The 55,714-nt window shown below is 63.5% G+C and carries 52 protein-coding genes, 1 other RNA gene and 2 pseudogenes (1 of these 55 cut by a window edge); 30 read left to right on the forward strand and 25 right to left on the reverse strand.

What is annotated here, in order from left to right; all coding sequences use genetic code 11:
• Positions 1-220 precede the first annotated feature (220 nt).
• Positions 221-1,648: a mechanosensitive ion channel family protein gene (locus EGJ22_RS12540; protein ID WP_029886930.1), complete on the reverse strand. Its 1,428-nt coding sequence runs from the start codon at positions 1,646-1,648 to the stop codon at positions 221-223.
• 289 nt (positions 1,649-1,937) lie between these two features.
• On the opposite strand from EGJ22_RS12540, the gene ycaC (EGJ22_RS12545) reads away from it, so the two are divergent.
• The 4 genes from ycaC (EGJ22_RS12545) to EGJ22_RS12560 all read left to right on the forward strand — a co-directional run bounded on the left by ycaC (EGJ22_RS12545) (position 1,938) and on the right by EGJ22_RS12560 (position 6,003).
• Positions 1,938-2,567, forward strand: a complete 630-nt coding sequence (gene ycaC / locus EGJ22_RS12545; RefSeq protein WP_009681621.1) for an isochorismate family cysteine hydrolase YcaC — start codon at positions 1,938-1,940, stop codon at positions 2,565-2,567.
• A 114-nt stretch (positions 2,568-2,681) separates the two neighbouring features.
• The gene (locus tag EGJ22_RS12550) at positions 2,682-2,990 is read left to right on the forward strand and encodes a hypothetical protein (RefSeq protein WP_029886931.1); all 309 of its coding nucleotides are present in this window, start codon (positions 2,682-2,684) and stop codon (positions 2,988-2,990) included.
• 37 nt (positions 2,991-3,027) lie between these two features.
• Positions 3,028-3,846: an alpha/beta fold hydrolase gene (locus EGJ22_RS12555; RefSeq protein WP_029886932.1), complete on the forward strand. Its 819-nt coding sequence runs from the start codon at positions 3,028-3,030 to the stop codon at positions 3,844-3,846.
• Between the two features lie 315 nt (positions 3,847-4,161).
• The gene (locus EGJ22_RS12560; protein WP_033744724.1) at positions 4,162-6,003 is read left to right on the forward strand and encodes an amidohydrolase; all 1,842 of its coding nucleotides are present in this window, start codon (positions 4,162-4,164) and stop codon (positions 6,001-6,003) included.
• A 177-nt stretch (positions 6,004-6,180) separates the two neighbouring features.
• Here EGJ22_RS12560 and EGJ22_RS12565 read toward each other — a convergent pair whose 3' ends face one another.
• Entirely contained in the window at positions 6,181-7,092 is a 912-nt protein-coding gene (locus EGJ22_RS12565; protein ID WP_029887796.1) for a LysR substrate-binding domain-containing protein, read from the reverse strand.
• A 191-nt stretch (positions 7,093-7,283) separates the two neighbouring features.
• Between EGJ22_RS12565 and ycaC (EGJ22_RS12570) the strand changes: the two genes are divergently transcribed.
• Positions 7,284-7,913 carry an isochorismate family cysteine hydrolase YcaC gene (gene ycaC / locus EGJ22_RS12570; RefSeq protein WP_009681627.1) on the forward strand — a complete coding sequence of 210 codons (630 nt, stop codon included), beginning with the start codon at positions 7,284-7,286 and terminating at the stop codon, positions 7,911-7,913.
• A gap of 195 nt (positions 7,914-8,108) precedes the next feature.
• Here the strand turns inward: ycaC (EGJ22_RS12570) and EGJ22_RS12575 are convergent, their stop codons facing one another.
• Both EGJ22_RS12575 and EGJ22_RS26530 read right to left on the reverse strand, forming a co-directional pair.
• A complete protein-coding gene (locus EGJ22_RS12575) occupies positions 8,109-8,687 on the reverse strand; it encodes a PBECR2 nuclease fold domain-containing protein (RefSeq protein WP_033745187.1) in 579 nt (192 codons plus the stop codon).
• Between the two features lie 375 nt (positions 8,688-9,062).
• Positions 9,063-9,335: pseudogene (locus EGJ22_RS26530) on the reverse strand (hypothetical protein); the annotation flags it as partial.
• A gap of 395 nt (positions 9,336-9,730) precedes the next feature.
• Here EGJ22_RS26530 and EGJ22_RS12585 point away from each other — a divergent pair.
• Positions 9,731-10,009: pseudogene (locus EGJ22_RS12585) on the forward strand (type II toxin-antitoxin system RelE/ParE family toxin).
• Positions 10,010-10,022: 13 nt separating this feature from the next.
• Positions 10,023-10,307 (forward strand): HigA family addiction module antitoxin, encoded by a 285-nt coding sequence (locus EGJ22_RS12590; protein WP_064314327.1) that lies wholly within the window; start codon positions 10,023-10,025, stop codon positions 10,305-10,307.
• Between the two features lie 4 nt (positions 10,308-10,311).
• On the opposite strand, the gene EGJ22_RS12595 is transcribed toward EGJ22_RS12590, so the two are convergent.
• Together EGJ22_RS12595 and EGJ22_RS12600 are read right to left on the reverse strand one after the other, a co-directional pair.
• Entirely contained in the window at positions 10,312-12,099 is a 1,788-nt protein-coding gene (locus EGJ22_RS12595) for a monovalent cation:proton antiporter-2 (CPA2) family protein (protein ID WP_029887799.1), read from the reverse strand.
• Between the two features lie 185 nt (positions 12,100-12,284).
• Entirely contained in the window at positions 12,285-13,259 is a 975-nt protein-coding gene (locus EGJ22_RS12600) for a GlxA family transcriptional regulator (protein ID WP_009681632.1), read from the reverse strand.
• 180 nt (positions 13,260-13,439) lie between these two features.
• On the opposite strand from EGJ22_RS12600, the gene EGJ22_RS12605 reads away from it, so the two are divergent.
• Together EGJ22_RS12605 and ycaC (EGJ22_RS12610) are read left to right on the forward strand one after the other, a co-directional pair.
• Positions 13,440-13,802, forward strand: coding sequence for an AraC family transcriptional regulator (locus tag EGJ22_RS12605; protein WP_029887800.1), 363 nt, complete (start codon positions 13,440-13,442; stop codon positions 13,800-13,802).
• A gap of 72 nt (positions 13,803-13,874) precedes the next feature.
• Positions 13,875-14,498: an isochorismate family cysteine hydrolase YcaC gene (ycaC, locus tag EGJ22_RS12610; protein WP_125920277.1), complete on the forward strand. Its 624-nt coding sequence runs from the start codon at positions 13,875-13,877 to the stop codon at positions 14,496-14,498.
• A 91-nt stretch (positions 14,499-14,589) separates the two neighbouring features.
• On the opposite strand, the gene EGJ22_RS12615 is transcribed toward ycaC (EGJ22_RS12610), so the two are convergent.
• On the reverse strand, positions 14,590-19,638 hold the full coding sequence (locus EGJ22_RS12615; RefSeq protein WP_029887801.1) for an ATP-binding sensor histidine kinase: 5,049 nt from the start codon (positions 19,636-19,638) through the stop codon (positions 14,590-14,592).
• 241 nt (positions 19,639-19,879) lie between these two features.
• Here EGJ22_RS12615 and EGJ22_RS12620 point away from each other — a divergent pair, with 241 nt between their 5' ends.
• Positions 19,880-20,872, forward strand: coding sequence for a response regulator (locus tag EGJ22_RS12620; RefSeq protein ID WP_029887802.1), 993 nt, complete (start codon positions 19,880-19,882; stop codon positions 20,870-20,872).
• Positions 20,869-21,237 (forward strand): response regulator, encoded by a 369-nt coding sequence (locus EGJ22_RS12625; RefSeq protein WP_009681637.1) that lies wholly within the window; start codon positions 20,869-20,871, stop codon positions 21,235-21,237. The genes EGJ22_RS12620 and EGJ22_RS12625 overlap by 4 nt, the downstream gene beginning before the upstream one ends.
• A 45-nt stretch (positions 21,238-21,282) precedes the next feature.
• Here EGJ22_RS12625 and EGJ22_RS12630 read toward each other — a convergent pair whose 3' ends face one another.
• A complete protein-coding gene (locus EGJ22_RS12630) occupies positions 21,283-22,773 on the reverse strand; it encodes a YifB family Mg chelatase-like AAA ATPase (RefSeq protein WP_125920278.1) in 1,491 nt (496 codons plus the stop codon).
• 257 nt (positions 22,774-23,030) lie between these two features.
• On the opposite strand from EGJ22_RS12630, the gene EGJ22_RS12635 reads away from it, so the two are divergent.
• Entirely contained in the window at positions 23,031-25,043 is a 2,013-nt protein-coding gene (locus EGJ22_RS12635) for a DUF4034 domain-containing protein (protein ID WP_033745189.1), read from the forward strand.
• Between the two features lie 23 nt (positions 25,044-25,066).
• Here EGJ22_RS12635 and EGJ22_RS12640 read toward each other — a convergent pair whose 3' ends face one another.
• Entirely contained in the window at positions 25,067-25,333 is a 267-nt protein-coding gene (locus tag EGJ22_RS12640; RefSeq protein ID WP_009681642.1) for an accessory factor UbiK family protein, read from the reverse strand.
• A gap of 384 nt (positions 25,334-25,717) precedes the next feature.
• On the opposite strand from EGJ22_RS12640, the gene glnK reads away from it, so the two are divergent.
• The 3 genes from glnK (at position 25,718) to sutA (ending at position 28,195) form a co-directional block, all read left to right on the forward strand.
• Complete coding sequence (gene glnK, locus EGJ22_RS12645; protein WP_002555808.1) at positions 25,718-26,056, forward strand: P-II family nitrogen regulator; 339 nt, start codon at positions 25,718-25,720, stop codon at positions 26,054-26,056.
• 46 nt (positions 26,057-26,102) lie between these two features.
• Positions 26,103-27,434 (forward strand): ammonium transporter, encoded by a 1,332-nt coding sequence (locus EGJ22_RS12650; protein ID WP_029887805.1) that lies wholly within the window; start codon positions 26,103-26,105, stop codon positions 27,432-27,434.
• Positions 27,435-27,865: 431 nt separating this feature from the next.
• Positions 27,866-28,195, forward strand: coding sequence for a transcriptional regulator SutA (sutA, locus tag EGJ22_RS12655; protein ID WP_009681644.1), 330 nt, complete (start codon positions 27,866-27,868; stop codon positions 28,193-28,195).
• Between the two features lie 163 nt (positions 28,196-28,358).
• Here sutA and EGJ22_RS12660 read toward each other — a convergent pair whose 3' ends face one another.
• The 6 genes from EGJ22_RS12660 to EGJ22_RS12685 are packed head-to-tail and all read right to left on the reverse strand — an operon-like array spanning position 28,359 to position 32,979.
• Complete coding sequence (locus tag EGJ22_RS12660; RefSeq protein ID WP_064314325.1) at positions 28,359-29,054, reverse strand: HAD family hydrolase; 696 nt, start codon at positions 29,052-29,054, stop codon at positions 28,359-28,361.
• Positions 29,051-29,950: a tyrosine recombinase XerC gene (gene xerC / locus EGJ22_RS12665; RefSeq protein WP_029887576.1), complete on the reverse strand. Its 900-nt coding sequence runs from the start codon at positions 29,948-29,950 to the stop codon at positions 29,051-29,053. Before xerC ends, EGJ22_RS12660 begins: the two co-directional genes overlap by 4 nt.
• A complete protein-coding gene (locus tag EGJ22_RS12670) occupies positions 29,950-30,660 on the reverse strand; it encodes a DUF484 family protein (RefSeq protein WP_009681647.1) in 711 nt (236 codons plus the stop codon). The genes xerC and EGJ22_RS12670 overlap by 1 nt, the downstream gene beginning before the upstream one ends.
• Positions 30,661-30,673: 13 nt before the next feature.
• Positions 30,674-31,504: a diaminopimelate epimerase gene (dapF, locus tag EGJ22_RS12675; RefSeq protein ID WP_009681648.1), complete on the reverse strand. Its 831-nt coding sequence runs from the start codon at positions 31,502-31,504 to the stop codon at positions 30,674-30,676.
• Positions 31,505-31,508: 4 nt separating this feature from the next.
• Positions 31,509-32,756: a diaminopimelate decarboxylase gene (gene lysA / locus EGJ22_RS12680; protein ID WP_029887575.1), complete on the reverse strand. Its 1,248-nt coding sequence runs from the start codon at positions 32,754-32,756 to the stop codon at positions 31,509-31,511.
• A gap of 10 nt (positions 32,757-32,766) precedes the next feature.
• Positions 32,767-32,979, reverse strand: coding sequence for a lipoprotein (locus EGJ22_RS12685; RefSeq protein WP_009681650.1), 213 nt, complete (start codon positions 32,977-32,979; stop codon positions 32,767-32,769).
• A gap of 250 nt (positions 32,980-33,229) precedes the next feature.
• On the opposite strand from EGJ22_RS12685, the gene cyaY reads away from it, so the two are divergent.
• The 3 genes from cyaY (at position 33,230) to rnk (ending at position 34,345) form a co-directional block, all read left to right on the forward strand.
• Entirely contained in the window at positions 33,230-33,562 is a 333-nt protein-coding gene (cyaY, locus tag EGJ22_RS12690) for an iron donor protein CyaY (protein WP_029887574.1), read from the forward strand.
• Between the two features lies 1 nt (position 33,563).
• Positions 33,564-33,788, forward strand: coding sequence for a DUF1289 domain-containing protein (locus EGJ22_RS12695; RefSeq protein WP_009681652.1), 225 nt, complete (start codon positions 33,564-33,566; stop codon positions 33,786-33,788).
• 146 nt (positions 33,789-33,934) lie between these two features.
• Positions 33,935-34,345 (forward strand): nucleoside diphosphate kinase regulator, encoded by a 411-nt coding sequence (rnk, locus tag EGJ22_RS12700; RefSeq protein ID WP_029887573.1) that lies wholly within the window; start codon positions 33,935-33,937, stop codon positions 34,343-34,345.
• A 39-nt stretch (positions 34,346-34,384) separates the two neighbouring features.
• Here the strand turns inward: rnk and EGJ22_RS12705 are convergent, their stop codons facing one another.
• Positions 34,385-37,234 (reverse strand): class I adenylate cyclase, encoded by a 2,850-nt coding sequence (locus tag EGJ22_RS12705; RefSeq protein ID WP_029887572.1) that lies wholly within the window; start codon positions 37,232-37,234, stop codon positions 34,385-34,387.
• A 168-nt stretch (positions 37,235-37,402) separates the two neighbouring features.
• Here EGJ22_RS12705 and EGJ22_RS12710 point away from each other — a divergent pair, with 168 nt between their 5' ends.
• The gene (locus EGJ22_RS12710) at positions 37,403-37,855 is read left to right on the forward strand and encodes a YaiI/YqxD family protein (protein WP_064314324.1); all 453 of its coding nucleotides are present in this window, start codon (positions 37,403-37,405) and stop codon (positions 37,853-37,855) included.
• Positions 37,856-38,049: 194 nt separating this feature from the next.
• Here EGJ22_RS12710 and elbB read toward each other — a convergent pair whose 3' ends face one another.
• Positions 38,050-38,709, reverse strand: coding sequence for an isoprenoid biosynthesis glyoxalase ElbB (gene elbB, locus EGJ22_RS12715; protein WP_029886226.1), 660 nt, complete (start codon positions 38,707-38,709; stop codon positions 38,050-38,052).
• A gap of 187 nt (positions 38,710-38,896) precedes the next feature.
• Positions 38,897-39,499 carry a DedA family protein gene (locus EGJ22_RS12720; RefSeq protein WP_009681657.1) on the reverse strand — a complete coding sequence of 201 codons (603 nt, stop codon included), beginning with the start codon at positions 39,497-39,499 and terminating at the stop codon, positions 38,897-38,899.
• Between the two features lie 211 nt (positions 39,500-39,710).
• On the opposite strand from EGJ22_RS12720, the gene ppk1 reads away from it, so the two are divergent.
• Entirely contained in the window at positions 39,711-41,960 is a 2,250-nt protein-coding gene (gene ppk1 / locus EGJ22_RS12725) for a polyphosphate kinase 1 (RefSeq protein WP_029886227.1), read from the forward strand.
• Here the strand turns inward: ppk1 and ppx are convergent.
• Complete coding sequence (gene ppx / locus EGJ22_RS12730) at positions 41,947-43,449, reverse strand: exopolyphosphatase (protein ID WP_029886228.1); 1,503 nt, start codon at positions 43,447-43,449, stop codon at positions 41,947-41,949. The genes ppk1 and ppx overlap by 14 nt on opposite strands.
• Positions 43,450-43,691: 242 nt before the next feature.
• Here ppx and trxA point away from each other — a divergent pair, with 242 nt between their 5' ends.
• The 5 genes from trxA to EGJ22_RS12755 all read left to right on the forward strand — a co-directional run bounded on the left by trxA (position 43,692) and on the right by EGJ22_RS12755 (position 49,043).
• Positions 43,692-44,021 carry a thioredoxin TrxA gene (gene trxA / locus EGJ22_RS12735; RefSeq protein ID WP_009684153.1) on the forward strand — a complete coding sequence of 110 codons (330 nt, stop codon included), beginning with the start codon at positions 43,692-43,694 and terminating at the stop codon, positions 44,019-44,021.
• A 226-nt stretch (positions 44,022-44,247) separates the two neighbouring features.
• Complete coding sequence (gene rho / locus EGJ22_RS12740) at positions 44,248-45,507, forward strand: transcription termination factor Rho (protein ID WP_029886229.1); 1,260 nt, start codon at positions 44,248-44,250, stop codon at positions 45,505-45,507.
• Positions 45,508-45,712: 205 nt separating this feature from the next.
• The gene (gene ubiD, locus EGJ22_RS12745) at positions 45,713-47,179 is read left to right on the forward strand and encodes a 4-hydroxy-3-polyprenylbenzoate decarboxylase (RefSeq protein WP_009684150.1); all 1,467 of its coding nucleotides are present in this window, start codon (positions 45,713-45,715) and stop codon (positions 47,177-47,179) included.
• Positions 47,179-48,147 carry a CDP-6-deoxy-delta-3,4-glucoseen reductase gene (locus EGJ22_RS12750; protein WP_009684149.1) on the forward strand — a complete coding sequence of 323 codons (969 nt, stop codon included), beginning with the start codon at positions 47,179-47,181 and terminating at the stop codon, positions 48,145-48,147. The genes ubiD and EGJ22_RS12750 overlap by 1 nt, the downstream gene beginning before the upstream one ends.
• A 245-nt stretch (positions 48,148-48,392) precedes the next feature.
• Positions 48,393-49,043, forward strand: coding sequence for a gamma-glutamylcyclotransferase (locus EGJ22_RS12755; protein WP_029886230.1), 651 nt, complete (start codon positions 48,393-48,395; stop codon positions 49,041-49,043).
• A 119-nt stretch (positions 49,044-49,162) separates the two neighbouring features.
• Here the strand turns inward: EGJ22_RS12755 and EGJ22_RS12760 are convergent, their stop codons facing one another.
• Positions 49,163-50,140 (reverse strand): NADPH:quinone oxidoreductase family protein, encoded by a 978-nt coding sequence (locus EGJ22_RS12760; protein WP_009684147.1) that lies wholly within the window; start codon positions 50,138-50,140, stop codon positions 49,163-49,165.
• A gap of 169 nt (positions 50,141-50,309) precedes the next feature.
• Here EGJ22_RS12760 and EGJ22_RS12765 point away from each other — a divergent pair, with 169 nt between their 5' ends.
• Positions 50,310-50,714 (forward strand): flagellar basal body-associated protein FliL, encoded by a 405-nt coding sequence (locus tag EGJ22_RS12765; protein ID WP_009684146.1) that lies wholly within the window; start codon positions 50,310-50,312, stop codon positions 50,712-50,714.
• Positions 50,715-50,736: 22 nt separating this feature from the next.
• Here the strand turns inward: EGJ22_RS12765 and EGJ22_RS12770 are convergent, their stop codons facing one another.
• Complete coding sequence (locus EGJ22_RS12770; protein WP_029886231.1) at positions 50,737-51,186, reverse strand: EVE domain-containing protein; 450 nt, start codon at positions 51,184-51,186, stop codon at positions 50,737-50,739.
• A gap of 179 nt (positions 51,187-51,365) precedes the next feature.
• Between EGJ22_RS12770 and EGJ22_RS26145 the strand changes: the two genes are divergently transcribed.
• Positions 51,366-51,518, forward strand: a complete 153-nt coding sequence (locus EGJ22_RS26145; RefSeq protein ID WP_009684144.1) for a hypothetical protein — start codon at positions 51,366-51,368, stop codon at positions 51,516-51,518.
• A gap of 20 nt (positions 51,519-51,538) precedes the next feature.
• Here EGJ22_RS26145 and EGJ22_RS12775 read toward each other — a convergent pair whose 3' ends face one another.
• The 4 genes from EGJ22_RS12775 to EGJ22_RS12790 form a co-directional block, all read right to left on the reverse strand.
• Positions 51,539-52,147 (reverse strand): 5-formyltetrahydrofolate cyclo-ligase, encoded by a 609-nt coding sequence (locus tag EGJ22_RS12775; RefSeq protein ID WP_009684143.1) that lies wholly within the window; start codon positions 52,145-52,147, stop codon positions 51,539-51,541.
• Positions 52,148-52,227: 80 nt separating this feature from the next.
• A non-coding RNA gene (gene ssrS / locus EGJ22_RS12780) (6S RNA) lies at positions 52,228-52,407 on the reverse strand.
• 17 nt (positions 52,408-52,424) lie between these two features.
• Positions 52,425-52,745, reverse strand: a complete 321-nt coding sequence (locus EGJ22_RS12785; protein WP_029886232.1) for a cell division protein ZapA — start codon at positions 52,743-52,745, stop codon at positions 52,425-52,427.
• Entirely contained in the window at positions 52,742-52,924 is a 183-nt protein-coding gene (locus EGJ22_RS12790) for a TIGR02449 family protein (RefSeq protein ID WP_029886233.1), read from the reverse strand. The genes EGJ22_RS12785 and EGJ22_RS12790 overlap by 4 nt, the downstream gene beginning before the upstream one ends.
• Positions 52,925-53,105: 181 nt before the next feature.
• Between EGJ22_RS12790 and EGJ22_RS12795 the strand changes: the two genes are divergently transcribed.
• The 3 genes in view from EGJ22_RS12795 to ubiH are tightly spaced (at most 21 nt apart) and all read left to right on the forward strand, a layout consistent with a single transcriptional unit that may run on beyond the window.
• Positions 53,106-53,660 carry a YecA family protein gene (locus tag EGJ22_RS12795; protein WP_009684141.1) on the forward strand — a complete coding sequence of 185 codons (555 nt, stop codon included), beginning with the start codon at positions 53,106-53,108 and terminating at the stop codon, positions 53,658-53,660.
• Positions 53,661-53,681: 21 nt separating this feature from the next.
• Positions 53,682-55,016, forward strand: coding sequence for a Xaa-Pro aminopeptidase (gene pepP / locus EGJ22_RS12800; RefSeq protein ID WP_009684140.1), 1,335 nt, complete (start codon positions 53,682-53,684; stop codon positions 55,014-55,016).
• Positions 55,013-55,714, forward strand: partial view of a 2-octaprenyl-6-methoxyphenyl hydroxylase gene (gene ubiH, locus EGJ22_RS12805; protein ID WP_029886234.1) — the 5' portion only. 498 nt of this gene lie beyond the right edge of the window; the window shows 702 of its 1,200 coding nt (coding positions 1-702); the start codon lies at positions 55,013-55,015; its stop codon lies beyond the right edge, outside the window. The genes pepP and ubiH overlap by 4 nt, the downstream gene beginning before the upstream one ends.

Raw genomic sequence — 55,714 nt, forward strand, 5'->3', positions numbered from 1 at the left:
CCGCGCGCGCCTGTCACAGGCGTTACTGGCCCGAAACAAACGTAGGAGCGAGCGCAGCTCGCGATTGCGCCGCGCGGTCGGCGCTCGATCTCACAGGCGCTGAAGATGCTCCGGCTACCCTTGCCAGGAACCATAGAATCTCCCACAGGGATTGCATAAGCCCTGAGGCCTGTGCGGTCAATGTGGGAGCTGGCTTGCCGGCGATAGGGCCAGTACAGGCTTACTTGTGCAACCAGCTGAGGAAGCCGCCCTTCTTGATCAGGGCCGGCTTCTGCAGCAACAACGACTCCCGGCTCTGGCGCCGGAACCGCTGCAACTTGCTCAGCGCCGTCTGCACATCGCCACGTTGCGCCAGGCAACTTTTCACCTGCTCTTTGTCGATGCGGTACAGCACGCAGCTGGTCAGTGTACGGAACTCGGCCAGTGACTCGTCTTCGTCGATGATCCCCTCCACCCCCAGCACCTCGCCCGGCCCCATGCGCCCGGCCTCCAGCAGCTTGTCGCCATCGCGCACAGAGGCCGACACCACGCCGCTGCCAATCACCAGCAAATGGTCGGAATGCGCGCCTACCTCCAGGATCACCTGATCCGCCAGGTACTCCACCGCCGTCATGCGCTGGCTCAGTGCGTCACGCTCTTCAGCGCTTAGCGAACGGAACACCCGCACCTCGTCCAGCACTTCGCGCTGGCGGCTGCGTGGCGGCATGGCCAGGTCGACGTTCCACATTACCCCGCTCGCCTCCAGGTGGCGGTGCGCCAGGTCGAACAACTGGTTGCGCGCCGCGGTCTTGCCGCCCATGTCGGCAATGAACCCGTTGGCCTCGTACTCCACCGACTCCAGTGTCGAGGCCTTGACCGACACCTTGGGCGCAGGTGAAGCAAGGATCGCGCTGGTGCCCTGCAGGGCTTTTTCCAGTGCGTCGAACACCCGCCTGGGCCGCACTTTGGCCGGCACTACCACGTTGATCGACACCCCATGCACATCCGCCGGCCTGCTGTGGTTGAGCAGGCGCGCCTTGGCCGCCACCGAATTGGGGATCACTGCCAGGCTACCTGTGCCCGTGAGCAGGCGCGTGGCCCGCCAGTCGATATCCAGCACCTTGCCTTCGGTGCCGTCGATCGCGATCGAATCGCCAATCTGGTAGGGCCGCGTGGTGTTCAGCACGATGCCGCTGAACACGTCAGCCAGCGTGCTCTGCAACGCCAGGCCTATGACGATGGCCATCACGCCCGAGGTGGCCAGCAGGCCCTTGACTGGCAGCTGCAGCACATAGCCTGCGGCCGCGACTACCGCGGCAAGGAAGATCAGCGCCCCCAGCACGTCCTGCAGCAAGCGCCCGCCGTGGCTACCCCGCGCTACCAGCAACAGGCCGAACACCACGGTGACCGTGCGCGCGCCAAACAGCCACCAGCCGATGGCCAATACCGTGGCCATCAGGTTGCGCGGCACATCGTCCGGCCAGGGCGGTGGCTGCAGCGGGCTCATGCCGGCGGCCACCAGCACCGCGCTGAACAACAGGAAAAGCACCAGCCGCATACCGATGCGCCAGGCCCGGTGCTGGAGGGGGATCAACTGCCAGATTACGAGGTCGAGCAGGATCAGGGCAGTACCGAGCAGCAACGGGGACGACTGGATGAACGCCAGCATGGTGGTCTCGGGAGTGAGGGGAGGGCTGTGGGTAGTAATAGAGCAGGTTGGCCGGGCAGGCAATGGGCGCCTGCGTGCGGGTAAACCCGCCCTGAGCGAGATGCGGTCGCTGTGGGAGCGGGCAAGCCCGCGAAGAGGCCAGCAAATCCAGCGCCAATCTATCGTTCCCAAAACAGAACGCTAAAGCCAAAAACCGCTATCTACCGCTCCAAAGGTGACGGTTTTAATCTTCTCCCATCAACGCGAAACACCCAACTTGCTGAACTTCAAACCCTATGGAGCAACGACCATGACCAACTTCAAATACAACCGCCTGAACAAAGACGATGCCGCCGTACTGCTGGTCGACCACCAGGCTGGCCTGCTGTCGCTGGTGCGCGACATCGAGCCGGATGCCTTCAAGAACAACGTACTGGCCCTGGCTGACCTGGCCAAGTTCTTCAACCTGCCGACCATCCTCACCACCAGCTTCGAACAAGGCCCCAACGGCCCGCTGGTCCCGGAACTGAAAGCCCTGTTCCCGGACGCGCCGTACATCGCCCGCCCAGGCCAGATCAACGCCTGGGATAACGAAGACTTCGTGAAGGCGGTGAAGGCCACCGGCAAGAAGCAGCTGATCATCGCCGGCGTGGTCACCGAAGTGTGCGTAGCCTTCCCGGCGCTGGCCGCCCTGGAAGAAGAGTTCGACGTGTTCGTGGTTACCGATGCCTCCGGCACCTTCAACGCCATGACCCGCGACGCCGCGCATGACCGCATGAGCCGCGCTGGCGCCCAGTTGATGACCTGGTTCGGGGTTGCCTGCGAGCTGCACCGCGACTGGCGCAACGACATTGAGGGCCTGGCCGCGCTGTGCTCCAACCATATCCCGGACTACCGCAACCTCATGACCAGCTACAACGCCTTCAACGCCAACAAGTAAGCCGCAGCCGCGGGCACCCTCAGCCGGTGCCCACGCAGGGCAGCACACTTATCCAATCCAGCGCCCGTTGGCCGTTGCACAGTGGCTGTGGGCAAGCTCATCCAAGGAACGCCGATGAACACCGCACTCCAAGACAACCGCGAAGTGGTGACCGTATGCCTGCAGCACCAGGTGCTCGATAGCACGCCGGGTACCTCGGCCGCGCAACCGCCGCGCTGGAAGCAGGCGCTGCTAACCTATCTGGTGATCTGCCCGATGACCATGGTCGTGCCGCAACTGCTGGCGCCGCTGTTTGCCCGCTTCCCGCAACTGGGGGGCGCGATCACCGGCAACCTGATCGTCAACCTGTTCGTCATTCTGCCCATGGTGTTCTACTTCATGCCTTGGGTGACCCGTCGCTGCGCCAACTGGCTGCGCGGCTGAGCCAGCCCCTGACCTCGATAATCCAGGAGATACCGCTATGAGCACGTTCGTTACCCGCGATGGTACTTCGATCTACTTCAAGGACTGGGGCACCGGCAAGCCCGTGCTGTTCAGCCACGGCTGGCCGCTGAATGCCGACATGTGGGACACGCAGATGGAGTTCCTGGCCAGCCGCGGTTACCGCGCCATTGCCTTCGACCGCCGCGGTTTCGGGCGCTCGAGCCAGCCATGGAACGGCTACGACTACGACACCTTCGCTGATGACATCGCCCAGCTGATCGAACACCTCGACCTGCGTGAGGTGACCCTGGTGGGCTTCTCCATGGGCGGCGGTGACGTAAGCCGCTACATCGGTCGCTACGGCACCGAGCGGGTCGCCGGGCTGGTGCTGCTGGGCGCCGTTACGCCGGTGTTCGGCAAGCGTGACGACAACCCCGAGGGTGTCGACCTGTCGGTGTTCGAAGGTATCGTGGCTGGCCTGCGTGCCGACCGGGCGCAGTTCATCGCCGACTTCGCCGCACCGTTCTATGGCATCAACCATGGGCAGCAGGTATCCCAAGGCGTGCAGACGCAGACCTTGAACATAGCGCTGATGGCGTCGCTCAAGGCCACCCTGGATTGTGTGACGGCGTTCTCCGAAACCGACTTCCGGTCGGACATGGCCAAGGTCGATGTACCGACGTTGGTGATTCATGGCGATGACGACCAGATCGTGCCGTTCGAGACTACCGGCAAGCAGGCGGCGGCGCAGATTCGTGGGGCTGAGCTGAAGGTGTACGCCGGCGCGCCGCATGGGTTTGCCGTGACTCATGCGCAGCAGCTGAATGAGGACCTGCTGGCGTTCTTGAGTCGCTGAACAAGCCGGGGCCGCTCTGCGGCCCCAATCGCTGGCAAGCCCAGGCAACACAAAACTTGATCAGGGCTAACCTTCAACAGCCCCACCGCACATCCATCCAAGCCTTGCCCCTGTATCGGGCGGCATGCTCTGCAGTCGCGCCTGCCGCCGCCGCGCCCAGAGACGGAGAACACCATGCCCCAGGACCGCCACGACAAGACTCGTCGCCAGTTCCTCGCCAGCAGCACCGTACTGGGTGCTGCCGGCGCGCTCTGGTCTGCATTGCCCTTCACCGGCGCCGCCGGTTCCGCTCACGCATCCACCCAAGGAGGTTCCATGACCGCCGACCTGATTCTGTTCAACGGCAAGCTGCACACCGTTGACCGCGAAAAGCCCACTGCCACCGCCGTCGCCATCAAGGACGGCCGTTTCATCGCCGTGGGCAACGACGCCGAGGCCATGGCCCACAAGGGCGCCAGCACGCAAATCGTCGACCTCAAGCAGCGTACGGTCATCCCCGGCCTGAACGACTCGCACCTGCACCTGATCCGCGGCGGCCTGAACTACAACCTGGAGCTGCGCTGGGAAGGCGTGCCGTCGGTGGCCGATGCCCTGCGCATGCTCAAGGACCAGGCTGCGCGCACGCCTACCCCGCAGTGGGTGCGTGTGGTGGGTGGCTGGAACGAGTTCCAGTTCGCTGAAAAACGCATGCCGACCCTGGAAGAAATCAACCAGGCTGCACCCGATACGCCGGTGTTCCTGTTGCACCTCTACGACCGCGCATTGCTCAACCGTGCCGCACTCAAGGCCGTCGGTTACGACAAGAGCACCCCGAACCCGCCGGGTGGCGAAATCCAGCGTGACAAGTTCGGCAACCCGACGGGCATGCTGATTGCCCGCCCGAACGCGATGATCCTCTACGCCACCCTGGCCAAAGGGCCGAAGCTGCCGCTGGAGTATCAGGTCAACTCGACCCGCCAGTTCATGCGTGAGCTGAACCGCCTGGGCCTGACCAGTGCCATCGACGCTGGCGGCGGCTACCAGAACTTCCCCGACGACTACTCGGTGATCCAGGAGCTGGCCGACAACAACCAGCTGACAGTGCGCATTGCCTACAACCTGTTCACCCAGAAGCCCAAGGAAGAACTGGACGACTTCAGGAAGTGGACATCCAGCGTCAAGCTGCACAGCGGTACCGACTTCCTGCGCCACAACGGCGCTGGCGAAATGCTGGTGTTCTCCGCCGCCGACTTCGAGGACTTCCTCGAGCCGCGCCCGGACCTGCCGCAGACCATGGAAGAAGAGCTGGAGCCGGTGGTGCGCCACCTGGTCGAGCAGCGCTGGCCGTTCCGCCTGCATGCCACCTACAACGAATCGATCACGCGCATGCTCGACGTGTTCGAGAAGGTCAACCGCGATATCCCGTTCAATGGCCTGCCGTGGTTCTTCGACCACGCCGAAACCATCACCCCGCAGAACATCGAGCGCGTGCGTGCGCTGGGCGGCGGCATCGCCATCCAGGACCGCATGGCCTTCCAGGGTGAGTACTTCGTCGACCGCTATGGCGCCAAGGCTGCCGAGCAGACCCCGCCGATCAAACGCATGCTGGAGATGGGCGTGCCGGTCGGCGCGGGCACCGACGCTACCCGCGTGTCCAGCTACAACCCCTGGACCTCGCTGTACTGGCTGGTCAGCGGCAAGACCGTTGGCGGCATGGAGCTGTACAAGGAAGGCCTGGACCGCGAGACCGCGCTGCAGCTGTTCACCCAGGGCAGTGCTTGGTTCTCCAGCGAACAGGGCAAGAAGGGCCAGATCAAGGTAGGCCAACTGGCCGACCTGGCGGCACTGTCGTTGGACTTCTTCAGCGTTGATGAAGAAGCGATCAAGGGCATCGAATCGGTGCTGACCATTGTCGATGGCAAGGTTGTATACGGTGCCGGCGAATTCGACCGCCTCGGCCCACCGCAGGTGCCAGTGCTTCCAGAGTGGTCTCCAGTAGCCAAGGTGCCGGGGCACTGGCGCGTGGGTACGCCGTCGCTGGCGGCAGCCGTGCACCAGTGTTCGGGGCCGTGCGGGGTGCATGCGCACAGCCATGACAAGGCGCGCAAATCGAGTGTGCCGGTCAATGACTTCCAGGGGTTCTGGGGGGCGCTGGGCTGTTCGTGCTTTGCTTTCTAAGCTGATGTGATGTCGAGAAGAAGGGGCCGCGCGGGTAATGCCTGTCAGTTAAGCGTTACTGGGGCTGCTTTGCAGCCCTTCGCGGGCACGCCCGCTCCCACACGTTAGGCGCTGAACTCAAGAAATGCGCGATACCCTGTGGGAGCGGGCGTGCCCGCGAAGAAGCCAGCTCAAGACTCAAGCCATGTCGCTGACCGCAAACTCTTCGGCCAAGTGATCGATCAACGCCCGTACCGAAGGCAGCAACCCACGCCGCGACGGGAATATGGCATGCACGATGCCACAGCGCGGGTGCCAGTCCGGAATCAGCTCCACCAGCCGCCCCGCCGCCAGGTCCTCGCGCACCGCCACCCTTGGCAAGTGCGCAATGCCGACCCCGGCCACCACGAAATGGCGCAAGGCAAACAGGTCGTCGGTGACCATGCGTGGTTTGTGCGGGATGACGATGCTGCGGCTGCTGTCTTCACCCCGAAACAGCTCCCACTGGTACTCGCGCTGGGCGCTGCCCCAGTGCAGGCTGGGCAGCGTGCTGAGCAACTGCGGGTCGAAACCTTTGGGCAACTGCTCCAGGTATTGAGGTTGGCCGACCAGGCACTGGGTGCTGTTGCTCAGCACCTTCATCACCATGTCGGTGTTTTCCAACGGTGGAAAGCGCACCCGCAAAGCGACGTCGAAGCCCTCGTGCAGCAGGTCGACGCGGCGGTTGGTGCTTTCGATGAACAGCTCCACCTGCGGGTACTTGAGCATGTAGCGGGTCAGCATCGGCCCGACCCAGGAGTTGAGCAGGGTGGTCGGGCAACTGATGCGCACCAGCCCGCGCGGTTCGCTGCGGTTGCGCTCGATGATCTCCGCCGCACCCTCGGCCTCCACGCGCATGGCCAGGCAGCGGTTGTAGTAGGCCTGGCCGATCTCGGTGAGCGAGCAATGGCGGCTGGTGCGGTGCAGCAGGCGCACGCCCAGGCGCTCCTCCAGGTCGGCGATGCGCCGGCTGAGCTTCGACTTGGGCATGTCCAGCGCCCGGCCTGCCGGGGCGAAACCACCGTGCTCGACTACCTGGGTGAAGTAGTAGAGGGAGTTGAGGTCTTCCAATGGTCGGTCTCCGGGTTTGGCTTGCCGGCGATAAGGCCAGCACAGCCCCTACACAGCCATCGTTCACGAAACGGAACGCTAAAGCCAGATTCTGCTGACTACCGCCACAAAGGTGATGATTTTAATCTGTGCCCATCAACGCGAAACACCCCGAATAGCTGAAAAATTCATAAACCTTTGGAGCACAGACCATGAGCAAATTCACTTACAACCGCCTGAACAAAGACGACGCCGCTGTACTGCTGGTAGACCACCAGGCTGGCCTGCTGTCGCTGGTGCGTGACATCGAACCGGACAAGTTCAAGAACAACGTGCTGGCGCTGGCCGACCTGGCCAAGTTCTTCAACCTGCCTACCATCCTCACCACCAGCTTCGAACAAGGCCCCAACGGCCCGCTGGTACCCGAGCTGAAGGAACTGTTCCCGGACGCGCCGTACATCGCTCGCCCCGGCCAGATCAACGCCTGGGACAACGAAGACTTCGTCAAGGCGGTGAAGGCGACTGGCAAGAAGCAACTGATCATTGCGGGTGTGGTGACCGAGGTGTGCGTGGCGTTCCCGGCGCTGTCGGCGCTGGAAGAGGCGTTTGACGTGTTCGTGGTGACTGATGCTTCCGGCACCTTCAACGAAATGACCCGCGATGCGGCGCATGACCGCATGAGCCAGGCCGGTGCGCAGATGATGACCTGGTTTGGCGTGGCCTGTGAGCTGCACCGTGACTGGCGCAATGATGTGGAAGGGCTGGCGGCGCTGTGCTCCAACCACATTCCGGATTATCGGAACCTGATGACCAGCTATAACGCGTTGACTGCAGGGAAGTAACACCAAGTAACCTGATGGTTGAGTTCCACTAAGAGCGATCGTTGACTTGATACAAGAGTGTTGATAGCGTTTCAGTTGAGCGCGAAACCAGCTGCCATTCAGCGGCAACAGTTGGCGTAGGAACCCCGCCGATGGCTGAATCATCAGCGTCGGGTGAGACCTCCACACCCTGGCTTGAGGGTGTGCATATGAATATCAAGCACGCTTGCAGGGCCACTGGCGACAGTGGCCCTTTTCTTTGCCTGACAGGAATGTGTACCGCTTGTACAGCAGCTTGCCGTGGCGATGTTTGTTCAGCGCTTTCGCATCGCATTGCCTGAAATTCCACAGCATTTTGCCTTTGTTGAGGACTACGACCACCAGCATCTGCCGCTTGGTTTCATACACGCCTATGAAGGCCAGCCTGTTTGTGTCATTGGTATATGCCACCTGCCACACTTCAAATGGTCCGATCAGGGTATCGAGGGCGACTTTGACATAGCGCTCCCGGGCATCCTGTCGCTTCTCGACGATGTGATGGATGCAGCTACGCTGAATCAGGATGTCACCCATCGGGCTCCTGATGACTACCCGGCAGGCATCTTTTATCCCTAAGCCCAAGTGTTGCGCAGCAAGTTCGACTGCGGCGTCATGTGACTCGGCAGCTGCTAGTAATTCGATAGCCTGGGCGCGTAGTTCGCGCGCAAGCGTTTTGAGGTCGGGCAGCTTTTCGTCAACCCAATTCTTCTGGCGCTTGCTCTCGGCGACTTTCGCGGTTGGGTGGTTCGGGCTCAATGAGATACCTGGCTGCGATAGGTGCCGCTGACGCGGTGACGGCGAAGTGAGCCTAGAGAGAAGGGTTGCGGCGAACAATCAGACGCGGGGTGACGCGCCGTGTAGGGTGTTTCCTATATTGAGGCTGAGCAGGCCAGGCACCTCGGCCTGCTCATGGCGGCTGTGATGCCCTTCAACTTGCGGGCTGCGACTCGATACCCTCCAGCAATGCTTTCAACCAACCCTCCTGCCATTTCAATTGCATTCAGGTTGCCCCAGAACAGGCTGTTGCCGGTTTCGCCCAGGTGTTCCAGGGCTTTGTAGCCACAGCTGTAAGCGCCCGCAGGTACCGGCCCTTTCGCGGGCTCGCCCGCTCCCACAGGTGTCGCGCAAGCTTCAAACCCAGTGCAGAACCTGTGGGAGCGGGCATGCCCGCGAAGAGGCCGGTACCGGCAATCTCAATTCACTGACTGCATTCAGGTTGCACCAGAATAGGCTCTTGCCGGTTTCGCCCAGGTGTTCCAAGGCTTCGTAGCCACAGCAGTAAGCGCCCCGCGGGTACTAGGCGACATGCACCAGGGCGTCATGGGCGCAGATGCCCGGGTTTACGGTGAACAAGTGTGGGTGGCCAGCATCGCAGCGGTTGAAGGCGCGTTGGGCTGTGTCGGGCTGAACTGTAACGACCCATTTCCCCGCAGAAGGCGGAAGCTGTACGCGGGGTGGAAAACCGGTGGGCAGGCAAGCCGGTTGGCCAAACGGCTACACGCGCACAACTGCCATTACGGCAGCCCTTTATCACATCCGGGTTTCCATACCCGATCGCTGAACCGACAGCGACCCGGTGATCGTCAGGAGACAGGATGAGGGCGTTCAGAGCCCCCAGATTGGCGAGTGCCCCATTCCGCTTTGGGCAATTTCTGACAGTGAAAAAGGATGGCATGACGGCGCCATTGAGGAACGTCGAGAGCAAACTGGGCAACCCGGAAATCCTTCAGGCGTAACCCCATGTTCCGCTCCACTGCCAGCTTGAAAGGTGTAAGGCATGACCTTACACTAACCCTTCAATGATCAGAAGTTTCAGGCACAAGGGCCTGAGGCTGCTCCATCAGCAACGTGACACATCTGGGGTGCGTGCGGATCATGTCAATCGCTTGCGGCGTTTGCTTGCTTCCCTTGACGTAGCAAAAACGGCTTCAGATATGAATCGCCCTGGTTATCGTCTTCATCCCCTGCATGGAAAGCTGGAAAGCTTTTGGGCGGTGAATGTTTCGGATAACTGACCCCTCGTGTTTCGCTTCATTGGTACCGATGTGGAGCTTGTTGACTATCTCGATTACCACTAAGGAGGCCTCAGCCATGCCTATGTTTGATCCTCCCCATCCCGGGGAATCATTGCGAGAGGATGTGTTGCCCGCAATTGGAATGAACGTCTCTGAGTTAGCTCGTCACCTGGGCTACTCACGGGGGCAGTTATCCACGGTGCTCAATGGGCGTGCCGCAATATCTGCCGATCTTGCTTATCGACTTGAATTGGCTGGCCTCGGTCCTGCCCGGCAGTACCTTGCCGAACAGGCGGCCTACGATCTTTGGCAAGCGGCCCACCGTGAGCACCCTAAGATAGAGCGGTTGATATATGCCTGATTGTTCAGTCCGCATCCGAATCAAACAACCGCTCCAACTCAACCCGCGCCTCCTTGGCCGTCTGCATCACCTTGGCCCGGTCATCGCGGACTTGCCCCTGGGCCACTAGCACTTCTTCGTCATGCTGGGTGAACCGTGCAATCCGGTCCGCCGCCTGCTCATCGCTCAAACCCAGCCCCACCAGCGCGCGGCGGGTCATCTCCAGGCTGGAATAGAACGTCTCGCGGATTGGCTCGGCACCGACATCCGCCAACTTGTGCACATGCTGGCGGTTGCGCGCACGGGCCAGCACTTTCAGGTGCGGGTACAGGCGCTTCACCCGCTCAGCTGTGTGAATGGCAGCTTCAGGGTCATCGATGGTGATGATGAAGTACTCCGCTTCACCCACCTTGGCGGCATGCAGCACTTCCGGGCGCAGCGGGTCGCCGTAGAACACCGGCACCTGCTCGAACATACGAGTCATCTCGATGGCATCGACCGAGGTTTCCAGGGCAATGAACGGGATCTTCTGCGCGCGCAGGATGCGTGCAACGATCTGACCCATACGCCCCATGCCGACGATTACCGCCCGAGGCGTATCCGCCTGTATCTGCTTGTATTGCTCAGGCACTTCACGCGCAGGTTGCGGCCGCTTGAGGGCGCGGGCGCAGGCAATCATCAGCAGCGGGGTAATGGCCATCGACAGGGTGATGGTCATCAGCAGCAGGTCGTAGGTCTGGGTGTCGAACAGGCCCTGGTCCTTGCCCAGCTTGAACACCACGAACGCGAACTCGCCGCCGGCCGCCAGCACCATGCCCAGGCGTAGCGCGCTGGCGCCGCTCAGGCCACCGGCCAGGCGGCCAACGCCAACCAGCAGCACCAGCTTCACAGCCACCAGCAGCAGGGTCAGGCCCAGCACCACCAGCGGCATTTCCAGCAGCAGCCGCAGGTTGGCACCCATGCCGACACTGATGAAGAACAAACCCAGCAGCAGGCCCTTGAAAGGCTCGATCTGAGATTCCAGCTCGTGGCGGTACTCCGAGTCCGCCAGCAACAAGCCGGCGAGGAAGGCACCCAGCGCCATGGAAATGCCGGCTTCCTCCATCAACCAGGCGGTACCGATCACCACCAGCAGCGCAGTGGCGGTAGACACCTCTGGCAGGCCGGTGCGGGCCACCGTGCGGAACACCGGGCGCAGCAGGTAGCGGCCGCCGACGATCACCACGGCGATGCTGGCGAAGATCTGCAAGCCGTGTTGCAGGCTGTCGCCGTGGCTGGTGTCCGGCCCGCTGGCGGCCAGCAGCGGCACCAGGGCGATCAGCGGTATGGCGGCGATGTCCTGGAACAGCAGGATGGCGAAGGCCAGGCGGCCGTGCGGGGCATTGAGTTGCTTGCTTTCGGCCAGGCTTTGCAGGCCGAGGGCGGTGGATGACAGCGCCAGGCCAAGGCCGAGCACGATGGCAGCAGGTAGCGCCTGACCGAAACCGAACAGGGCAATGGCGCCGATCAGCACGCCGGTCAGCACCACTTGGGCGGTACCGACGCCGAACACTGCCTTGCGCATCAGCCACAGGCGTTTGGGTGACAATTCCAGGCCGATGATGAACAACAGCAGCACCACGCCCAGCTCGGAAATGTGCGCCACGCTTTCGGTATCGCGGATCAAACCCAATGCCTGCGGGCCAATGACCACACCGGCCAGCAGGTAGCCAAGCACGGCACCTAGTTGCAGGCGCTTGGCCAAGGGCACGGCAAGGACGGCAGCGAGCAGAAAGATCACCGCGGTTTGTAGAAGGCTGCCTTCATGTGGCATGGGCTCGTACTCCATGAGCTGCCGGGGCAGCGTTCGAACAGGTTGGCGGACAATTCTGAGGGCCGGGGTGGCGTTAGACAATCTGCCATCGGGGAGAAAGATTGTCCTGAAAAATGAGACAACCGGTGCAGCCCCTGTGGGCGCGGGTTTCCCCGCGAAGCGGCCCGCACAGGAAACACACTGACTCAGGCCCCACCAAACTGTGCCCGATACTGCGCCGGCGTCATGCCAATCCGTTCGCAGAACACCTTGCGCATGTGCCGGTCACTGCCAAACCCGCACTGCGCCGCCACCACCTTCAATGGCAGGTCGCCGCATTCGAGCAACTGGCGGGCGCGGTCGATGCGCGCATTCTGCAGGTATTGCAGTGGCGTAATCCCCACCTCGCGCTGAAACGTGCGGGCAAAGTTGCGCCCGCTCATGGCCACCAGGTCGGCCATTTTCTGCACGGTGAAGGCCTGCTCGATATGATCGACGATGTATGCCTGCACCCTCGCCACTGGCGAGTCGTCGCGTGGCACTGCCGCCAGCAGCGGCCCATACGGCGTTTGCCCTCCTTGCCGGTGGCGCGCCACCAGCAGCACCTTGGCCACTTCCAGGGCCAGTGCCTTGCCGTGGTCTTCGGCGATAACTGCCAGTGCCAGGTCAATGCCCGCCGTGATGCCGCCAGACGTGATCAGGCAGCGATCGATGACATAGATCTGCTCGGTTTCCACCTTGGCCGCGGGAAACGCCTGCGCCAGGCGCTCCACGTAGTTCCAGTGGGTGGTGCAACGGTAGCCGTCCAGCAGCCCGGCCCGGCCCAGCAAAAATACCCCGGTACAAATCGCCCCGAACCGCTTGGCACTGCGCACGGCCTGGGGTAGCCAGCGCTCGAGCACTGGCAGCGCGATGTTGTAGGCGCCAGGGCCACCGGGCACCAGCAGCAGATCCACGGCGGCAGGCAGGTCTTCCAGGCGTAGGTCGGCCACCACCTTCAGCCCGCACGAGCCACGCACCGCCGCCTGCCCCTCGGCCAGGGTGAGCAACTGGTAGCGCCGCTCGGCCGGCAGGAAACGGTTGGCGATGGCGAATGCATCCATAGGCCCCGTCACGTCCAGCAACAGCACATCGTTGAACAGCACCATGGCTACGGTGCGGTGGGCGGTTTTTTCCTGCATTGCTTTTCTACCTTGAATCCTGGGTGCGGCTGACGGCCTGTAACTGAATATGAAACGCATCTTATGGTAGCGGCAAACCCGCCAGGGCCAGCACCGCACAATTAAGAACAATTCAGCTTTGGCTCAGGACTTTGTCATGTGCCGGGGGTGAGACTTTCCCTACTGAACAGGAGAGTCGCCATGCACGACGGGACGCCTCAAATGCCGCTGCAACCCCCTGGGGCCCTGACGCCTGCGCGGTTGCGCCTGGCCAAGGAACTGATGCTGCGCAGCTCGCTGTCGATCATCGAGATCGCCGGCCTGTGCAACCTCACACGCAGCCATTTCTCCCGAGCTTTCAAGGTCAATACCGGGCTTTCGCCCCAGGCCTGGCGCCTGCTGGCACGCATGGAAAAGGCCAAGCGCCTGCTTGCCACCGAGGCGCCCATTACCCACGTGAGCCTGGAATGCGGGTTCTGTGACCAAGCCCACTTCACCCGTGCCTTCAGCCGCCTGGTCGGCCAGCCGCCGAATGCGTGGCGCCAGGCCCAGGCCTATTCTTAAGCCGGAGCTATTCACGGGTATAGCCCCCTGCGGGTAGTACCGCGCCGCTTTTCCAACCGAGGAGTCACCCCCATGAGCCAACCCGATTACAAGCGCCTGAACAAAGACGACGCCGTGGTACTGCTGGTGGACCACCAGACCGGCCTGATCTCGCTGGTGCAGGACTTCGCCCCCAACGAGTTCAAGAACAACGTGCTGGCCCTGGGTGACCTGGCCAAGTTCTTCGGCCTGCCGACCATCCTCACCACCAGTTTCGAGCAAGGCCCGAACGGCCCGCTGGTGCCGGAGCTCAAGGCCATGTTCCCGGACGCGCCCTACATTGCCCGCCCAGGCCAGATCAATGCCTGGGACAACGAGGATTTCGTCAAGGCGATCAAGGCGACCGGGCGCAAGCAACTGATCATTGCCGGCGTGGTCACCGACGTGTGCGTGGCCTTCCCGACCCTGTCGGCGCTGGCGGAAGGTTTCGAGGTGTTCGTGGTCACCGATGCCTCGGGCACCTTCAACCCAACCGTGCAGCAGGCAGCGTGGGTGCGCATGACCCAGGCGGGCGCGCAGATGATGAACTGGTTCTCGGTGGCCTGTGAGCTGCACCGCGACTGGCGCAACGACATCGAAGGGCTGGGCCTGCTGTCGCAGCGCATACCCAACTATCGCAACCTGATGAACAGCTATGCGGCGCTGACGTCGCGCTGATTCAGCCCTGAACCGGCCTTGCAGCGGGTACACCCGTTCCTGCCGCGTGGTATGCGCAGGTGCGGGTGCACCGTGAACAGGCCGGCACAGGCTAGAGGTCACTGACCGGCAGGGTGAAGCGAATCCGGCAGCCGCCCAGCTCCGACACCAGCGCCTGCAACTGGCCGCCGTGGGCCTGCACCACCGAATTGCAGATCGCCAGCCCCATGCCCATGCCGCTGCCCTTGGTGGTGTAGAACGCATCGAACACGCGCTCGCGTTCTTCAACCGCAATGCCCGGCCCGTTGTCGTCCACACAGATCTCTACCTGCCCCGCAACTACCGCCGAGGCAATGCGCAGCACGCCATCGGCACGGTACCCCGCCAGTGCCTCCAGGCCATTGGTGATCAGGTTGAACATCAGCTGTTGCAACTGCACCGGGTCGGCCACCACGCTGACCCCCGCGTGCAAGTGGGTTTGCACCTGCACTGCACCCTTGGCGGCATCGGTCGAGGTCAGGCGCACCACCTCGCGGATCACCGCGTCCAGCTTCACCGCCTGGCGCTGCAGCGGTGCCTGCTTGGCCAGCGAGCGCAACGCCCGCAGGATGTTGGCAGCACGCTCGCTGTCGTTGCGGATGTCCTCCAGCCCGGCCATCGCTTCTTCCAGGTCGGGCTTTGCACGCTTCAGCCAGCGCAGGCTGGCGGCGGCATTGGCAGCGATACCCAGCAACGGCTGGCTTATTTCGTGGGCAATCGAGGCCGACAGTTCGTTCATGACTTGCAGGTGGGCAGTGCGCGCAAGCTCTGCGCGAGAATGACGCCGTTCCGCCTCTATCTGCGCCCGGCTCTGGTTGTCTTCGGCCAGGCGCGTGTAGAACTTGGCCGTTTGCAGTGACACCGCGGCCTGCGCCGCCAGGATCTCCAGCATGGCCAGGCGCTGGCTGCCGAACAGGCCGGGTACCAGGCGGTTTTCCAAGTACACCAGGCCGATCAGCACCCCCTGGATCACCAGGGGCAGGCACAGTACCGAGCGGGCGCCACGTGCCTGCAGGTCCTGGCGAAAGGCTTCGGGGCAATCGCTTTGCGCATCACTCAGCACCAGCGGCTTGCGCGTACGCATGGTGGTGTTGATGACCGACAACGGCGCCTGGGTCATGAATTTCTGGCAATTGTCCATGTTCACGTGCAGCCCGGCATCGTCGATGTAGGCGAGGGCGGCCATCTGGAATTCGGCACCGCTGACGATCAGCAGCGCACCGTGGTCGGCGCCGGAGTGCTCGGTCAGGTGGCCCATCAGGGTTTCGATCAGGCCTTCCAGCAGCACCTCCTCGGACAGCGCTCGCGCCGCTTCGATACCGGCCTCAAGGTCCAGCCTGGCCTGCTGCGTGGCACGCTGGGTTTCCTGGATCGGCTGGGTGCGCAGGAACGGATGCAGGGTCTCGAGTTGCTGCACCTTGCCGGTTGCGCCCCAGATGTGGAAACAATCGCGAGCGACGCGCAGGTGCAGGTTGGCACCGGAAATCAGGCCGCTGGGGATGCACACTTCCGCCAGTTGCTCATGGGCCAGCGCCTGTTCGTGGATGAAGCCGGCAGCGGTGGCGGCGATCTGGGCCTGGTCGAAGCAACGAATGGCGGCCAACCCGTCGCCCTCCAGCTTGGCGATCACCCCTTCGATCAGCAGCAATTTGTTGCGGAACGTGGCCGGGTTGAAGCCTGCCCAGTGAGCGAAGCGCTCACGCAATGCCTGTAGTGCGTGCAGCTTGTCGGCAAGGCGGCCGGGGGCCTCCGGGCTGCCCAGGAGCAAGCCACGGAACAGGTGATAGTCGGCCAGGTTGATGTGGGCCGGCGCGGCCCAGGCGTAGTCGCCGGCCCGCGCCAGGTTGGCCATGGCCTGCGTATGGTTGCCCAGGTAGAAGGCGCTCATGCCGGCGAACAGGTACTCGAAGAACCGTGTAATGGGCGAGTTCGAGGGTGCGGTTGCGGTCGTGCCGGTGGTGCCGCTGAGGGCGGCGACGAACGCTTGCTGGGCCAGCAGGGTCTGCGCCACCTCCAGGTAGCCATGCCGGCGCGCAGTGGCCAGGCCCTGGGCGACTTCCTCGGCCACTTCCGGCAGGTAGCGGCCCATGATCAGCGAGTCGGAAACCAAGTGGTTGCAGGCATGGCAGCTCATGGCCAGGTCGCCGCTCAGGTGCGCCGAATCGACGGCCTCCACGGCGGTGCGGCGGGCCAGCTCCATGGGCGACGTCCAGGCACTGAGCTGGTCCAGAGCGAGCAGCGCGCTGCTCAGGTCGGCCTCCAGGCCGTGGCGCTCGATCAGCTTGAGCGCCGCCAGGCAGCAACCATGGCCATCGTGATAAGCACCAAAACGCTCGGCGCACATCACCCCGTACCAGGCCAGGCCGTAGGTGCTCCCTGGCGCCACGCCATGCAGCAACGCCAGCTCCGTGAGCTTGGCCAGGTGCAGGAAACACAGGTCGTCCTGCACCAGGAAGGATGACGACAGGGTCGCCAGCAAACCCACTGCCAGTACCACCTCTTGCGAGTCGGTGCGTGGCAGCGACTCCAGGCAGTGGAGGCCTTTCTGCTCGATCAGGCTTTGCACACGGGCATGGCTGGCTTGCACCTGGTGTGGGTCAAGGCCTGGCGCGAGTTCGATACCCAGCATCCGCAGGCCGCCAAGCGCGCTGGCGATGGCAGCCTGGCAGTTACCCTGCAAGGTCTCCAGGCGTGCCTGCAACTGGCACACCCTGGCCCGCTCCAGCGTCGAGCCGGCACGCTGGCGGCATTCAGCCAGGCGGGCCTGGGCGGCGACCGTGCGCGACAGTTGCAAGTCGCACTCCGTTGCCATGCTGGCAATGGCAAAGCCAAGCGTGGCGCGGCTTTCCAGCGTACTGCAGGCTTCGAGCAGCTGTTGTGCCGTGTGCAGGTAGCCGGCGGCCTGCTCATAGGCGCGGCTGTCACGCGCCCGCTGTGCCGCTTCGTACGTAAGCTGCAGGAAGGTTGCGCAGTCATTTGCGGCAAACCCGCACGGGCTGGCGCGTTGCAGCTGATGGGCAATCTCGAACAGCAGCGCCTGCAAGCGGTCTGGCCAAGCCCCGAGCATGGCCAGGGCAATGCGCGCATGCAGCGCTTCGCGCTCGTGCCCTGGCGTGAGTTGATACGCCGCTTCCTGCACGCGGTCATGCACGAAGCCCAGGCCGCTCTGGCTCGACAGCAGGAAGCCCGCGGCAATCAGGGCCTGCACCGCAGTGCCTGGCGCCCGCCCCAGCACCCGCTGCAATACGCCATTGTCGCAGCGGCTGCCTGCGGCGCTGGCGATGCGCAGTACGTCGCGCTGTGGCGCGGGCAGGCGCGCCAGGCGGTGGATCATCAGCTCGGCGACATTGTCGGCGTAACGGTGCCGGGCCACGGCCTGTGGGCACCACGACCAACGCATGGCCTGGGTATCGAAGAAGAACAACTGGTCTTCGACCATGGCGCGCAGGATCTGGTGGATGAAGAACGGGTTGCCTGCGGTCTTCTCATGTACCTGTGCAGCCAGTGCCAAGGCGGCTTCGGCATCCACGTGGTAGCGCTCGGCGATCAACTCGGCCACCGCGCCAACGGCCAGCGGGCGCAGGTTCAGGGTGGTGCTGCGCAGTGTGTGGGGGACGCTGGCCGGGCCTTGGGTAGTGCCGGTGTCGCTGCGTTGGGCAAAGATCAGCAGCAGGTTGCCGGGCGCGTTTGCCAGCAGTTGCGCCAGGAGCTGGCGCGAGGCGTCATCGACCCACTGGAGGTCGTCGATGAACAGCACCAGTGGCAGGCCGGGGCGGCTGAATACTGCAAGGAATTCGACCACGGCCCGCAGCTCCTTCTGCAGCGCCATGGGGGTAAGTTTGCCTGGCAGTGGCGGCAACGCGCCAAGCACTAGCTGCAGGTCTGGCGCCAGCTTGCCCAGCAGCCGGCCGTGGCCTTGGATGCGGCGCAGGATGTCGTGGCGCAGAGCGTCGAGTTCGTGGCTGTCCTTGGCCAGCAACTGGGTGGTCAGGGCGCCGAGGATTTCCACCCAAGGCGCGTAGGGCGCAGCCTGCGACACGCTGTTGCACTTGCCGACCGCCCAGTACCCTTGAGCATTGGCCTTGAGTGCAGCGGCCACCAGGCTCGACTTGCCCATGCCTGCGGCGCCTTGAATATGCAGCACTTGCGGCGTGCTGTCGCGGCGCAACCCCTTGAGCAGCAGCGCAATGGCCTGCTGTTCGGCATCGCGGCCATACAGGCGGCTGCCATGGGCGGCGACCGGGTCGGCGCAACCTGGTTCGAAGGCCGCCATGTGTTTGCTGGCAGCCCATTGCCGGTGGCAGTAGCCCAGGTCCACGGCCAGGGCGTGTGCGCTCTGGTAGCGTGCGTCCGGTTCCTTGGCCAGGGCCTTGGCCAGCACGCTGCTCAGCGGCTGCGGCACGCGGTTGTCGACTTCGCAGGCGGTCTTGGGTTGTACCCCGGCATGCAGCTGACGCCAGTGCTGGGTATCGCGCCCGGTCAGTGGCAATTCACCGAGCAGTAGTTGGTACAGGATCGCCCCCAGGGCATAGATGTCACTGCGCAGGTCGTTGTTGCTGCCGTGCGGGCAGACTTGCTCGGGCGCCAGGTAGGTCCAGTTGCCGAGCGGCATGCCTTGCTCGCCGAGCGGATGCGCAGGTGTTGCACGGAACCCGCCCAGCCGCACCTGCAAGTTGTCCTGCACATGCACATGGGCTGGCTGCAGGGCGCCGTGCAGTACATGGCTTTGGTGGGCCTGGGCCAAGGCAGTGGCGGCGTTCAGCGCAATCTCCAGGAACGGCTCCAGCGCCAACCGGCCTTCGCTGAGCAGGTCGGCGATGGAGTGACCGGCCGGGTACACCAGCAGTGGGCCTTCGGGGGAACGCACGAACGCGCACGGCACCACTGCCCACTGTGGGTCCAGTTTCAGCCGGTAGTCGCGCTCCAGGCGCTGACAGGCGGCGGGCGCTTCGAGCGGTGCTCGCATGGCGAGCCAGGCTTGCCCGCTGGTGGGGTCGCACAGGCGGAAGCAACTGAGCTCGCCATCCTGGCCCAACGCTGTGATGTCGCAGTTGTTGAGCCAGCTTTCGTCGACTGTCTGGTCGTAATCGATGGGCCTGTGAGCAAGGCGTTCATCGCGCATGAAACACCCCCCTGCTGGCGACATCCCGAGATGTGAGTATACGCAGCCAGGCCATGGGGAATGCGGGTTGCAGCCCGCTTGGCAGGAACGGGCACGCTGTTGTCCGTTATCGTCCCCTGGCCTTTTCCGGGCGCTTGTATAGTGCCTTGAACACCCTATCCCTCGGGATAATTGTTCCACCGCATCCGCTGGCCTACGCTGTTCGTGGCTGCGCGAATGCCCGTGCCCGTGCGAGGAAGCCATGATCCGAATAGGCAATGCCCTGGTGTCCCTGGAGCGCCGCGAAGTGTTGCTCGACGGTAAGCCCATGCTGCTGGGCGGGCGCGCGTTCGAGGTGCTGGCCACACTGATCAGGGCCAAGGGCCGGGTGGTCGACAAGGAAGAATTGTTCAGCCAGGTGTGGGCCGGCACCGTGGTCGAGGACAACAACCTGCAGGTCCAAGTGTCGTTGCTGCGCAAGGCATTTGGCGACCGTGGGCTGATTCAGACCGTACCTCGGCGTGGCTACCGGTTGGCGGCCGAAATCAGCTTCGCGGCCCCAGGCCGGGCATTGGGGGCTTTGCCGTTGTGCGCAGGCGCCGACACCCTGGAGCCATCCGGCGAAAGTGCGGATGTGCGAGTGCTGGTGGTTGATGACGACCCATCGGTACGCACGGCGCTCGGCCGGCTGCTGCGCTCGCAGGGCATACCCCATCATCTGTTCGCCAGTGCCGAGGCGCTGTTTGAAGCCCGGCTGGAAACCCCTTACGCCTGCCTGTTGCTCGACATGCACCTGCCCGATATCACCGGCTTGCAAGTGCAGGAAACGCTGCGCCAGCTGGCGCTGCCCTGGCCGGTCGTGTTCATGACCGGCTTTGGCACCATTGCGATGACCGTGCAGGCGATGCGCGCAGGTGCCGTGGAGTTCCTCACCAAGCCTTTTGACGAGGAGCAGTTGCTGGCCCTGCTGGGTACGCTGCGCGTGCGTGCCGTGGCCGAAGGGCGCAAGTGGCGCCATGCCCGGCTCGTGGCGGAAAAGTACCAGCGCCTGACCCCGCGTGAGCGCCAAGTGTTCTCGCTGGTGGTCGACGGCCTGTCGCACAAGCAGATCGCCAGGCAGATCGGCACCAGTGAGGTGACCACCAAGGTGCACAAGAAGAGCATCATGAACAAGATGCAGTCGCGCTCATTGGTGGAGTTGGTGGCCATGCACAACGTGCTCGGCACACAGCAGGAGGGCATGGGCGGCGCATGAGCAGATGGGTATGCATCGTCGATGACGATGCTTCGGTGCGCAAGAGCCTGGCCAACCTGCTGCGTTCAGCCGGGTTCGAGACCCTGACCTTCGCCGGCGGTGCCCCGTTCCTGGCGTCTGAACGGGCAGGGCAGGCCGGTTGCGTGCTGCTCGATCTGAAGATGCCCGGCATGAGCGGGCTGCACGTGCAGCGTGAGCTGGCGCTTCGGCAATGGCCGATAGTGGTGATCTGCATGTCGGCGCATTGGGATGATGCCGCAATGCACGCGGCGACGCGGCTGGGGGCGCTGGAGTGCCTGGGCAAGCCGTTTTCTGAAGAGGTATTGCTGGCGGTGGTTGAACGGGCATTGGCTGGCCGCCAGTAAACCAAGGGGTGGTGCAGGCCCTTGCCTGCAAGGCCACTGCGCAACCTAACTGCTCCCCGGCCGATACTGCAGGGCCTCGGCCAGATGCGCCCGGCCAATGGTCTCGCACCCCTCCAGGTCCGCCAGCGTTCGCGCTACCTTCAACAACCGGTGTGCCGCGCGCAGCGATAACGTCAGCCGCTCGCAGGCATTTTCAAGCCAGACCTGGTCGGCGGCTTTCAAGGCACAATGCCGGCGTAAACCTTCGAGATCGAGGAAGGCATTCGCGCAGGCCTGACGCCCGTGTTGCAGCGCTCGGGCCTGTGCCACTTTCACAGCCACAGCGGCACTGGTTTCACCGCTAGGCTGGTTGTTCAGCGTGGTGCTTTCGCGGGCCACGGTCAGGTGCAGGTCGATGCGGTCCAGCAGTGGCCCGGACAGTTTGTTGCGGTAGCGGGCGATCTGCTCGGTGCTGCAGCGGCAACGGCCGGTTGGGTCGCCGAGATAGCCGCACGGGCAGGGGTTCATGGCCGCCACCAGCTGAAAGCGCGCGGGAAAGCGTACCTTGTCGCGGGCCCGGGCAATCACGATTTCACCGGACTCCAATGGCTCGCGTAACACCTCCAGCACGCGGCGCTCGAATTCCGGTAGCTCGTCAAGGAACAGCACACCGTGGTGGGCGAGGGTGATTTCGCCAGGTTGCGGCCGGCTGCTGCCCCCCACCAGTGCCGGGCCAGAGGCGGAGTGGTGCGGGTGGCGAAAGGGGCGCTGCGGCCAGTTGCTCAGCGGTGCATGGCCGCTGACCGACTGGATCGCCGCCACTTCCAGCGCCTCGTGCTCGTCCAGCGGCGGCAGCAGCCCGGGCAGCCGGCTGGCGAGCAAGGTCTTGCCGGTGCCGGGCGGGCCGGTGAACAACAGGTTGTGCGCCCCGGCGGCTGCCAGCAGCAAGGCGCGCTTGGCTGCCAGTTGCCCTTGCACCTCGCTCAGGTCCGGGTACGGCCGTTGCTGCAGGATAAAACCTTTGGCCGCATAGGGCGCCAGGGGCACCTGGCCGTTGAGGTGGGCAACCAGCTCCAGCAAGTGCCCCACGGCATACACCGCCAGGCCGCTGGCCAGGCTTGCCTCCTCGGCGTTTTCCCGTGGCACCACCAGCGCCCGGCCTGCTTCGCGGGCCGCCAGTGCCGCCGGCAATACCCCCTGCACCGGGCGCAACGTGCCAGACAGTGCCAGTTCGCCCAGGCATTCAAGCTCGGCAAGGGCCGCGGTTGGCAGTTGACCGTCGGCGGCGAGGATGCCCAAGGCAATGGCCAGGTCGTAGCGCCCGCCATCCTTGGGCAGGTCGGCGGGGGCCAGGTTCTGGGTGATGCGCCGTTGTGGGTAGTTCAACCCGGAATTGACGATGGCGCTGCGTACCCGGTCTTTGCTTTCCTTGACGGTGGTTTCCGGTAGGCCGACCAGGGTGAGGTGCGGCAAGCCATTGGTCAGGTGCGTTTCGACGCTGACCGCCGGTGCCTGTACGCCCACCTGGGCGCGGCTATGGACGAGGGCTAGGGACATGGACGCTCCGTTGTCGCGGGTGAAGGCCGCTTCCTGCGGTAGCGCACAGGATAGCCAGCGCTCCTACTGCCGGCGCAAGAAGTGTGCGTCGTGGTTTTTCCGGGCAGGGATTTATCGCGGATTTTTACACCTCTGAGCAAAAGGTGGATCCAATATTCTTTGCGCAGGGGCCGGGTATGGCTTAGTGTTGTTGGGCAACTGCAGTTGCTATGGAATGGCACTGTCCCTTCTTCCAAATGGACTTGAGGAATTGCTCCGTGCAAACGCTCACCCACACTCACCAGGTAATCCGCGAACTGGTGCAGGCCCGCGCATTCGTTGAACTTACCCGTTTTTTCGACCGCCTCGAGGCGCAGTGGTATCAGGCGCCGCCCGGCGAGTTTCCGGCCTACCTGGCGGCCCTGGAAGGCCACATGTTCGCCGACCTCGACAACCAGGGCGACAAAGCCCCGAGCCAGGTGCTCAAAGCCTGGGTCGATGCCTGCCCCAAGGCTTACCACCCGCACGTGGTAATGGGCATGCACTGCTTCCACCGCGCTTGCCGGGTACAGGCTGATGGCCAACCCAACGCTGCGCGTGTGCTGGCCGTAGGGCAGATATGCGAAACCGCGACTGCGCACCTGCTGCAGGCCCTGGAGCGTTCGGCGCAACCGCTGGCAGCGGCCATCGGCATGCTGCGCGTCAGTGCGCAGTTGCGCGAGCCTGGCTGGTTGGCCGAGTTGTTCAACGGGCGGCCTGCGCGCTATCGGCCCAGTGCCCATGCCGACGTGGAGGTGCAGGAAGCCGCCGCGCCGCTGTTGGTCAGGCATGGGGTGCAACCGCTGGCGGAACTGCCAAGCAGCTTGCCCGCCTGCCTGGCCAAGCGGACCTACCAGGACACCCAGGACCCGCGTTACTACTGGCTCCGCCACGCACTGGACCTGCGCCCCGGTTGCTTCGAAGCCATCCAGGCCCTGGCTATCTACCGGTTGCCGCGGTCGGGCGCCGGTGCCGATGCGCTTGAACTGTTGGCCAGCGGCCCGTTGTGCGCCAGTTGGGACGAGCGCCTGCGTAACGCCTTGCGCTGGATGGCCGTCGAAGAACAGCTACTGTTGCCGGCTGCCGACCAGTTGCAGGCCGTGGCCACCTGGCAGCAGTTGTTCGACGCCTGGGCACAGCGCCCGCTGAGGCCAAGGGAGCGCGCAGTACTGCTGGCCTGGCGGGGGGCGTTGCGCTGTACTGCATTGCACGATCAGGCCGGCGCGATTGGCGACTTTGCCGCAAGCCTGGCATGCAATGCCGATCATGGAGCGATCGGGGCCATGGGCGAGCCGTTCCGTTGCCTGGCCGAGCTGATACTGCGCGACGGCCTGGCGGATGAGCAGCAGTTGCTGCGCCGCGCCCTCGTGCGCCTGTGCGACGGGCGCTGCCATGCGGGCGCCTGTGCCTTGCGCGCCGCAGGGCACTGCTTTGGTCTGTGGGGGCTGCCACGCTCGGCCGAGCAGGCCCGGGCATGGTCGCAGCGGGCGGTGAAACGCCAGCTGGCAGGCCATGCGCCGGGGTTCACGGTGCTTGCGGCGGCGCGCCTGCTGTTGGCTGCCAAACGCCATGAAGTGGCCGTCTACCTGTATGAGCGTTGTGCCGAACTGAACCTGCCGGGGGCAGCCCTTGGCTTGTATGACTTGTACTGTGGTGGCCAGGCGAATACCCCGCAGGAGTACATTGATCGCCAGGCCGCTGAACATTGGCTACGGCGCGCAGTGGCAGCGGGCAGCCGCCGGGCCAAATACAAGCTGGCGTGCCTGCGCATGAAGGGTGGCGAGGACCTCAGCGAGCGCAGCGCCATGCTGGCCGTCAGGCACCTGCTGGTGGACGCGCTGGGCGATGCCCAAACCAATGCCCGCGCGCGTTTGCATCTGGGCATCCTGTTGCGCCAGTTCGGCAACTCTCGGGAGCGGGCCGAGGCTGTGGCGTACCTGTTGAGCCTGGTCGAGCACCCTGACCTGGGAGTTGCCGCACGCGCCAGTGTCGAGCTGGGGCTGGCCTGGATGCAGGGGCGCGGCACCCGCAAGCAAAGCCGCTTTGCCGCCATCGAATGGGCCAACCGTGCGGCCAGCTTGCAGCCGGCAGACGCCACCATCGCGCGTATCCAGGCCCAGATACTCAACTCGCACAACCGGGTGAAAACACTGTTCACCCAATGTGGTGCAGCGCTGTTGCGCGGCACCCTGCATGCCAGTGAGCTACCGCCCAGGCCGCCTAAGCTGAACGCCCTGCGGGTTTCCGCCTGACGTGTGGCAGCAGCAGGGCTGGTTCAGTCCTGCTGGGCAGTAGGGGCCAGCCGCGCTTCCAGCTCTGCTACCTGTTGCTCCAGGGCCTCAAGGCGTGCACGGGTGCGCGCCAGCACGACCATCTGGCTGTCGAATTCGTCACGGCTGACCAGGTCCAGTTTGCTGAACGCCCCTTGCATCAGCACTTTGAACTGGCTTTCCAGTTCGGCGCGAGGCTGTGCGGTATCGCTGCTGAACAGGCGCGAGGCCTGGTCGCTCAGGGCATCGAGAAGGGCTTTGGGCGCGAGCATGGGGCTTTCCATTGAAACCGAGAAATGGCCAGCAGTGTAGCACGCACGCACATGGGCCTTTCTTTCACAGACGCTCGCGCGGTATTGCACGTTTTTCGAGCAGCAGCCCCCGCCTGCGCGCACCGAAACTGTGCATGATCTGCATGCTGGCGACTGGCCAATCCTGACTAAATCACATAACTCGCTGTTTTTCGTGGCTTTGGCGGAACTGGCAAGGTTTCTGCAAAGACCAGTTCGAGCCATGCACTGATGCAGTTCCTTGTGACCAGGCAGTGCGCACGCGGAGCCGGATGCCGACGACGCGTTACAAAGCTAACCGCTGCGCTTAGACTTGAGACGGGTTTGTTTTCCTGGGGCAAGTCCACCAAATCGGGAGAGAGTTTCATGAAGCTAGTCACAGCCATCATCAAGCCGTTCAAGCTGGACGACGTGCGCGAGTCACTGTCGGAAATCGGCGTGCAGGGTATCACCGTCACCGAAGTCAAAGGTTTCGGTCGCCAGAAGGGCCACACCGAGCTGTACCGCGGTGCTGAGTATGTGGTCGATTTCCTGCCCAAGGTGAAGATCGATGTCGCCATCGATGACAAGGACCTTGATCGGGTAATCGAAGCCATCACCAAGGCAGCCAACACCGGCAAGATCGGTGACGGCAAGATTTTCGTGGTGAATCTGGAGCAGGCGATCCGTATCCGTACCGGCGAAACCGATACCGACGCGATCTAAGCAACAACAAAGCCTCACCAAACCCAAAGCCCCAGGAGAAAACAACATGACTCTGCGTAAGATCGCAGGGCTAGGAGCCCTATTGTCCCTCGTAACCCCCGGGCTCGCCCTGGCAGAGGAAGCTGCCCCAGCGCTGAACTCCGGCGACACCGCCTGGATGCTGACCGCGACGGCGCTGGTGCTGTTCATGACCATTCCGGGCCTGGCCCTGTTCTATGGCGGCATGGTGCGTTCCAAGAACGTGCTGTCGGTGATGATGCAGTGCTTTGCAATCACCGGCCTGATGAGCATTCTCTGGGTCGTCTACGGCTATAGCATGGCCTTCGATACCGCCGGTATGGAAAAAGGCGTACTCAATTTCAATTCGTTCGTTGGCGGCTTCTCCAAGGCCTTCCTCAGCGGTGTCACGCCCGAGAGCCTGACTTCGGCCACTGCGCTGTTCCCTGAAGCGGTGTTCATCACCTTCCAGATGACCTTCGCCATCATCACCCCGGCGCTGATCGTCGGTGCCTTCGCCGAGCGCATGAAGTTCTCCGCGATGCTGGTGTTCATGGGTATCTGGTTCACCCTGGTATACGCGCCAATCGCGCACATGGTGTGGAGCGGTGACGGTGCACTGATGTGGGACTGGGGCGTACTGGACTTCGCTGGCGGCACCGTGGTGCACATCAACGCAGGTATCGCCGGCCTGGTCTGCTGCCTGGTACTGGGCAAGCGCAAAGGCTACCCGACCACCCCGATGGCGCCCCACAATCTGGGCTACACCCTGATGGGCGCGGCCATGCTGTGGATCGGCTGGTTCGGCTTCAACGCAGGTTCTGCTGCAGCGGCCAACGGCACCGCCGGCATGGCCATGCTGGTGACCCAGATCGCCACCGCCGCTGCGGCACTGGGCTGGATGTTCGCCGAGTGGATCGGCCACGGCAAGCCGAGCGCCCTGGGCATCGCTTCGGGTGTGGTTGCCGGCCTGGTCGCCATCACCCCGGCCGCGGGTACCGTGGGCCCCATGGGTGCCCTGGTAATCGGCCTGGCTTCGGGTGTGATCTGCTACTTCTGCGCCACCACCCTCAAGCGCAAGCTGGGCTATGACGACTCGCTGGACGCCTTCGGTGTTCACGGTGTGGGCGGCATCATCGGTGCCATCCTCACCGGCGTGTTCGCAGCCCCGGCACTGGGCGGCTTCGGTACTGTCACCGACATTGGCATGCAGGTCTGGGTACAGGCCAAAGGCGTGATCTTTACCGTGGTCTACACCGCCATCGTCACCTACGTGATTCTCAAGGTGCTGGACCTGGTGATGGGCCTGCGGGTCAACGAAGAAGAAGAGTCGGTCGGTCTCGACCTGGCTCAGCACAACGAGCGCGGCTACAACCTGTAACTGCGACGCGGTAAAAACTTGCCCGGCTTGCCGGGCATTTTTTTGCCAGATTTTTAACATTTCCCGCTCGGCAAACGGTTTATTCGGCACGTTCGCGACGTAGGCAAAAAACTTACAAGTCGTAGGGCATTTATGGTGCTTTGCTTTTTCTACCGGCGCGCTAGAATGCGCGCCGAAGGGTGTTTGACGAGCAGTCCGCGCACTTCAACCAGCCTTTGCTAGGCTTGCCAATAGCGAGTGGCCAGCAGGGGCTAATGGATTTGTCAGGTTCTGCCAGGAGCAGGGCCTGCTGGGTACCGCCTCCCATCAGGAGCGCCGGCCCCAAGGGCAGTGGCCTAACCCACGGCCAGTTGAATTTTCACTGGTAGCTGCCGGTCTACGGCTGCACTGGTCTATAACTAACCTGCTTTTCGCAAGTCATGAGGTAGAACATGAGCGACGACGATCTGGAAAATGATGACCTCGAAGTAGGTGACGAAGACGAGGGCGATGAAGGCCTCGAAGCGGCGGCTGATGACGGCGTCGAAGACGCTGGTGATGACGACAGCAGCCCGGCACCCGCTGCCAAGGGCAAATCCAAGGCGGCAGTCTCGGTAGACGAGATGCCGAGCATGGAAGCCAAGCAGAAAGAGCGTGATGCACTGGCCAAGGCGATGGAAGAATTTCTGTCGCGCGGTGGCAAGGTGCAGGAAGTCGAGGCCAACGTGGTCGCCGACCCGCCCAAGAAGCCGGACAACAAGTACGGCAGCCGCCCTATCTGAGTGGCTGATCGTCAAGAAGCCCGCCGTCGCTGCGGGCTTTTTTGTGCCTGTGCCGGCCGCTTCGCGGGCACGCCCGCGCCCACAGGTTCACCACAGGTCTTGGGACCTGCACGGTCCCTGTGGGAGCGGGCGTGCCCGCGAATGGGCCGCAAAGCGGCCCCTGTCAGCGCCAGCGCGCGAGCACGTCGGGCAGCTGCGACAGGCGCCGGATCTCGGCATCCGGGGCCTGCTCGCCCGCCCAAGCCTTGCCCTGCGGGTTGAACCACACCGCGCGCAGCCCGGCGCGCTGGGCACCGGCAATGTCGTCAGCCGGGTGATCACCAATGTGCACCGCCGCACCGGCGTCCACCTCGCCACGCCGCAAGGCCTCCAAAAACGGCGCCGGGTCCGGCTTGCCAATGCCCAGGTCCTCGGCACACAGGGCGAAGCGGAAGTAATCCGCCAGCCCCAGCCGGCTGACGTCGGCATTGCCATTGGTGACAACGCCCAGGGTGTACTGATGCCGCAGGATCTCCAGCACTGGCTGCACCTCGGGGAAGATCTGCACCTGGTGGCGAGCATGCAGGAACACCTCGAAGCCTTCATTGGCCAGGTCCTGTGCGTGTTTCTCGCTGTAGCCGACTTCTTCCAGGGCATGGAACAGTACCCGCCGGCGCAGGGCACTGATGCGGTGCTTCAGGCCGGGCTCGGCCTGCACCAGGCGTTCGCGGATGGCGAACAGGTGTTCCACCGGCACCCCGCCCAGGAGGGGGGCGTTGGCTTCGAGCCAGTCGCGCAGCACGACTTCCGCACTGGCAATCACTGGCGCGGTGTCCCACAGGGTGTCGTCGAGGTCGAAGGTGATCAGCTTGATGCTCATGAGTCTGTGCCTTTGCTGCGTTTGGCCCGGGGGTGGGCGCTGTCGTACACCGCCGCCAGGTGCTGGAAGTCCAGATGGGTATAGATTTGCGTGGTGCTGATGTCGGCATGGCCGAGCATCTCTTGCACTGCGCGCAGGTCCTGGGACGATTCCAGCACATGGCTGGCGAAGGAATGGCGGAGCATGTGCGGGTGCAGGTGTTGGCCCAGTTCACGTTCACCCACGGCCTTGACCCGCTGCTGTACGGTACGGGGGCTGATGCGGTTGCCCTGGCGGGTAATGAACACGGCGCGGTCGCGCGGGTTGCCGATGCCGCGCAAACGGTACCATTCCTTCAGCGCTTCGCGGGCCTTGCGGCCGACCGGTAGCACCCGCGCCTTGCCGCCTTTGCCCAGTACCTGCACCAGGCCGGCGGCAAGGTCCAGGTGATCCAGGTCGAGGTTGGTCAGCTCAGACAGGCGCAGGCCCGAGGAATAGAACAGCTCCATCATGGCCTGGTCACGGCGGGCAATGAAGTCGTCGTCCACGCCGCCATCGAGTAGCTGCAGCGCACGGTCGGTGTCCAGCACCTTGGGTAGCTTGCGCTCGCCCTTGGGGGCACTCAAGCCGGCGGCAGGGTCGTGCTGGCACAGGCCTTCGCGGTTCAGGTAACGGTACAGGCCGCGTACAGCGGACAGCAGCCGCGCCAGGCTGCGCGAGGCCTGACCATGGTGATGCAGGCGGGCGACCAGCTGACGCAACTGCTGAATCTGCAGCGCTTGCCAGTCGGCAATACCGTGCTCCTTGCAATAGGCAATGACCTTGTCCAGGTCGCGACGGTAGCCCAGCAAGGTGTGCTCCGACACCTGGCGCTCACTGCGCAGGTGTGCGCAATAAGCCTCCAGCTGGCGTTCCATCAGCGTACCGAACGCAGGGTCTGGGTCACCCGTGGCACGACACGGCCGAGCACTTCGGCGATGTAGCCGAGGAACAACGTGCCGACGCTGCTCTTGTAGTGTTGCGGGTCTCGGCTACCGATTGCCAGCACCCCATGCAACCCCTGGTACTCCAGCGCGGCCACGGCGCTGGAGCCGACCTCGCGGCGCTGTTCCTCGCCGAACAGGAAGGCCAGTTCATGTTCGCGCAGGTTGCCGCTGACCGTCTTGCCACCGCCCAACAGGGCACCGATGGCCTGTTGGGCCTCGGCATTGCTGACCCAGCGCCCCACGGGGGCAACGTTGTCACCGAACAGGATCAGGCTGACAAAGGGCACCTGAAACTCCTGGCGCAGGCTGTCTTCGACGGCCATGACCACTTCTTCCAGGCTACCGGCATCAAGCAGGTCGAGGATCAGCCGGCGCGTCTTGTCGAACAGCCGGTCGTTGTCACGGGCCACGTCCATCAGTTGTGACAGGCGGTGGCGCATCTCGATGTTGCGGTCGCGCAGCAGCTTGAGCTGGCGCTCGACCAGCGACACGCTGTCGCCACGCTGGTGCGGAATACGCTGTTCGATCAGCAACTCGTCGTGCTCGCTGAAGAAGGTAGGGTGGGCGCGCAGGTAGGCGACCACCGCCTCGGCATCGAGCTCGGCGGACTGCTGGGGTACAACCTTGGGCTGATCGGTCATGGCGGTTACTCGCTTAGAGACGAACCTGTCCTTCGTAGACGCGTACGGCCGGGCCGGTCATCACCACGGGCTTGCCGGGGCCGGCCCATTCGATGTGCAGGCGGCCACCTGGCAGGTCGAGGGATACCGGGGAGTCCATCCAGCCCTGGCTGATCGCCGCCACGGCGGCGGCGCAGGCGCCGGTGCCGCAGGCCTGGGTTTCGCCCGCGCCGCGTTCCCACACGCGCAGGTTGGCCCGGTGGCGGTCGATGACCTGAAGGAAGCCAGCATTCACCCGTTGGGGGAAGCGTGGGTGGTTTTCGATCTTCGGGCCCAGTTCATGCACGGGGGCAGTACGCACGTCGTCGACACGCAGCACGGCATGCGGGTTACCCATGGACACGGCGGCAATCGAATGCAATTGGCCGTCGACTTCCAGTGGGTAGTTCAGCGCCTGCGCGTCGGCGACGAAGGGGATTTCGGCAGGGGTGAAGCGCGGTGGGCCCATGTCGACACTCACCTGGCCGTCGTTTTGCACGTCCAGCACGATGATGCCGCTCTTGGTTTCCACGCGAATGCGTTTTTTCGCGGTCAGGCGCTTGTCCAGCACGAAACGGGCGAAGCAGCGCGCACCGTTGCCGCACTGCTCCACTTCGGAGCCGTCGGCATTGAAGATACGGTAGCGGAAGTCCACTTCCGGGTTGTTCGGCGCCTCGACGATCAGCAACTGGTCGAAGCCGATGCCGGTGTGACGGTCACCCCATTGCTTGGCGTGCTTGGGCTGGATGTGGGCGTGCTGGCTGACCAGGTCCAGGACCATGAAGTCGTTGCCCAGCCCATGCATCTTGGTAAAACGCAGTAGCATGGGCTTACTCCGGCAGCAGGCTTTCGCCAGCGTACAGTTCGGCGATGGTCTCGCGGCGGCGTACTTCGAACGCCTGGTCACCGTCAACCAGGATTTCGGCGCATCTACCACGGGTGTTGTAGTTGGAACTCATGACAAAACCATAGGCGCCCGCCGACTCGACAGCCAGCAAATCACCTTCGGCCAGGTCGAGGACGCGGTCCTTGCCGAGGAAGTCGCCGGTCTCGCAGATCGGCCCGACCAGGTCATAGGCACGGCCTTCACCGCCACGCGGCTTGACCGCACTGACGCCCATCCAGGCCTGGTACAAGGCCGGGCGGATCAGGTCGTTCATCGCCGCATCGATGATGGCGAAGTCCTTGTGCTCGGTGTGCTTGAGGTATTCCACGCGGGTCAGCAACACGCCGGCATTGGCCACGATATAGCGGCCAGGCTCGAACACCAGGGCCAGGTCGCGGTCGCCAACGCGCTCGCGGATGGCCTTGATGTACTCGGCCACCAACGGCGGCTGTTCGTCACGGTAGCGGACCCCGACCCCGCCGCCCAGGTCCAGATGGCGCAGGTGAATGCCGCACTCGGCCAGGCGGTCGACCAGCACCAGCAGGCGGTCGAGCGCGTCGAGGAACGGGTCGATGGTGATCAGCTGGGAGCCGATGTGGCAGTCGACACCGACCACTTCAAGGTTCGGCAACTGCGCCGCACGCACGTAGATGGCTTCGGCGTCGGCAATGGCGATGCCGAACTTGTTTTCTTTAAGGCCAGTGGAGATGTAAGGGTGGGTACCGGCGTCCACGTCCGGGTTGACCCGCAGCGATACCGGGGCAACCTTGCCCATTTCGGCGGCCACCACCTGCAGGCGCTCCAGCTCGTCAGTGGACTCCACGTTGAAGCAGTGCACACCCACTTCCAGGGCGCGGCGCATGTCTTCGCGGGTTTTCCCCACGCCGGAGAACACCACGCGGTCGGCGCGGCCACCGGCCGCCAGCACACGCTCCAGCTCGCCGCCGGAGACAATGTCGAAACCTGCACCCAGGCGTGCCAGCACGTTCAGCACGCCGAGGTTGGAGTTGGCCTTGACCGCAAAGCACACCAGGTGCTCGGCGCCTTGCAGGGCGTCGGTGTAGCTGCGGTACTGGGCCTCGATGTGAGCGCGCGAGTACACGTAGGTAGGCGTGCCATGGCGTTCGGCGATGGCCGACAGGGCTACACCCTCCGCGAACAGCTCGCCGTCGCGGTAGTTGAAAGCGTTCATCTGGTTTCCTTTACTGCGCAGGCGACTGCTCGGGCTCGGACTCGGGCGCTGGCGGCTGCTCCTGGACCGCGGTCGGCTTGGCTTTCGACGAGTGCTGGTGCGACTTGTGCGCTTTAGCGTTATCGCCGTCGTCCGGCAGATACAGCGGGCCTTTCTGGCCGCAGGCCGAAACGAGGCAGGCAACAGCGACCAGCGCCGCGAAGGAGGAAATCAGGCGCTTCATGGGTGAAATCCTTAGAAAATGCAGTATTGCGCCCGAGTATACCGAGCGACCGGCGGCTTGCCTATGCAAGGGCCGGTCCGCCGGGCGGGCAGCAGACGCGGCAAGCTTCAAGCTTCAAGCGGCAAGAAAAAGCGATCGGGTGTAGGCTGGGCTTTTTCTTGCGGCTTGTAGCTAGCAGCTTGCGGCTGGCGCGTTGCGCCCGTATCTTCCCCGGCTTGCCTGTAATGCCGCCAATTTCGAGGTTCCTGCAATGAGTTTGAGTGAAGCGCGTTTCCACGATCTGGTCGACGCGACCCAACAGGCCCTGGAAGACCTGTTCGACGAGAGCGGCCTGGACCTGGACATGGAGAATTCCGCTGGCGTGCTCACCGTCAAGTTCGAAGGCGGCGCTCAGCTGATCTTCAGCCGTCAGGAGCCGCTGCGCCAACTGTGGCTGGCTGACCGTTCCGGTGGTTTCCACTTCGACTACGACGAAGAGAGTAATAAGTGGGTCTGCGAAAAGAGCGAAGAGCTGCTGGGCGAAATGCTCGAGCGCATCGTCTGGGAGCGGGCTGGCGAGAAGCTGGACTTCGACGAGATCTGACATGAGCAGCGCCCAGCCACGGCCACCCAAGCCGTTGTACAGCAACGTCAGCCCCGCGGTGCCATCACCCTGCATCAGCGTCTGCCGGCTCGACGAGCAGCGTGTCTGCACCGGTTGCCACCGGCATGTCGAGCATATTCGCGAGTGGCGCTCGGCCGATGACGAGCGGCGCCGGCAGATCTGCCGCGAGGCACAGGTCCTGCGTGCGCAGGCAAAGGCACACTGACCGCAGGGGCTTGAGTATTTGCCCGTCTGTGGTAGTGTCGGGTTCTGCGTCGATGACGCCAAAGCCTTTTCAAACCCCGCCCTTGGGCGGGGTTTTGCTTTATCTGTGCATTGAAAATTGCCTGTTCAAAGGAGTCTGACTGGATCATGAGCACCAAGCCTTCCCTTATCCTCACCCGATTGGACGTACAGCGTCTGGAGCGTCTGATCGAGAGCCTCGACGAGAGTACGCCGGGTGTGTTCGCCCTGCAGGAGGAGTTGGACCGTGCCGCACAGGTCGTCGGTCATGAGGAAGTACCCGCAGGCGTGGTGACCATGAACTCGCGCATGCACTGCCGTGAGGAAGCCAGCGGCAAGGACTACCACCTGACCCTGGTGTACCCGAAGGATGCCGGGGCGGAAGGCAAGGTTTCGGTGCTGGCGCCAATTGGCTGCGCTTTGCTGGGGTTGTCGGTGGGTGAACAGATCGACTGGCCGGCGCCGGGGGGCAAAACCCTCAAGCTGAAACTGCTGGAAGTCGAGTACCAGCCTGAAGCGGCGGGTGATTTCGACCTCTGAGGCCTGGGCCGCCATGCGGCCCATGTTGGAGCAGCCCGGTCATTGGCACAGCACCTGCTCCAACCCCTCGTTCAATGCCTGCTCCAGCACCCGCTTGTAGCTCAGGTAAACCTGCGTTGCCCCCAGCCGGTCATCCAGCAGCTCGGACAAGTCCAGGTCGGTGATATAGCACCGGTACTTCCCGGCCCCGCGCCGCTGGCCAATGATCTGCCGCGCCACTACCGCATACAGCTGCGGCCCATGCTCCAGCTCGGAAAACTCCTGCTGGTCGCAGTACAGTGTCACATGCGCAGCACCCCCTACACCGGCCTGGATGATGGCCTGCACTTCATAGTAAGGCTGGTCACTGCCCTCCTGCGGCGCCACGCGCGGTTCGATGCTGCGGGCCTTGCCCGGGCCGCCAGGCAGTAGCTGCGCGTACTGGATATCCAGGGCCGCCTGCCCAAGGTCATCCAGCGGCAGGCGAGCCTCGCGGCGCATCACCACCGAGCGCAAAAAGCGCTGCAGCGGCAACAGCAGGTGCGCCTCGTCATGCAGCGGCAGGCGTTGTTGCCATAACGCGTTGCATTCATCCAGCACATACAGCTCGGCCCATTCGTCCTGCAGGCGGTAGAACACCTGAATGCACGCCGGTCGACCCTGCTCCAGCACCAGGCGCAGGTCGTGATCTTGCAGGGCGTTGGCGTCCAGGTACAACGGGCTGTAGACGCTGCGTTCTTCGCCCAGGTAGGCCAGCAGGGCATCGTGCTCGGCCAGGGTGCTCAGGCTGACATGCCCCGGTTGCAGTTCCAGCACATGGGTGTGCTGGGCAACCTGTAGCAGGTAGCGGTGCTGCAGGCCCTGGGCTTGCAACAGCTGCACGGTGTCGAAGATCTCTTCCACCCGTTGGCTGATGGCCTGTGCGCGGCTCGGGCAGAAGCAATGCACCCGTACCCGCGGCCGGTGGCCATGCGCCACTGGGCTGTTGAGAAAGTCACGCAGGCAGCGCACCAGCGCGTGTTCGCCGTCAAAGCGCTGAACCAGCACTTCGTTCCAGCTGTTCAGGGTGACCTGGTCCAAGGTCAGTACCAGGTTCTCCCGCACCCCGGCATAGCTCAGTGAGTCGGTGCGCTCGGTGGTCATCAGGATGTTCAGGTCGCGGTGATGGCGCAGTGGGTCGATGGCCACGTTGACCAGTAGCAGCACTTCATCGGCAACGCTGGGTTGCAGCAGGCGCACCTCACTCACGGTCGGCAAGGGCAGGGGGATGCATTGCTGCAGGCAACCGAGCAGGTTGGCCAGCTCGAACTCGCTCAGGTCACTGACACCCGGGTGCAGCGCCAAGCGCGTGCCGCTGTCGATGACCCCGTTGCGATGGGCCCAGGCCAGCAGCTCCAGCAGCTCGCGGCAGCGTTTTATCGGGTTGAAGTACTCGACGTCGTGAGAGTTCAGGTTGCCGCTGTACAGTTCCCAGTGGTAGTTACCTGGTTCCTTGCGGTTAGGTAACTGAACCAGGGTGAGGGTGTCTTCGGCGAGGTCCGGGGCGATACCCGGGTTGATCACCTCGACCTTGCCGGCACGGCGCTCGAAGGCTGCATACAGGCGCCTGCCCAGCACGTTGAGGTCGCGTTGGTCGGCGCGGCTGCTGGCGTTTCGCGTGCGTGCGAACTGGCCAAGGAAGCGATAGCTGTGGTTCAGCTCGGCCACCAGTTCGCGGCGCTCCACGGCAACCTGCTGGACTTTCCATTGGCTGCGGCTGTCCAGTATCGCCAGCTGCCGCTCATCCCACCCCCACTGGTCAGCCAGGCGCTGAAGCAAACGGCGCTGCCAGCCATTGCTACGGTTCTGGTCGCTGAGCTTCTTGTTCACCTTCAGGTACAGGCTGCGCCGTACCCGTTCCAGGCGCACAGGCTCGCCCTTTTGCAGCAGGTAGCGTTCGATGCGCCGGTAGACCATGACATACGGGTCCAGCTCGTCCAGGTCCAGCTGGTTGGCGAACACTGCCTGCTTGTAGTCCAGGCTCAGGCAGCGCACGCCAGGGTATTCACTGGCGTAGGCCTCGGTCAGCAGCAGTTTGAGCAGCGACTTGTAGGGTGAGTCGATGCCTTTGAACAGTTGCCACAGGCCGGCACCAATGAACTCGCCGGGCGGAATGTGCGCCAGGTTGCCCAGGTCGAGCACATCCTGGCTGCGGATAAAACGCTTGGCCAGCAGGGTCTGGGTATAGGCCTGGTAATTGCCTTCTTCGTACACCGGCACCAGCCACCACAGCGGCGTACGCCCGGCCAGCCACACGGTTGTGCGGTAGAACTCGTCCAGCAGCAGGTAATGCTGGGTAGTCCCGCAATTGTCTGAGCCAAGCTGACCATCACGCTGGCCCTGGGCAAACCCTTGGGTGTCGATCAGGAAAAAGTGTGCCTCTGCGCCCAGGCTGGCCGCCCAGGTTTCCAGCAGTTGGCACTTGCGGCGCAGCTCTTCGAGCAACGGCTCGGGCAAGCCGGGGGCGTGGCATACCCATACGTCCATGTCGCTGTGCTCGGCCTGCGCCAGCGAGCCCAGGCTGCCCATCAGGAACAGGCCGTGTATCGGCCGTGGCGGGTTGCCGTGCTGGGCCTTGTAGGTGAATGAGCGGGCCAGGCGCTGGGCTTCTGCGACCAGCTCGCTACCGGGCTCATAGCCCGAGACGCCTGCGGGGGTGCTGCCCGAGACGTAACCCGGCAATAGCGGGTGGTTCACGTGAAACAGCAAGGGCAACAGCAGCAGCACTTGTTGCTGACGTGTCGACAGGCCCTCCATTGCCCGCTGCAGCCGAGCCTGGTTCAAGTGCAGGAAACGCGCGCGCAGTGTCGCCAGGACTTTGCGGTCGATGCCTTGGTCCAGGTCGGGGCGGATTTCGTGGGGGTGGTTCATTGCGCGCTCGGGCAGGCCAGTGAAGCTGTGGCGAGTTTAGCCTGAGTAACAGGGGCGGATAAGCGCTAATTGGAATATTGGCGCCATTTTTCCAGCGCGCCGGCCGGTTCCGGCTTTTGCCGTGCATGAGGCATCATGAGCACATTGAGCTGATGAAGAGATTATCCGATGCGTGTATGGATCGATGCCGATGCCTGCCCCAAGGCAGCCAAGGATCTGATCGTCAAGTTCGCCCTCAAGCGCAAGTTCGAGGTGGTGATGGTGGCGGGCCAGGCAGTGGCCAGGCCTGCGTTTGCGATCGTGCGGTTGATCGTGGTGCCCAGTGGCATGGATGCGGCCGACGATTATCTGGTCGAGCATGCCGTGCCGGGCGAGCTGGTGATCTGTAGTGACGTGCCGTTGGCCGACCGCCTGGTCAGGAAGGGCGTGGCGGTACTGGACCCACGCGGGCGCGAGTTCGACGAGCGCAACATGGGTGATCGGCTGGCCGCGCGCAACCTGTTTACCGATTTGCGCGAGCAGGGCCAGGTCGGGGGAGGGCAGGCGGCTTATGGGGAGCGCGACAAGCAGGCGTTCGCCAATGCGCTGGACCGGATCATTTCGCGACTATCGAGGGCCTGAAGTGTAACGCGGCCCTTTTGTGGGAGCGGCCTTGTGTCGCGAAAGGGGCGCGAAGCGGCCCCGGCAATTTAGGCGGCGAAGCTCAAATCCTGGGGCCGCTTCGCGCCCCTTTCGCGACACAAGGCCGCTCCCACATTGATCGGCGTACGCAGGCCTTTGACCGCGCCGGATTCTGGGCTGCGCGTAGGCGGGCCTTACTCGTGGGTCAGCTCCAGCACCCGGTCCACCAGCTTGTAGATGCCACCAGCCGCCTCGCTGATCGACTTGGCCTCCATGTAAGCCGGGGTCGTCACCAGCTTGCGTTGGGTATCTTCGACAATGTCGTGCACGTCGCATTCTTCATGGGTGCCGCCCATCTTCACCACTGCCGCCGCAGTATCCGCGTCGCTGCCAATGGTGCAGACCACCCCCGGCCCGTAGATCTTCGCCGCCAGTGCCGGCGAAATGCAGATCAGGCCAACCGGCTTGCAGGCAGCGGCAAAGGCTTCGGCCAGGGCCAGCACGTCTGGGTTGACGCTGCAGTTGGCGCCTTCCACGGCGAAGTTGGACAGGTTCTTCGCCGCCCCAAAGCCACCCGGCACGATCAGCGCATCGTAGTCTTGGGCCTTGGCCTCGCGGATGTCCTTGACCTCGCCCCGGGCAATGCGCGCCGATTCCACCAGCACGTTGCGCGACTCGGGCATCTCCTCGCCGGTCAGGTGGTTGATCACATGCATCTGCGCAATGTTCGGCGCGAAGCACTGCACTTGCGCGCCGCGCTGGTCCAGGCGCAGCAGGGTGATCACGCTTTCGTGAATTTCGGCGCCGTCGTACACGCCACAGCCGGAAAGAACCACCGCTACTTTTTTAGTCATCTTTGAAGCTCCAGTGTTGTGTCGCGCCTGGGAGATCGAGCGCTGCCTGCGCGGCGCATCGCGAGCTGGCGCTCGCCGGGTTGGTTTTCAGGGCCAGTCATGCTTGTGACAGGCGCGCGGCTGCCTTGTTCGTCCGGCAACCCGACACGCTGTGTGCAACCCGATGCGCCGCACTGGCGCCTCGGGGTCACTGCTGGTCGCGCTGTTCGCCCGCCGCCTGGGCGGCGGCCTTGCGCTCTGCGCGCAGGGCACGGAAGCGACGGCGCAGCCACAACAGCACGCCCAGCCCCAGCAGGGCGGCCAACACCCATAGTTCGTACCGCTTGACGTTGCCCAGCAGGCCTTCGAGGATGGCGCCGAAGTGATAGGCCGCCGCACCCAGGGCAATGGCCCAGATCGCTGCGCCAATGCCGTTCAGCAGCAGGTAGCGGCGTGGCGGATAGCCCGACAGGCCAATGGCCACGGGCATGACCGTGCGCAGGCCGTAGACGAAGCGGAAACTCAGTACCCAGATGTCGGGGTGGCGGCGAATGTGGGCCAGCGCCCGGTCGCCCATCGCCTGCCAGCGCGGCTTGCGGGCCAGAATCTTGCGGCCGTGGCGCCGGCCCATGAAATACCACAACTGGTCGCCGGCATAGCTGCCGAAGAACGCCACCAGGCACACCAGGTTGATGTCCATGTAACCGCGGAATGCAAGGAATCCTGCAAGCACCAGGATGGTCTCGCCTTCGAAGAAGGTGCCTAGAAAAAGGGCAAAGTAGCCGAAATCCTGCAGGAATTGTTGAAGCATTTTCTGAGGTGCTGGCGAAATGAACGCGCAGCCTACCCCTTCGCGGGCATTCGGGAAAGTGTCCAAATGTGTCTCCACATGAACAATTCCTACACCACATTGCCATACCCACGCGTCATGGCTTGCCCTGCCATGTCACACAGGCGTCATAATGGGCGCTTATCTTGCCGCTCAATCGATGATAGGGCGTTAACGTCCTCAGGAACGTCAGATGAATAATGAAGTGCTTAGCCCTGTCGCGATCAAGGATGCCCAGGAGCTCCCCGAAGAGATGCTGCAGACCCCGCCAGACCTGCCGCCGGCCACCGCGCCGGAAGCCGGGCAGGCGGCCGAGCCTGCCGCCCCGGTGCCTGCGCCGCCGCCGGCCCCGGCAATCGTGGTGCCTGGCCTGGACGACAGCAGCCTGTACATTCATCGCGAACTCTCGCAGTTGCAGTTCAATATTCGTGTGCTGGAGCAGGCGCTGGACGAGAGCTACCCACTGCTGGAGCGGCTCAAGTTCCTGCTGATCTTCTCCAGCAACCTTGACGAGTTCTTTGAAATCCGGGTGGCCGGCCTCAAGAAGCAGATCAATTTTGCCCGCGAACTGGCCGGCGCCGACGGCCTGCAGCCGCACCAGGCACTGGCGCGCATCAGCGAGCTGGTGCACCTGGAAGTCGACCGGCAATACGCCATTCTCAACGACGTGCTGCTGCCGGAGCTGGAAAAACACCAGATCCGCTTCATTCGCCGCCGTTACTGGACACCCAAGCTCAAGACCTGGGTGCGCCGCTACTTCCGCGACGAAATCGCCCCGATCATCACCCCCATCGGCCTCGACCCGACCCACCCGTTCCCGCTGCTGGTGAACAAGAGCCTGAACTTCATCGTCGAGCTGGAAGGGGTGGACGCGTTCGGCCGTGATTCGGGCCTGGCGATCATCCCTGCCCCCCGCCTGCTGCCGCGGGTGATTCGCGTGCCGGAAGAAGTCGGTGGCCCGGGTGCCAACTATGTGTTCCTGTCGTCGATGATCCACGCGCATGCCGACGACCTGTTCCAGGGCATGAAGGTCAAGGGTTGCTACCAGTTCCGCCTTACCCGTAACGCCGACCTGGCACTGGACTCCGAAGAGGTTGACGACCTGGCCCGCGCCTTGCGCGGCGAGCTGTTCTCGCGCCGCTACGGCGATGCCGTGCGCCTGGAGGTCGCCGACACGTGCCCGAAACACCTGTCGGACTACCTGCTCAAGCAGTTCAGCCTCAGCGAAAGCGAGCTGTACCAGGTCAATGGCCCGGTCAACCTCACGCGCCTGTTCAGCATCACCGGCCTGGACAGCCACCCGGAGCTGCAATACACGCCGTTCACGCCGGCGATCCCCAAGCTGCTGCAGAACGCCGACAACATCTTCAGCGTGATCGGCAAGCAGGACATCCTGCTGATGCACCCATTCGAGTCCTTCACCCCGGTGATCGACCTGCTGCGCCAGGCCGCCAAAGACCCGCACGTGCTCGCCGTGCGCCAGACCCTTTACCGCTCCGGGGCCAACTCGGAAATCGTCGATGCCCTGGTGGATGCAGCGCGAAACGGCAAGGAGGTCACCGCGGTGATCGAACTGCGTGCGCGTTTCGACGAAGAGTCCAACCTGCAGATGGCCAGCCGCCTGCAAGCGGCAGGTGCGGTGGTGATCTACGGTGTGGTCGGTTTCAAGACCCACGCCAAGATGATGCTGATCCTGCGCCGCGAGCACGGCGAGATCGTGCGCTACGCCCACCTGGGTACCGGCAACTACCACGCCGGTAACGCTCGCCTGTACACCGACTACAGCCTGCTGACCTCAGACGACGCCCTCACCGAGGACGTTGGCAAGCTGTTCAGCCAGCTGATCGGCATGGGCAAGACCCTGCGCATGAAAAAGCTGCTGCACGCGCCGTTTACCCTGAAGAAGGGCATGCTCGACATGATCGCGCGGGAAACCCAGTTCGCCCTCGACGGCAAGCCGGCGCACATCATCGCCAAGTTCAACTCGCTGACCGACGCCAAGGTGATCAAGGCGCTGTACAAGGCCAGCCAGTCTGGCGTGAAGATCGACCTGGTGGTGCGTGGCATGTGCTGCCTGCGCCCAGGTATTCCGGGGGTTTCGCACAATATCCAGGTGCGCTCGATCATCGGTCGCTTCCTGGAGCACACGCGGGTGTTCTACTTCCTCAATGGCGGCGAAGAGCAAATCTACCTGTCCAGCGCCGACTGGATGGAGCGCAACCTCGACAAGCGTGTCGAGACCTGCTTCCCGGTTGAAGGCAAGAAGCTGTTGCTGCGGGTGAAGAAAGAGCTGGAAGGCTACCTGACCGACAACACCCATGCCTGGACCTTGCAGCCCGACGGGCGCTACGTGCGCAGCACCCCAACCGGTAACCAGAACCCGCGCAGCGTTCAGGCGACCCTGCTGGAGCGCCTGAGCAACCCGGTCCTCAACGTACGCTGAGGACGAAGCCGACCCGGGTCAGCCACTCCGCCTCGTTGGCGAAGTCGGCCTGGGTCAGTTGGTTCTGTTCCAGCCAGCCTTCAGGGAAAGCGATGTCGAGGCTTTCACCGGCAGCCTTGAGCTGGACCTTCGGCATCTGCTGGTTGCCACGGATGTGGTGGAACAGGATGGCGAAGCGCAGCAGCACGCACAGGCGCAGCAGTTTCACGCCTTCCTCGCCCAGTTCGGCAAACTTGTCCTTGGGAATGTTGCGGCGGTGGCCGCGTACCAGCAGGGCCATCATCTGCTGGTCTTCGCGCGAGAAGCCCGCCAGGTCGGAGTGTTCGATCAGGTAGGCGCCATGCTTGTGATAGTGGTAGTGGGCGATATCCAGGCCGATTTCATGCACTTTGGCTGCCCAGCCGAGCAGATCGCGCCAATTTCCATCCTTCAACCCCCATGCATCCGCGACCTGGTCGAAGGCGTGCAACGCCTTGCGCTCGACGCGCGCTGCCTGGCCCTGGTCGACGTGGTAACGCTCCATCAGTGAGTTCAGGGTGCGTTCGCGCACATCTTCATGGTGGTGGCGGCCCAGCAGGTCGAACAGCACGCCTTCGCGCAGCGCGCCGTCGCAATGGTCCATGCGCTGCAGTTCCAGGGCATCGAAGATGGCTTCCAGAATCGCCAGGCCGGCAGGGAAGATGGTACGGCGGTCCGGCTTGATGCCTTCGAAGTCGATCTTGTCGACGTCGCCCAGCTTGAACAGCTTGCGCTTGACCCAGGCCAGGCCCTCGGCGTTGACCTCGCCGTTGCCCAGGCCGCCGTCCTTGATGGCGGCAGCGATGGCGCGGATGGTTCCGGACGAACCGATGGCCTCGTCCCAGGTCAGGCGGTGCAGGGCGTTTTCGATGCTCATCAGCTCCAGGCGCGCGGCGGTGTAGGCCTGGGCGTAGCGGGCCGGGGTGATCTTGCCGTCGCGGAAGTAGCGCTGGGTGAAGCTGACGCAACCCATTTGCAGGCTTTCGCGCAGCAGCGGCTCGAAGCGCTGGCCAATGATGAACTCGGTGCTGCCGCCGCCGATGTCGGCGACCAGGCGCTTGCCGGGGGTGTCGGCCAAGGTGTGGGACACACCCAGGTAGATCAGGCGCGCCTCTTCGCGGCCGGAGATGACCTCGACCGGGTGCCCGAGGATGGCTTCGGCACGCTGGATGAATTCGTTGCGGTTGCGCGCTTCGCGCAGGGCATTGGTACCGACGATGCGCACCGAGCCAGCCGGCATGCCGTGGATCAGTTGGGAAAAGCGCTTGAGGCAGTCCAGGCCCCGCTCCATCGCCTCTTCACTGAGCTTGCGCTCTTCGTCGATGCCGGCGGCAAGCTGAACCTTCTCGCCGAGCCGCTCGAGGATGCGGATTTCGGTATGGTGGGCCTTGGCCACGACCATGTGGAAACTGTTGGAGCCAAGGTCGATGGCGGCGATCAGAGACAGGTTCTTCGCGATGTTGTGCGGCATGCTGTGTGTTCTCGGTCGTTAACCCGGCAATCGTGCCACGATAGCAGGCTGTCGCCAACGCGTGCCACGCCAGGCCTTGATGCAAGGCAATGTGCCATTCGATGCTATGACACGCAGATGACAGTTTCGATTCGTGGCGTCTTGCCCAACTATAGTTACACTCAATCGACCGCAGCTTCCTGTAGAGCGTGGGTGCGGCTATCATGGGCCACGTTTTTTTGCTTACGACCCTGGAGATATCCATGAGCAGCGATCTGATCAAACATGTCACCGATGCCACCTTCGAAGCCGAAGTCCTGCAGGCTCAAGGCCCGGTGCTGGTCGACTACTGGGCTGAATGGTGCGGCCCGTGCAAGATGATCGCGCCGGTACTGGACGACATCGCCTCCACCTACGAGGGCAAGCTGACCGTCGCCAAGCTGAACATCGACGATAACCAGGAAACCCCGGCCAAGCATGGCGTGCGTGGCATCCCGACGCTGATGCTGTTCAAGAACGGCAACGTCGAGGCCACCAAGGTGGGCGCGCTGTCCAAATCCCAGCTGGCCGCGTTCCTCGACGCCCACCTGTGATGTGAAAAGGCCCCGCGAATGCGGGGCTTTTCTTTTTCAGAGCACTAGACGCAGAAAAAAGCAAGTGTTACATTCGGCCTCGCACTGCTTCTCCAGTGCCTTCTACATGCCGTCGCCGAAGCATCCCCAATTCGAATCAGTACGCGATCCTGTCGCCATCTAGCGGCGCGGCTTCATTAAGCCAAAGCTTAATTCTCCCTTCTTACATGATTACGTCATTCCCCTTATGAACCTGACTGAACTCAAGCAAAAGCCGATTACCGATCTTTTGGAAATGGCCGAACAGATGGGCATCGAAAACATGGCCCGTTCGCGCAAACAGGACGTGATTTTCGCCCTGCTGAAAAAGCACGCGAAAAGCGGCGAAGAGATCTCCGGTGATGGCGTGCTGGAGATTCTCCAGGATGGTTTCGGTTTTCTGCGTTCGGCTGATGCGTCCTACCTGGCCGGCCCTGACGATATCTACGTCTCGCCCAGCCAGATCCGCCGTTTCAACCTGCGCACCGGCGACACCATCGTCGGCAAGATCCGCCCACCGAAAGAAGGGGAGCGTTACTTCGCGCTGCTGAAGGTCGACACCATCAACTTCGACCGCCCGGAAAACGCCAAGAACAAGATCCTGTTCGAAAACCTGACGCCGCTGTTCCCGAACAAGCGCCTGAAGATGGAAGCCGGCAACGGTTCCACCGAGGACTTGACCGGCCGCGTCATCGACTTGTGCGCCCCGATCGGCAAGGGCCAGCGCGGCCTGATCGTTGCTCCGCCAAAAGCGGGCAAGACCATCATGCTGCAGAACATCGCGGCGAACATCACCCGTAATAACCCTGAGTGCCACCTGATCGTCCTGCTGATCGACGAGCGCCCGGAAGAAGTGACCGAAATGCAGCGTACCGTGCGCGGCGAAGTGGTTGCCTCTACCTTCGACGAGCCGCCAGCGCGCCACGTGCAGGTTGCCGAAATGGTGATCGAGAAGGCCAAGCGCCTGGTCGAGCACAAGAAAGACGTGGTGATCCTGCTGGACTCCATCACCCGCCTGGCGCGTGCCTACAACACCGTGATCCCGAGCTCTGGCAAGGTACTGACCGGTGGTGTCGACGCCCACGCCCTGGAAAAGCCGAAGCGCTTCTTCGGTGCGGCACGTAACATCGAGGAAGGCGGTTCGCTGACCATCATCGCCACCGCGCTGGTCGAAACCGGCTCGAAGATGGACGAAGTGATCTACGAAGAGTTCAAGGGCACCGGCAACATGGAGCTGCCGCTGGACCGCCGCATCGCCGAGAAGCGCGTGTTCCCGGCCATCAACATCAACCGCTCCGGTACCCGCCGCGAAGAGCTGCTGACCGCCGACGACGAATTGCAGCGCATGTGGATCCTGCGCAAGCTGCTGCACCCGATGGATGAAATCGCCGCCATCGAATTCCTGGTCGACAAGCTCAAGCAGACGAAGACCAACGACGAGTTCTTCCTGTCGATGAAGCGCAAGTAAGCGTTTCCAGACCGGAACTGAATGGGGCCGCTTCGTGCCCCTTCGCGGGCACGCCCGCTGCCACAGGTTCAGTGTGATCCATGTGGGAGCGGGCGTGCCCGCGAAGGGGCGCGAAGCGGCCCCACTGCATTTTTGCCCCCAAACAAACCCCGAACGGCGCTACACTCTGCACCCCCGACCGATACGGCCAATACGAGGCTCCCGCATGCAGTATCGCGACTTGCGCGACTTCATCCGTGGCCTGGAACAGCGCGGCGAGCTCAAGCGCATCCAGGTTCCGATCTCCCCCGTCCTGGAAATGACCGAGGTCTGCGACCGCACCCTGCGTGCCAAAGGCCCGGCGTTATTGTTCGAAAACCCCACAGGCTTCGACATCCCGGTGCTCGGCAACCTGTTTGGCACCCCGGAGCGCGTGGCCATGGGCATGGGCGCCGAGTCGGTCGATGAACTGCGGGAAATCGGCAAATTGCTGGCGTTTCTCAAGGAGCCCGAGCCGCCGAAGGGCCTGAAGGACGCCTGGTCGAAGCTGCCGATCTTCAAGAAAGTCGTATCGATGGCGCCGAAAGTGGTCAAGGACGCGGTCTGCCAGGAAGTGCTGGTCGAGGGTGACGACGTCGACCTGGGCGCGCTGCCTATCCAGCACTGCTGGCCTGGCGACGTGGCGCCGCTGATCACCTGGGGCCTTACCGTGACCCGCGGGCCGAACAAGGACCGCCAGAACCTGGGTATCTACCGGCAGCAGGTGATCGGCCGCAACAAGGTCATCATGCGTTGGCTCAGCCACCGGGGCGGTGCGCTCGACTACCGCGAATGGTGCGAGAAGAACCCGGGCCAGCCTTTCCCGGTTGCGGTCGCCCTGGGCGCAGACCCGGCAACCATCCTGGGCGCCGTGACGCCGGTACCGGACACCCTCTCCGAATATGCCTTCGCCGGCCTGCTGCGCGGCAACCGCACGGAACTGGTGAAGTGCCGTGGCAGCAACCTGCAGGTGCCGGCCACCGCCGAAATCATCCTGGAAGGCGTGATTCACCCTGGCGAAATGGCCCCCGAGGGCCCGTATGGTGACCATACCGGCTACTACAACGAAGTGGACAGCTTCCCGGTGTTCACCGTCGAGCGCATCACCCACCGGCTCAAGCCGATCTACCACAGCACCTACACCGGTCGCCCGCCTGATGAGCCGGCCATTCTCGGTGTCGCGCTGAACGAAGTGTTCGTGCCGATCCTGCAAAAGCAGTTCCCGGAGATCACCGACTTCTACCTGCCGCCGGAAGGTTGCTCGTACCGCATGGCGGTGGTGACCATGAAGAAGCAGTACCCCGGCCATGCCAAGCGCGTGATGTTGGGTGTATGGTCGTTCCTGCGACAGTTCATGTACACCAAGTTCGTTATTGTCACCGATGACGATATCAACGCCCGGGACTGGAACGATGTGATCTGGGCAATCACCACACGCATGGACCCCAAGCGTGATACGGTGATGATCGACAACACCCCGATCGACTACCTCGACTTCGCGTCGCCGGTTTCGGGGTTGGGGTCGAAGATGGGCCTGGATGCCACGCACAAGTGGCCAGGCGAGACTACACGCGAATGGGGGCGGGTCATCGTCAAGGACGAAGCCGTCACCCGGCGTATCGATGAGCTGTGGGATCAGTTGGGAATAGATTGATGCAGGTAACGTTGCAGCCGTCCGGGGCGGTGCTGGCGCTCGAACCCGGGGAACGGATCCTGGATGGAGCGCGGCGGCTGGGCTATGACTGCCCGAACAGCTGCCGCAATGGCAATTGCCATGTCTGCGCCGCGTTGTTGGTCGAGGGCCGGGTCCGTCAGGACGGCGAAATCCGCGACCATGGCGAGTTGTTCACCTGCATTGCAGAACCGCTGGAGGACTGCGTGTTGCTCTGGGACGGTGTGCTCGCCCTGGGCGAGTTGCCTGTGCGCAAGCTGGCGTGCAGCGTGAGTGAATGCGTTGACGTCGGTGGCGACGTGTGGCGGGTGCGCTTGCGTGCACCGGCGGGCAAACCCCCGCGTTACCACGCCGGGCAGTACCTGATGATCGAGCGTGAGGGCGGCAAGCAGGCGGCCTTCTCGCTGGCGTCTGCGCCGCACGGCGGGCGTGAACTGGAGCTGCACGTACTGGCGCGCGAGCCCAGTGCCCAGCAACTGATCGAGCAGCTCAGGCGCGACGGCCTGGCGCGTATCGAAATGCCGTTTGGCGACACCCACCTGGCCGAGTTGCCCGAGGGCCCGTTGGTATTGATTGCCGCCGGCACCGGCATGGGCCAGATGCACAGCCTGGTCGAGCATTGCCGCGCCAAGGGTTTCCAGTACCCGGTGCACCTGTACTGGGGGGTGCGTCGGCCTGAAGATTTTTACCAGATCGAGCACTGGGACGAATGGCAGCGCCTGCCCAACCTGTACCTGCACCAGGTGGTCAGCGATCTGTGCGGCTGGGAAGGGCGGTGCGGCATGTTGCATGAAGCCGTTTGCGAGGACATTGCCGACCTCAATACTGTGCATGTGTATGCCAGTGGCTCGCCAAACATGATCTACGCCACACTCGACGCCTTGGTCGAAGCCGGCATGGATGCGCACCGCATGCGTGCCGATGTATTTGCCTATGCCCCACGTGGCTAATAACCCAAGTTGGCAAGTCAGGTTATAAGGCGGTAACTGTTACCGCCTTGATTAATAACTTTCCCTGTTGTTGAAACAATCATTTCCAGTCGTCGGCTGCGCGCATGAAACCTGGCTACGAGGGCTTGAGTATTCCTGCGGTTCTGACCTATGGTTAGTGCAAGCGCCTTGGTATAGAGGCCTTGGCGCTTAACCTCATCGAATTTCGCTACATCCGTAGTTCACAGGAATCCTGGCGGCAGCTTATGTCGGCACTTGAAAGCATGTCGTGGAAAGTTTCATATCCACCGACACTCGACTTTGGTCAGCAACATACGCACGAACAGTTGTTCAACTCCATGAAGACGACCATGTCTCGGCACCCGGGTGGGCCGGTGTGGCTGTTTGCCTATGGCTCGTTGATCTGGCGCCCCGAGTGCAATTCGGTGGAGCGCCAGCGCGCACGCGTACATGGTTATCACCGGGGGCTCTACTTGTGGTCGCATGAGCATCGCGGCACCCCGGAAACCCCCGGGCTGGTATTCGGCCTGGACCGTGGCGGGTCCTGCAGTGGCTTTGCCTACCGGCTGGATGAAAGCAACCTGGACGACTCGCTCATGGCCCTGTGGCAACGTGAGATGCCTTACCCGGCCTATCGGCCGCATTGGCTCAACTGCCGGCTGGGCGATGGCACCAAGGTGCAGGCGCTGGGCTTTGTGCTGGAGCGGCATTTACCCTGCTATGCCGGCGATCTGCCGGATACCTTGCTCAGCCATATCCTGGCCAGCGCCAAAGGGCGCTATGGCACCACCCGCGACTATGTCGAACAGACCTTGCAGGCCCTGCGCAGCCACCAGATGCCTGATCGCAACCTGGAGGCGCGGTTCCGCCGTTGCCATCACCTGCGAGAGGTTTGATCAGCCTGTGCCGGCTGTTTCGCGGGCACGCCCGCTCCCACAGGAATCCATGCTTTTTGAACCTGTGGGAGTGGGCGCGGCCGCGAAAAGGCCGGAACGGCAGATGAAGATCTAAAGCCTTACCTGGCCAGCACCACCAACTTACCCACAGCCTGCCGCTGCCCCAGTTTCTCAATGGCAGCCCCGGCCTCGGCCAGTGGATAAGTCTGCGACACCAGCGGCTTCAACTTGCCTTGGGCATGCCAGGCAAACAGCTGCTGGAAGTTGGCCGCATTGTCCTGCGGCTGGCGCTGGGCAAACGCACCCCAGAACACCCCAAGCACCGCCGCGCCTTTGAGCAGCACCAGGTTGGCTGCCAGCTGTGGAATGGTGCCACTGGCGAACCCCACCACCAGCAACCGGCCATTCCAGGCCAGCCCGCGTACCGCCTGCTCGAACAGCTCGCCACCGACCGGGTCATAGATCACGTCGACCCCCTGGCCGTTGGTCAGGCGCTTGATTTCCTCGCGCAGGCTGGCCTGGCTGTAGTCGATCAGTTCATCTGCCCCGGCTGCCTTGGCCACCGCCAGTTTGTCGGCACTGCTGGCGGCCGCGATTACCCGTGCCCCCATGGCCTTGCCGATCTCCACCGCTGCCAGGCCGACGCCACCGGACGCACCCAGCACCAGCAAGGTCTCACCCGCTTGCAACTGGCCGCGCTGGCGCAGGGCATGCATCGAGGTGCCATAGGTCATGCCAAACGCCGCTGCCGTGGTGAAGTCCATGCTCGCCGGGATCGGCAGCACGTTGTAGAACGGCACTGCCACCTGCTCGGCAAACGCCCCCCAGCCGGTCAGCGCCATGACCCGGTCACCGACCTTGAAGGCGCCGGCCTTTTCCCCGACCGCGGCTACCACACCGGCCGCCTCACCACCGGGGGAGAACGGCAGCGGTGGCTGAAACTGGTACTTGCCTTCGATGATCAGCGTGTCAGGAAAGTTGACCCCGGCAGCCTGCACGTCCAGCAGGATTTCGTTGTTCTTCGGCAGTGGGCTGGCGACTTCTTCCAGCACCAGGTTGCCCGCCGGGCCAAGGGTTTTGCACAACACAGCTTTCATTGGGGCTATTCCTTTGCGGGTCGTGGCCGATAAGTGTAGGAGGGCGGTGTACCGGGTCAACGAGCATGGCCCGCCCTGATGGGCAGGCATAAGCGGCGGCGTGAGCCTGGGCTTGGGTTTGCGCGCAGTGCTGGGTAAGCTGGCGCCAATTGGAATGAGGAGCGAATTCGTGAAAGCGTGGATCTTGATGGTACTGGCGCTGTTGCTGCCAACTGCGGCCATGGCCGAAGAAGCCAAGGAGGGTGCCCCCAAGGTTGCCTACATCACCCTGAGCCCGCCCTTTGTCGGCAACTATGCCCTGGATGGCGGCCCCCGCCTGCGGGTGTACAAGGCCGATGTGGCCCTGCGTGTGACCGGTGATGAAGCCGCCAAGGCCGTTCAGCACCACGAACCGCTGATCCGTAACCAGCTGGTGGCGCTGTTCACCCAACAGACTGTCGACAGCATGAGCAATGTCGAGGCCAAGGAGCACCTGCGCCAGGAGGCACTGAAACAGGTGCAGCAGGTGATGGAAGCCGAAGAGGGCAAGCCGATCGTTGAGGACCTGCTGTTCAACAACCTGATCGTGCAGTAAACGGCGCCGCTGGCGCGCGGTTTCAGCGCAACGCGACAATCACCGCCCATTGCTCGGCGGTTACCGGCATGACCGACAGGCGGCTGCCCTTCTGCACCAGCGGCAGTTCGGCCAGGCCGGCCTGCTGCTTCAGCTGGCCCAGCTCCAGTACCCGTGGCAGGGTTTGCACATGCGCCACATCCACTGCGGTCCATGGGTTCTTCTCGGCTGTGGCCTTGGCATCATGGTAAGGGCTTTGCGGGTCCAGGGCAGTCGGGTCGGGGTAAGCCGCACGAATGATTTCGCCAATACCGGCGATGCCAGGCTGCGGGCAGCTGGAATGGTAGAAAAAGAACCTGTCACCCTCGCTCATGGCCCGCAGGAAATTACGCGCCTGGTAATTGCGCACGCCGTCCCAGCGCGCTTCGCCCAGGCGCCCCAGTGCTTCGATGGAGAGTTCGTCGGGCTCGGATTTCATCAGCCAGTAGGCCATGCGTGTCGCTCCTGAAAAGGTTTGTAATAACCTGTTGCACGAAACCGACAGCCGGTTGGCGTCAAGGTTTGCTTGCAGACGCAGGTTGTCGGAAAATGCGCCCCGTTTAATGCGCGATGCTCCGGCGGCACTCAGAAAGCCGCCGAGCCTGAACAGTTTGCCTTGGGGGGCAATCTTCCATGTATCAACGTAAAAAACCGGATCTGCTGTGGGTCCTGGTGTTTATTTTTGGCCTGGGTGTGGTCACTACCGGTTATGCGCAAGGGCTATGGGAGCGCAAGCTGGACAACGCCTACCAAACGTCGGCAGACGCCAGCCAGCCACAACGTTGATGCCCCCCTGCTGGCGCCGATTACCGCGGCGCCAGGTACCAGCCACGGTCCGAGACCGTGCCCTGCAACGGTACGTCCCAACTGGCCTGCGCCAGCCGCTCGACCTTCTGGCACTCATGCGCCAAGCCCAGCAGCAACGGTTTTTTCCAGCTTTGCCGGCGCCCCTGGTAGGCCAGGCTGCGGTCATAGAAGCCGCCACCCATGCCCAGGCGGCCGCCCACCTCATCAAAGCCCACCAGCGGTAACAGAATCAGGTCCAGTGCCCAGATGGGCCGCTGGCGTTTGCGCTCGATAACCGGTTCGGGGATACGGAAACGGTTGGGTCGCAGTTTTTCCCCTGGCTCGAAACGCTGGAACACCATGCGCGTGCGCGGCCAGGCATGCAGTACCGGCAGGTAGGTGCGCTTGCCGCGGCGCTGGGCTTCACGCAATAACAGGCGCGGGTCTATTTCGCCGTCGTTGGGCAGGTACAGGGCAATGTGCCTGGCGCGGCGGAACAGGGGGTGTTGGGCCAATTGCCGATACAGCCCACGGGCCGCCTGGCGTTGCTGGGCGGGGGTGAGGGCGCGACGGGCATTGCGCAGCAAACGGCGAAGCTGAGGGCGGGTAAGCGGCGCGGTGTCGGTCATGGCACAGGCGATCCCAGGCGTGCTGGCCGCCAGACGCGGCACAAACGAATTGCCCGCCACAGGGGGCGGGCAAGGAATTCAGGCTCCCCGATAAGACCGCTATCGGTGTAGCCCTTGAACCCGAAAGTTCAAGGTGGAGATTGCAGGGGGCGTTAAGGCTTTCCGTCGGGCGGACATGCACACCGGCCCCAGCGTGCAACCCCCGTGGTTGTGCGTATCGGCTCAGGGACATAACCGACTGGCGCATCCCCCAGGGAGTGGCGCCAGTATACCAATCTCAGCCGATTTTGGTATCCGTGTCGTCGGACAAAGCCTTGTCTACCCGATCCAGCAGGTCGCGCACCTGTTCGCGGTTGGTGCCGCTGACGGGCGCCACGCTGCGGTCTTCCTGGCGGTGCAGCATCTCGTGGGTGATGTTCAACGCGGCCATGACGGCAATGCGGTCGGCGCCGATCACCTTGCCGCTGCTCCGGATCTCGCGCATCTTGCTGTCCAGGTAGCGGGCTGCGCTGACCAGGTTGTTGCGCTCTTCCGGCGGGCAGATGATCGAGTAGTCCTTGTCGAGGATCTGCACGGTGACGCTATTGCTTGAACTCATGAGTCTTGCTCCAGAGCCTTGAGGCGTAAAATCATCGACTCGACCTTGCGCTTGGCTATCTCGTTTTTTTCGATGAGGTGGGCGCGCTCTTCGCGCCAGGACTTTTCCTGAGCTACTAGGAGTGCATTTTGCCGTTTTAGTTGCTCGACACGTTCGATCAGCAGCTCGAAACGGCTCATCAGTGCCTGCAGGTCGTTCTCTTGCGTGGGTTGCACTCGATTCGCTCCGTCGTTCGGTCACCTGGCGATGATGCCTCTCCCTGGGTGGCGACGGCCAGTGCCGATGGTCTTGGCGCGCCTGCCGGTGCTAGGATACAAGGCCTCATTCTAGTCATTTGCGCCGTCTGGCGCCTAGCTGCCCATGCCCAATACCCAATCGCCCTACATCGCTTTCGCCATGCTGCTGTCCAGCAATGGCCACCCTGTCACCCCGGCCGAACTGCACGGCCTGCTGATTGGCCGCAGCTGCGCCGGTGCCGGCTTCGATGCCGACGGCTGGCTGGCCGACGCGGCCCAACTGCTGGAAACCGAGCCCGGTGACACCGTGCGCAACGCCCTGGTTGGCCTGCAGGAAATGGTCAAGGGCGAGCTCACCAGCGACGACATGGCCATCGTTCTGCTGCTGCCTTCCGACGATGCCGCGCTGACCGACCGCGCCACCGCGCTGGGGCAGTGGTGCCAGGGCTTCATCACCGGCTTCGGCCTGAACGCCGGCGGCAAGGACTTGTCCGACGAGGCCAAGGAAGTGCTGCAGGACCTGGTGGCCATTTCCCAGGTGCAGGAAGCCCTCGAAGAATCCGAGGACGGCGAGAGCGACTACATGGAAGTCATGGAGTACCTGCGCGTTGCGCCGCTGCTGCTGTTCTCCGAGCTGGCCAAGCCTTCCGCACCCGCGCCCAAGCCATCGCTGCACTGATCAACCAGGGGTAGTCTGCCCATGAGCCACATTCCCAAGGCCGAGTATGCCCGGCGGCGCAAGGCGCTGATGGCGCAGATGGTCCCCAACAGCATCGCCATCCTGCCCGCCGCCGCGGTTGCCATCCGCAACCGCGACGTCGAGCACGTGTACCGCCAGGACAGCGACTTCCAGTACCTCAGCGGCTTCCCCGAGCCAGAGGCAGTCATTGCCCTGATCCCCGGGCGCGAGCACGGTGAGTACGTGTTGTTCTGCCGTGAGCGCAACCCCGAGCGGGAGCTGTGGGATGGCTTGCGCGCCGGCCAGGAAGGCGCGGTGAGTGATTATGGCGCCGACGATGCATTCCCCATCGCTGACATCGACGAAATCCTGCCTGGCCTGATCGAAGGCCGCGAGCGGGTGTACAGCGCCATGGGCAGCAACCCTGAATTCGACCGCCGGTTGATGGACTGGATCAACGTGATCCGCTCCAAGGCCCGGCTGGGTGCCCAGCCACCGAACGAGTTCGTTGCGCTGGATCATCTGCTGCATGACATGCGCCTGTATAAATCGGCAGCGGAAGTGAAGGTCATGCGCGCGGCTGCAGACATTTCTGCGCGTGCCCACGTGCGGGCCATGCAGGCCTGCCGGGCCGGGTTGTACGAATACAGCCTGGAAGCCGAACTGGACTACGAGTTTCGCAAGGGCGGGGCGAAGATGCCGGCCTACGGCTCCATCGTTGCCGCTGGGCGCAATGGCTGCATCCTGCACTACCAGCAGAATGACGCACCGCTCAGGGAGGGCGACCTGGTGCTGATCGACGCCGGCTGCGAAATCGACTGCTACGCCAGTGACATCACCCGCACCTTCCCGGTCAGCGGGCGCTTTTCACCCGAGCAGAAGGCTATCTACGAGCTGGTGCTCAAGGCGCAGGCGGCAGCGTTCGCCGAAATCGCCCCCGGCAAGCACTGGAACCATGCCCATGAGGCGACCGTGCGGGTCATCACCACCGGGCTGGTGGAACTGGGCCTGCTGGAAGGCGATGTGCAGGCGCTGATCGACAGCGAAGCCTACCGCGCCTTCTACATGCACCGCGCCGGCCACTGGCTGGGCATGGATGTGCACGATGTGGGCGAGTACAAGGTGGGGGGTGAATGGCGGGTGCTGGAACCGGGTATGGCGCTGACCGTCGAACCGGGTATCTACATTGGTGCCGACAATCAGGCCGTGGCCAAGAAGTGGCGCGGCATTGGCGTAAGGATCGAGGACGATGTGGTGGTGACCAGGCAAGGTTGTGAAATCCTCACTTCGGGCGTGCCACGCACGGTCGCCGAGATCGAGGCGCTGATGCAGGCTGCACGCAAGGACGCCGCATGAACCGGGTAAACCTGGCAATCATTGGTGGCGGCCTGGTGGGTGCAAGCCTGGCGTTGGCCTTGCAGGCCGGGGCCAAGGCCAGAGGCTGGAAGATCCTGCTGATCGAGCCGTTCGCCCCTAGCGACAGTTACCAGCCCAGCTACGATGCCCGCTCTTCGGCCTTGTCCTTCGGCACCCAGCAGATCTATCAGCAACTGGGCCTATGGCAGGCCATTGGCCAGCGCGCCGAGCCGATCCGGCAGATTCACGTCTCCGACCGTGGCCGCTTTGGCGCCACCCGCCTGGACGCCCAGGAAGAAGGCGTGCCGGCGCTGGGTTACGTGGTGGAGAACGCCTGGCTGGGCCAGTGCCTGTGGCAAGGCCTGGACAGCGAGGTGGTCAGCTGGCGCTGCCCGGCAGAAGTGACCGCGCTGCAGGCGGTCGACGGTGGCTACCAGCTGCGCTTGAACGACGACACCCAGCTGCAATGCGACCTGGCAGTGCTGGCCGATGGCGGCCGTTCTGGTTTGCGCGAGCAACTGGGCATCCAGGTGCGCCATACGCCCTACCAGCAAAGCGCCCTGATCGCCAACATCAGCCCTGGCGAGGCCCATGGCGGCCAGGCCTTCGAGCGCTTCACCGAAGACGGCCCCATGGCCCTGCTGCCATTGCCGGATAACCGCTGCGCGCTGGTATGGACCCGCCAGGGCATGGACGCC

The sequence above is a fragment of the Pseudomonas sp. p99-361 genome (assembly GCF_003935475.1).
GTDB classification, from domain to species: Bacteria; Pseudomonadota; Gammaproteobacteria; order Pseudomonadales; family Pseudomonadaceae; genus Aquipseudomonas; species Aquipseudomonas juntendi.

Coding starts and splice junctions, on each gene's coding strand:
- EGJ22_RS12705 (WP_029887572.1), bottom strand. CDS start 37,234: ATGAACCACCCCCACGAAATCCGCCCCGACCTGGACCAAGGCATCGAC.
- EGJ22_RS12660 (WP_064314325.1), bottom strand. CDS start 29,054: ATGAGCATCAAGCTGATCACCTTCGACCTCGACGACACCCTGTGGGAC.
- EGJ22_RS26145 (WP_009684144.1), top strand. CDS start 51,366: ATGTATCAACGTAAAAAACCGGATCTGCTGTGGGTCCTGGTGTTTATT.
- EGJ22_RS12620 (WP_029887802.1), top strand. CDS start 19,880: ATGATCCGAATAGGCAATGCCCTGGTGTCCCTGGAGCGCCGCGAAGTG.
- EGJ22_RS12720 (WP_009681657.1), bottom strand. CDS start 39,499: ATGCTTCAACAATTCCTGCAGGATTTCGGCTACTTTGCCCTTTTTCTA.
- EGJ22_RS12795 (WP_009684141.1), top strand. CDS start 53,106: ATGCCCAATACCCAATCGCCCTACATCGCTTTCGCCATGCTGCTGTCC.
- EGJ22_RS12590 (WP_064314327.1), top strand. CDS start 10,023: ATGCCTATGTTTGATCCTCCCCATCCCGGGGAATCATTGCGAGAGGAT.
- ycaC (WP_009681621.1), top strand. CDS start 1,938: ATGACCAACTTCAAATACAACCGCCTGAACAAAGACGATGCCGCCGTA.
- EGJ22_RS12695 (WP_009681652.1), top strand. CDS start 33,564: ATGAGCAGCGCCCAGCCACGGCCACCCAAGCCGTTGTACAGCAACGTC.
- EGJ22_RS12750 (WP_009684149.1), top strand. CDS start 47,179: ATGCAGGTAACGTTGCAGCCGTCCGGGGCGGTGCTGGCGCTCGAACCC.
- ycaC (WP_009681627.1), top strand. CDS start 7,284: ATGAGCAAATTCACTTACAACCGCCTGAACAAAGACGACGCCGCTGTA.
- EGJ22_RS12775 (WP_009684143.1), bottom strand. CDS start 52,147: ATGACCGACACCGCGCCGCTTACCCGCCCTCAGCTTCGCCGTTTGCTG.
- EGJ22_RS12685 (WP_009681650.1), bottom strand. CDS start 32,979: ATGAAGCGCCTGATTTCCTCCTTCGCGGCGCTGGTCGCTGTTGCCTGC.
- lysA (WP_029887575.1), bottom strand. CDS start 32,756: ATGAACGCTTTCAACTACCGCGACGGCGAGCTGTTCGCGGAGGGTGTA.
- xerC (WP_029887576.1), bottom strand. CDS start 29,950: ATGGAACGCCAGCTGGAGGCTTATTGCGCACACCTGCGCAGTGAGCGC.
- EGJ22_RS12630 (WP_125920278.1), bottom strand. CDS start 22,773: ATGTCCCTAGCCCTCGTCCATAGCCGCGCCCAGGTGGGCGTACAGGCA.
- cyaY (WP_029887574.1), top strand. CDS start 33,230: ATGAGTTTGAGTGAAGCGCGTTTCCACGATCTGGTCGACGCGACCCAA.
- EGJ22_RS12560 (WP_033744724.1), top strand. CDS start 4,162: ATGACCGCCGACCTGATTCTGTTCAACGGCAAGCTGCACACCGTTGAC.
- rho (WP_029886229.1), top strand. CDS start 44,248: ATGAACCTGACTGAACTCAAGCAAAAGCCGATTACCGATCTTTTGGAA.
- EGJ22_RS12760 (WP_009684147.1), bottom strand. CDS start 50,140: ATGAAAGCTGTGTTGTGCAAAACCCTTGGCCCGGCGGGCAACCTGGTG.
- EGJ22_RS12605 (WP_029887800.1), top strand. CDS start 13,440: ATGCACGACGGGACGCCTCAAATGCCGCTGCAACCCCCTGGGGCCCTG.
- EGJ22_RS12540 (WP_029886930.1), bottom strand. CDS start 1,648: ATGCTGGCGTTCATCCAGTCGTCCCCGTTGCTGCTCGGTACTGCCCTG.
- EGJ22_RS12625 (WP_009681637.1), top strand. CDS start 20,869: ATGAGCAGATGGGTATGCATCGTCGATGACGATGCTTCGGTGCGCAAG.
- EGJ22_RS12615 (WP_029887801.1), bottom strand. CDS start 19,638: ATGCGCGATGAACGCCTTGCTCACAGGCCCATCGATTACGACCAGACA.
- EGJ22_RS12640 (WP_009681642.1), bottom strand. CDS start 25,333: ATGCTCGCGCCCAAAGCCCTTCTCGATGCCCTGAGCGACCAGGCCTCG.
- EGJ22_RS12670 (WP_009681647.1), bottom strand. CDS start 30,660: ATGACCGATCAGCCCAAGGTTGTACCCCAGCAGTCCGCCGAGCTCGAT.
- ppx (WP_029886228.1), bottom strand. CDS start 43,449: ATGCCGCACAACATCGCGAAGAACCTGTCTCTGATCGCCGCCATCGAC.
- EGJ22_RS12650 (WP_029887805.1), top strand. CDS start 26,103: ATGACTCTGCGTAAGATCGCAGGGCTAGGAGCCCTATTGTCCCTCGTA.
- pepP (WP_009684140.1), top strand. CDS start 53,682: ATGAGCCACATTCCCAAGGCCGAGTATGCCCGGCGGCGCAAGGCGCTG.
- EGJ22_RS12710 (WP_064314324.1), top strand. CDS start 37,403: ATGCGTGTATGGATCGATGCCGATGCCTGCCCCAAGGCAGCCAAGGAT.
- rnk (WP_029887573.1), top strand. CDS start 33,935: ATGAGCACCAAGCCTTCCCTTATCCTCACCCGATTGGACGTACAGCGT.
- trxA (WP_009684153.1), top strand. CDS start 43,692: ATGAGCAGCGATCTGATCAAACATGTCACCGATGCCACCTTCGAAGCC.
- EGJ22_RS12755 (WP_029886230.1), top strand. CDS start 48,393: ATGTCGGCACTTGAAAGCATGTCGTGGAAAGTTTCATATCCACCGACA.
- EGJ22_RS12785 (WP_029886232.1), bottom strand. CDS start 52,745: ATGAGTTCAAGCAATAGCGTCACCGTGCAGATCCTCGACAAGGACTAC.
- elbB (WP_029886226.1), bottom strand. CDS start 38,709: ATGACTAAAAAAGTAGCGGTGGTTCTTTCCGGCTGTGGCGTGTACGAC.
- dapF (WP_009681648.1), bottom strand. CDS start 31,504: ATGCTACTGCGTTTTACCAAGATGCATGGGCTGGGCAACGACTTCATG.
- sutA (WP_009681644.1), top strand. CDS start 27,866: ATGAGCGACGACGATCTGGAAAATGATGACCTCGAAGTAGGTGACGAA.
- EGJ22_RS12550 (WP_029886931.1), top strand. CDS start 2,682: ATGAACACCGCACTCCAAGACAACCGCGAAGTGGTGACCGTATGCCTG.
- glnK (WP_002555808.1), top strand. CDS start 25,718: ATGAAGCTAGTCACAGCCATCATCAAGCCGTTCAAGCTGGACGACGTG.
- EGJ22_RS12790 (WP_029886233.1), bottom strand. CDS start 52,924: ATGAGCCGTTTCGAGCTGCTGATCGAACGTGTCGAGCAACTAAAACGG.
- EGJ22_RS12555 (WP_029886932.1), top strand. CDS start 3,028: ATGAGCACGTTCGTTACCCGCGATGGTACTTCGATCTACTTCAAGGAC.
- ubiD (WP_009684150.1), top strand. CDS start 45,713: ATGCAGTATCGCGACTTGCGCGACTTCATCCGTGGCCTGGAACAGCGC.
- EGJ22_RS12595 (WP_029887799.1), bottom strand. CDS start 12,099: ATGCCACATGAAGGCAGCCTTCTACAAACCGCGGTGATCTTTCTGCTC.
- ppk1 (WP_029886227.1), top strand. CDS start 39,711: ATGAATAATGAAGTGCTTAGCCCTGTCGCGATCAAGGATGCCCAGGAG.
- EGJ22_RS12770 (WP_029886231.1), bottom strand. CDS start 51,186: ATGGCCTACTGGCTGATGAAATCCGAGCCCGACGAACTCTCCATCGAA.
- ycaC (WP_125920277.1), top strand. CDS start 13,875: ATGAGCCAACCCGATTACAAGCGCCTGAACAAAGACGACGCCGTGGTA.
- EGJ22_RS12600 (WP_009681632.1), bottom strand. CDS start 13,259: ATGCAGGAAAAAACCGCCCACCGCACCGTAGCCATGGTGCTGTTCAAC.